42 protein-coding genes and 1 tRNA gene (2 of these 43 cut by a window edge) are annotated in these 57,671 nt (G+C 35.4%); 27 read left to right on the top strand and 16 right to left on the bottom strand.

The genetic code is table 11. The features are described from left to right. From B7C41_RS18385 to B7C41_RS18370, 4 genes are all read left to right on the top strand, one after another. Window positions 1–46, top strand: the final stretch of a protein-coding gene (locus tag B7C41_RS18385; protein WP_085300442.1) for a DNA-directed RNA polymerase subunit alpha. It extends 944 nt beyond the left edge of the window; 46 of the gene's 990 nt are visible here — the last part of the coding sequence; the start codon falls outside the window, past its left edge; the stop codon is at window positions 44–46. 43 nt (window positions 47–89) lie between these two features. After that, window positions 90–497: a 50S ribosomal protein L17 gene (gene rplQ / locus B7C41_RS18380; protein ID WP_085300441.1), complete on the top strand. Its 408-nt coding sequence runs from the start codon at window positions 90–92 to the stop codon at window positions 495–497. 153 nt (window positions 498–650) lie between these two features. Beyond that, window positions 651–1,550: a phosphoribulokinase gene (locus tag B7C41_RS18375; RefSeq protein ID WP_085300440.1), complete on the top strand. Its 900-nt coding sequence runs from the start codon at window positions 651–653 to the stop codon at window positions 1,548–1,550. A 23-nt stretch (window positions 1,551–1,573) separates the two neighbouring features. Then, complete coding sequence (locus B7C41_RS18370; protein ID WP_085300439.1) at window positions 1,574–2,821, top strand: hypothetical protein; 1,248 nt, start codon at window positions 1,574–1,576, stop codon at window positions 2,819–2,821. A gap of 37 nt (window positions 2,822–2,858) precedes the next feature. On the opposite strand, the gene B7C41_RS18365 is transcribed toward B7C41_RS18370, so the two are convergent. Both B7C41_RS18365 and B7C41_RS18360 read right to left on the bottom strand, forming a co-directional pair. Then, window positions 2,859–3,263 (bottom strand): OsmC family protein, encoded by a 405-nt coding sequence (locus tag B7C41_RS18365; protein ID WP_085300438.1) that lies wholly within the window; start codon window positions 3,261–3,263, stop codon window positions 2,859–2,861. A gap of 179 nt (window positions 3,264–3,442) precedes the next feature. Then, window positions 3,443–3,519: transfer RNA gene (locus B7C41_RS18360), tRNA-Arg, on the bottom strand. Window positions 3,520–3,845: 326 nt separating this feature from the next. Between B7C41_RS18360 and B7C41_RS18355 the strand changes: the two genes are divergently transcribed. The 4 genes from B7C41_RS18355 to prsR are packed head-to-tail and all read left to right on the top strand — an operon-like array spanning window position 3,846 to window position 11,308. Next, window positions 3,846–4,838 (top strand): efflux RND transporter periplasmic adaptor subunit, encoded by a 993-nt coding sequence (locus B7C41_RS18355; protein WP_158089163.1) that lies wholly within the window; start codon window positions 3,846–3,848, stop codon window positions 4,836–4,838. Between the two features lie 5 nt (window positions 4,839–4,843). Further along, window positions 4,844–7,876, top strand: coding sequence for an efflux RND transporter permease subunit (locus B7C41_RS18350; RefSeq protein WP_085300436.1), 3,033 nt, complete (start codon window positions 4,844–4,846; stop codon window positions 7,874–7,876). A gap of 12 nt (window positions 7,877–7,888) precedes the next feature. Beyond that, the gene (prsK, locus tag B7C41_RS18345; RefSeq protein WP_085300435.1) at window positions 7,889–9,934 is read left to right on the top strand and encodes an XrtA/PEP-CTERM system histidine kinase PrsK; all 2,046 of its coding nucleotides are present in this window, start codon (window positions 7,889–7,891) and stop codon (window positions 9,932–9,934) included. Between the two features lie 24 nt (window positions 9,935–9,958). Then, window positions 9,959–11,308, top strand: coding sequence for a PEP-CTERM-box response regulator transcription factor (prsR, locus tag B7C41_RS18340; RefSeq protein ID WP_085300434.1), 1,350 nt, complete (start codon window positions 9,959–9,961; stop codon window positions 11,306–11,308). Window positions 11,309–11,370: 62 nt separating this feature from the next. Here prsR and B7C41_RS18335 read toward each other — a convergent pair whose 3' ends face one another. The 5 genes from B7C41_RS18335 to B7C41_RS18315 are packed head-to-tail and all read right to left on the bottom strand — an operon-like array spanning window position 11,371 to window position 17,110. Beyond that, entirely contained in the window at window positions 11,371–12,402 is a 1,032-nt protein-coding gene (locus B7C41_RS18335) for an XrtA/PEP-CTERM system-associated ATPase (RefSeq protein WP_085300433.1), read from the bottom strand. 4 nt (window positions 12,403–12,406) lie between these two features. Then, entirely contained in the window at window positions 12,407–14,026 is a 1,620-nt protein-coding gene (locus B7C41_RS18330) for a TIGR03016 family PEP-CTERM system-associated outer membrane protein (protein WP_085300432.1), read from the bottom strand. Then, on the bottom strand, window positions 13,989–14,849 hold the full coding sequence (locus B7C41_RS18325; protein WP_085300431.1) for an XrtA-associated tyrosine autokinase: 861 nt from the start codon (window positions 14,847–14,849) through the stop codon (window positions 13,989–13,991). Before B7C41_RS18325 ends, B7C41_RS18330 begins: the two co-directional genes overlap by 38 nt. A gap of 4 nt (window positions 14,850–14,853) precedes the next feature. Continuing rightward, the gene (locus B7C41_RS18320) at window positions 14,854–16,449 is read right to left on the bottom strand and encodes an XrtA system polysaccharide chain length determinant (RefSeq protein ID WP_085300430.1); all 1,596 of its coding nucleotides are present in this window, start codon (window positions 16,447–16,449) and stop codon (window positions 14,854–14,856) included. Between the two features lie 37 nt (window positions 16,450–16,486). Further along, complete coding sequence (locus B7C41_RS18315; RefSeq protein ID WP_235839775.1) at window positions 16,487–17,110, bottom strand: XrtA/PEP-CTERM system exopolysaccharide export protein; 624 nt, start codon at window positions 17,108–17,110, stop codon at window positions 16,487–16,489. A gap of 240 nt (window positions 17,111–17,350) precedes the next feature. Here B7C41_RS18315 and B7C41_RS18310 point away from each other — a divergent pair, with 240 nt between their 5' ends. From B7C41_RS18310 to B7C41_RS18240, 15 genes are all read left to right on the top strand, one after another. Continuing rightward, window positions 17,351–18,760 (top strand): TIGR03013 family XrtA/PEP-CTERM system glycosyltransferase, encoded by a 1,410-nt coding sequence (locus tag B7C41_RS18310; protein ID WP_085300428.1) that lies wholly within the window; start codon window positions 17,351–17,353, stop codon window positions 18,758–18,760. Window positions 18,761–18,765: 5 nt separating this feature from the next. Next, a complete protein-coding gene (locus tag B7C41_RS18305) occupies window positions 18,766–19,626 on the top strand; it encodes an XrtA system polysaccharide deacetylase (protein ID WP_085300427.1) in 861 nt (286 codons plus the stop codon). 7 nt (window positions 19,627–19,633) lie between these two features. After that, window positions 19,634–21,133, top strand: coding sequence for an exosortase A (gene xrtA, locus B7C41_RS18300; protein ID WP_085300426.1), 1,500 nt, complete (start codon window positions 19,634–19,636; stop codon window positions 21,131–21,133). A gap of 16 nt (window positions 21,134–21,149) precedes the next feature. After that, window positions 21,150–21,962, top strand: a complete 813-nt coding sequence (locus tag B7C41_RS18295) for a glycosyltransferase family 2 protein (protein WP_085300425.1) — start codon at window positions 21,150–21,152, stop codon at window positions 21,960–21,962. Window positions 21,963–21,974: 12 nt separating this feature from the next. Beyond that, on the top strand, window positions 21,975–23,867 hold the full coding sequence (gene asnB, locus B7C41_RS18290) for an asparagine synthase (glutamine-hydrolyzing) (RefSeq protein ID WP_085300424.1): 1,893 nt from the start codon (window positions 21,975–21,977) through the stop codon (window positions 23,865–23,867). A 1-nt stretch (window position 23,868) separates the two neighbouring features. Next, window positions 23,869–25,005 carry a glycosyltransferase family 4 protein gene (locus B7C41_RS18285; protein ID WP_085300423.1) on the top strand — a complete coding sequence of 379 codons (1,137 nt, stop codon included), beginning with the start codon at window positions 23,869–23,871 and terminating at the stop codon, window positions 25,003–25,005. A 142-nt stretch (window positions 25,006–25,147) separates the two neighbouring features. Further along, window positions 25,148–26,440: a putative O-glycosylation ligase, exosortase A system-associated gene (locus tag B7C41_RS18280; RefSeq protein ID WP_085300422.1), complete on the top strand. Its 1,293-nt coding sequence runs from the start codon at window positions 25,148–25,150 to the stop codon at window positions 26,438–26,440. A 40-nt stretch (window positions 26,441–26,480) separates the two neighbouring features. After that, entirely contained in the window at window positions 26,481–27,917 is a 1,437-nt protein-coding gene (locus B7C41_RS18275) for a lipopolysaccharide biosynthesis protein (protein ID WP_085300421.1), read from the top strand. Further along, window positions 27,918–29,066, top strand: a complete 1,149-nt coding sequence (gene alr / locus B7C41_RS18270; protein ID WP_085300420.1) for an alanine racemase — start codon at window positions 27,918–27,920, stop codon at window positions 29,064–29,066. Further along, entirely contained in the window at window positions 29,063–30,760 is a 1,698-nt protein-coding gene (locus B7C41_RS18265; protein ID WP_085300419.1) for an asparagine synthase-related protein, read from the top strand. Before alr ends, B7C41_RS18265 begins: the two co-directional genes overlap by 4 nt. A 318-nt stretch (window positions 30,761–31,078) precedes the next feature. After that, window positions 31,079–32,977 carry an asparagine synthase (glutamine-hydrolyzing) gene (gene asnB, locus B7C41_RS18260; RefSeq protein ID WP_085300418.1) on the top strand — a complete coding sequence of 633 codons (1,899 nt, stop codon included), beginning with the start codon at window positions 31,079–31,081 and terminating at the stop codon, window positions 32,975–32,977. A gap of 64 nt (window positions 32,978–33,041) precedes the next feature. After that, entirely contained in the window at window positions 33,042–34,109 is a 1,068-nt protein-coding gene (locus B7C41_RS18255) for an acyltransferase family protein (protein ID WP_085300417.1), read from the top strand. Window positions 34,110–34,136: 27 nt separating this feature from the next. Next, window positions 34,137–36,101: an acyltransferase family protein gene (locus B7C41_RS18250; RefSeq protein ID WP_085300416.1), complete on the top strand. Its 1,965-nt coding sequence runs from the start codon at window positions 34,137–34,139 to the stop codon at window positions 36,099–36,101. Window positions 36,102–36,104: 3 nt separating this feature from the next. Further along, window positions 36,105–37,295: a glycosyltransferase gene (locus B7C41_RS18245; protein WP_085300415.1), complete on the top strand. Its 1,191-nt coding sequence runs from the start codon at window positions 36,105–36,107 to the stop codon at window positions 37,293–37,295. Between the two features lie 35 nt (window positions 37,296–37,330). After that, window positions 37,331–39,292, top strand: a complete 1,962-nt coding sequence (locus B7C41_RS18240) for a cadherin repeat domain-containing protein (protein WP_143764471.1) — start codon at window positions 37,331–37,333, stop codon at window positions 39,290–39,292. 15 nt (window positions 39,293–39,307) lie between these two features. Here B7C41_RS18240 and B7C41_RS18235 read toward each other — a convergent pair whose 3' ends face one another. The 3 genes from B7C41_RS18235 to B7C41_RS18225 are packed head-to-tail and all read right to left on the bottom strand — an operon-like array spanning window position 39,308 to window position 42,628. Further along, window positions 39,308–40,420 carry an acyltransferase family protein gene (locus B7C41_RS18235; protein ID WP_085300413.1) on the bottom strand — a complete coding sequence of 371 codons (1,113 nt, stop codon included), beginning with the start codon at window positions 40,418–40,420 and terminating at the stop codon, window positions 39,308–39,310. A gap of 5 nt (window positions 40,421–40,425) precedes the next feature. Next, on the bottom strand, window positions 40,426–41,643 hold the full coding sequence (locus B7C41_RS18230; RefSeq protein ID WP_158089161.1) for a glycosyltransferase: 1,218 nt from the start codon (window positions 41,641–41,643) through the stop codon (window positions 40,426–40,428). A 10-nt stretch (window positions 41,644–41,653) separates the two neighbouring features. Then, complete coding sequence (locus B7C41_RS18225) at window positions 41,654–42,628, bottom strand: polysaccharide deacetylase family protein (protein WP_085300411.1); 975 nt, start codon at window positions 42,626–42,628, stop codon at window positions 41,654–41,656. A 229-nt stretch (window positions 42,629–42,857) separates the two neighbouring features. Here B7C41_RS18225 and B7C41_RS18220 point away from each other — a divergent pair, with 229 nt between their 5' ends. Then, entirely contained in the window at window positions 42,858–43,877 is a 1,020-nt protein-coding gene (locus B7C41_RS18220; protein ID WP_085300410.1) for a hypothetical protein, read from the top strand. Between the two features lie 23 nt (window positions 43,878–43,900). Next, window positions 43,901–44,959 carry a FemAB family XrtA/PEP-CTERM system-associated protein gene (locus B7C41_RS18215; protein WP_085300409.1) on the top strand — a complete coding sequence of 353 codons (1,059 nt, stop codon included), beginning with the start codon at window positions 43,901–43,903 and terminating at the stop codon, window positions 44,957–44,959. Window positions 44,960–45,361: 402 nt separating this feature from the next. Here B7C41_RS18215 and B7C41_RS18210 read toward each other — a convergent pair whose 3' ends face one another. Then, on the bottom strand, window positions 45,362–46,513 hold the full coding sequence (locus B7C41_RS18210) for a GNAT family N-acetyltransferase (protein WP_085300408.1): 1,152 nt from the start codon (window positions 46,511–46,513) through the stop codon (window positions 45,362–45,364). A gap of 115 nt (window positions 46,514–46,628) precedes the next feature. Here B7C41_RS18210 and B7C41_RS18205 point away from each other — a divergent pair, with 115 nt between their 5' ends. Together B7C41_RS18205 and wecB are read left to right on the top strand one after the other, a co-directional pair. Further along, entirely contained in the window at window positions 46,629–47,717 is a 1,089-nt protein-coding gene (locus tag B7C41_RS18205) for a glycosyltransferase (protein ID WP_085300407.1), read from the top strand. A gap of 33 nt (window positions 47,718–47,750) precedes the next feature. Next, a complete protein-coding gene (gene wecB, locus B7C41_RS18200) occupies window positions 47,751–50,021 on the top strand; it encodes a non-hydrolyzing UDP-N-acetylglucosamine 2-epimerase (protein WP_085300406.1) in 2,271 nt (756 codons plus the stop codon). A 316-nt stretch (window positions 50,022–50,337) separates the two neighbouring features. Here the strand turns inward: wecB and prsT are convergent, their stop codons facing one another. From prsT to B7C41_RS18175, 5 genes are all read right to left on the bottom strand, one after another. After that, on the bottom strand, window positions 50,338–52,953 hold the full coding sequence (prsT, locus tag B7C41_RS18195) for an XrtA/PEP-CTERM system TPR-repeat protein PrsT (RefSeq protein ID WP_085300405.1): 2,616 nt from the start codon (window positions 52,951–52,953) through the stop codon (window positions 50,338–50,340). A gap of 103 nt (window positions 52,954–53,056) precedes the next feature. Further along, window positions 53,057–53,923, bottom strand: coding sequence for a PEP-CTERM sorting domain-containing protein (locus B7C41_RS18190; RefSeq protein WP_085300404.1), 867 nt, complete (start codon window positions 53,921–53,923; stop codon window positions 53,057–53,059). 354 nt (window positions 53,924–54,277) lie between these two features. Further along, entirely contained in the window at window positions 54,278–55,282 is a 1,005-nt protein-coding gene (locus tag B7C41_RS18185; RefSeq protein ID WP_085300403.1) for an NAD-dependent epimerase, read from the bottom strand. A gap of 126 nt (window positions 55,283–55,408) precedes the next feature. Next, a complete protein-coding gene (locus B7C41_RS18180) occupies window positions 55,409–56,752 on the bottom strand; it encodes a UDP-glucose dehydrogenase family protein (protein ID WP_085300402.1) in 1,344 nt (447 codons plus the stop codon). 164 nt (window positions 56,753–56,916) lie between these two features. Beyond that, window positions 56,917–57,671, bottom strand: the 3' portion of a protein-coding gene (locus B7C41_RS18175) for a ThiF family adenylyltransferase (protein WP_085300401.1). Its footprint extends 100 nt past the window's final position; 755 of the gene's 855 nt are visible here — the last part of the coding sequence; its start codon lies off the right edge, out of view; its stop codon occupies window positions 56,917–56,919.

Raw genomic sequence — 57,671 nt, 5'->3', positions numbered from 1 at the left:
GCGCCTAGAAAACTGGCCACCTGAAAGCATAGCTGATAACGACTAAGTCGATCATCGTTTTTTTTAATAGTTGAGATAAGGATTAACTTATGCGCCATCGTAAAAGCGGTCGCCAGTTAAACCGTAATAGCAGTCATCGCCAGGCGATGTTCCGCAATATGGCAAGTTCATTAGTAAAGCACGGTTTGATCAAAACTACCGTAGCTAAGGCTAAAGAACTACGTCGCGTTGTTGAGCCACTAATTACATTGGCCAAAACCGACAGTGTTGCAAATCGCCGTTTAGCGTTTGCTCGTACACAAGATAAAGAAGTAGTAGGTATTTTATTCAACGAACTTGGTGCTCGTTACCAAGAACGTCCAGGTGGTTACACTCGCATTTTAAAATGTGGTTTCCGTACTGGTGATAAAGCTCCTATGGCTTATGTTGAGCTTGTAGACCGCCCAGTAGTAGAAGATGCTGCTGAAGTTGTTGAAGAAGCTAGCGCAGAAGCATAATTTAGTAAACTACTAAATTCTTCTGACGGAATTGAAAGCGGAGCTTAGGCTCCGCTTTTTTGTGCCTGAAAATTATATGTAGCAGCTAAAAGCTTGACCCATCAAGTAATACCTCGTATAACAATTGTCCACCTATAGTAAGGCTGATACATAATGTCGTCACGTAATCCTATTATTGCTGTTACTGGTTCTTCCGGCGCTGGTACATCAACAACCATTGAGTCTTTTGAGCATATTTTTCGCTCGCTTGGTATTTCTTCTGCGACAGTTGAAGGGGATAGCTTTCATCGCTTCTCTCGACAAGAAATGGATTTGGAAAAGCGTAAAGCACGTGAAGAACAACGTAATGTTAGTTATTTTGGCGATGCTGCGAATGATTTTGATGCTTTAGAGAAACTCTTTAAAGATTACTCTGAAACGGGTAAGGGAAAAATGCGTCGATATCTTCATACCTTTGATGAAGCCGTACCATATAATCAAATGCCAGGAACTTTTACTCCATGGGAAGAACTAGGTGAAGGTACTGATTTATTATTTTACGAAGGTTTACATGGCGGTGTAGTAACCGAAAAAAATGACGTTGCGAAACATGTAGACCTACTGATTGGTATGGTGCCAATTGTCAATCTAGAATGGATACAGAAGATAATTCGTGATACCAACCAGCGTGGCCATAGCCGCGAAGCTGTGACGGCTAGTATTGTTAGAAGTATGGAAGATTATATCTCTTTTATTACGCCACAATTTTCACGAACGCATATTAATTTTCAACGAGTGCCTACGGTTGATACATCTAATCCATTTAGCGCGAAAGCGATACCAACCCTAGATGAAAGCTTTGTGGTTATTCGTTGTAGAGAGTCTAGTCATTTAGATTTTCCTTATTATCTAAGCATGATTGACGGTGCTTTTATGTCACGGATGAATACCTTAGTGGTGCCAGGCGGTAAAATGGGCTTAGCGATGGAGTTAATATTAACACCGTTAATAAAAGATATAATGTATAAAAAACGCGAAGCAAATAAACAACTAGATTGGATGAGTGACTTATAGGCATGCGCAGATGCCTTATCCAAATGTCATTTTATGTAATCGCTTTATGTGGGTTTTCAATATCTGCAGTAGCAGAAGACATTCTTTTTACCGAGATTGAAAAGCATGCGGACTTAGGCTGGACTGTTAGTTATCAGAGTAAAGAACCGATCAAAGCAGTGGTGTTTGCAAACTCGCCTGATGATAGTCGATTAAAGCGTTGGCTACCGATTTCTTCAGAGTTTAGCGTTAATTATATTAATGGTAAGGAGATCGCTACGCGTAAAGATGGCAAGCCGTTTTCTTTGGTGAGGTTTCAACTCACTCCTAGCTATATTCATTTACCAAAAAGTTATGCGCCATTTTCTCCATTCTCTGATGGTGGGATGCTAGTGCACAGTGGGCGTTTTTTCGCTTGCCCTAATATATGCTCAGGTAGCGAAAATATTTGGGCGATGGCTATTAAGGCACCTGTTGATGATACTATTATCGTAGGCAGTCAAACGTATTTAAAGAAAACATCTTGGTGGGATAAAAATGACGGTCAAAAGTTTTATATAGGCAAGCAGCGGTTAAATTATAATGAAGACTACATTAGTATTGTTGACGCCAAATTAACAAAAACTGTTGGTAGGCAGCTGGATACTATCTTACCTCGCATGATGTCATTTCTGGAGGCCACCTACGGAGTTATAGAAAATAAACCGATGTTATTTGCTTCATTTGGCGAAACCAGTGATGGTAGCTTTGGGCGTCAGGGCGGAGTTTTGCCTAATCAGGTTTTTATGCATTGGTACGGGGCTGCGACATATCACGAGCAGAATCCAGCAGCGACTTTATGGTTCTTTGCACATGAGGCGGCACACATGTACCAGAAAATGGCCGGCCAAGCAGTAACTCCCGTAGATAACTGGTTGCACGAAGGCCATGCGGAAATGATGGCAAAGAAAATCATGCTAAGCTTGGTGCCTCAGTACCAACACTTTGTTGAAGCAAAAGTAGCGCAAGCAAAGGGTAACTGTCTCGGTATTATGAAAAGCTCATCTTTACCAGAACAAGTTGAAGCAGGAAATTATCAAGCGCTTTATGATTGTGGTTTATATATCTATAGCTCTATTGAAATTGCGTATCCCAAAAAACATGGAACTGAAAGTTTATGGGTGGCCTTAATGGCACAAGCTAGAAATGGCGGTCAACTAGATAGCAATGAACTGTTATCACTAGCACAAGAGAAATATAGCTTATCAAAGAAGGATACGGACGATTTTAGAAGATTAATAGGGATAAACTAAGGGTTAGCCCTATTAATCTTAAAAGAGGGAAGATCGCCTATACTGCTTTCACTTCAAAGTCATGGGTTATATTGACAGATTTGTTCAGCATAAGTGCAACTGAGCAATATTTGTCGGCAGATAATTTCACTGCGCGTTCTACATGTTTTTCACTAATTTCGTTGCCTTCTATCACAAAGTGTAGATGTATATCAGAAAACAACTTAGGCACTGTATCAACACGTTTAGCTGTAATTTCGACTTTACAGCCTCTAATGTTTTGGCGTGCTTTTTCTAAAATGCTGACGACATCAACGGAAGAGCAAGCTCCTAAAGAAATTAATACATTTTCTAATGGACTTGGTGCTAAAGCTCCGCCATTTGCATCTAATACGATCGTGTGACCACTTTCTGATGTGCCCATAAATAACTCATCACCAACCCACTTTACTTCTGCTTTCATGAATAACTTCCTAAATCTGACAAGAGCTAATATTGTAGAGAATTGGCCTTATATTAGCTAGTGCTGATATATAAGTGTGTTTGAATAACTTTCGATAGGTAATTTCCAAGACAGAAAATTCTGCTCTACATGAAAGTTAAATTGATTTTTACTGTTTTTGATAAGTATTGTTAAGGAGGTGGCCCACCCGACAGGAATTGAACCTGTGACCACACGCTTCGGAGGCGTGTACTCTATCCAGCTGAGCTACGGGTGGTTATTTTATCTTCTAGATAATTTTACTAAGACAATATATTTAAATACTTTAAGCGCGGCAAATACTATAGATTATGCCCGATTATGTCTACACAGAATACCCGTTTTATTTGTCTTAAATGGCAATTTAACACTTTTTTTCACTATCTAAATGATATCTTTCTTTGAATTTCGGTAGTATTTAAGATATAGATTGATTTCAAGGCGATTTTATTAATTTATTGTTAAGGGGTAATGGGAAAAAGGTGTACTTTCAGCATGAAGATGCCTAAAGTAAAGACTATAATAAATCATTATTCTCAATACTCTATAAGTAAATACATAGCTATGAAACGACTTTTTACTGTACTTAATTTGTTGCTTATTTCAATCGCGAATATTGCTTTCGCTCAATCATATGATACTGAAGTGGTAGTAGCTGATTTTTACAGTGACACCATAGAACGTACAGGTAGGTTGGACTATAAACGTACTTTAAGTCTTGCTTTCAAAAGTAGTGGTTATTTAAGATTATTAAATATTGATGAAGGTGAACAGTTCACTAAAGGCCAATTACTGGCTTCCTTAGATGTAAGCGAATTGAAAGAAGATAAAAATGCTAACTATGCTCAGCTGTTACAAGCAAAGCGGGAAGTAAAACGTATAAGTCGTTTGATGGACAAGGAAATGGCGTCTGAGCGTGATATGGATAATGCAATGACGCAAGCTGAAGCTAGACGAGCTGCCTATCAAGTTTCTTACTATAATCTAGAGAAGGCACAAATATATGCACCATTTTCTGGTATTGTCTTAGCGCGAAATACCGAGCTAGGTGAGCTTCAATCTCCAGGAAACGAAGTACTAAAAATTGCTAAACTTGATTGGATTGTCAAAGTAGCACTCACGGGCCAAGAGGTTGGACAAGTTCAATTGGGGCAAAGTGTAAAAGTCACTTTAGATCACATGGCTACCATTGAGGGTTTTGTTAGTAAAATCCCTGCAATCGCTGAAAGCACCAGTAACTTATTTATTATCGAAATTTCATTGCCGAAAGCACCTGCTTTATCGAGAATGATTGCTGGACAATTAGCAGGTGTTGATATCGACTTTAAAAGTAGTAAATTTGTTTATAAGCTCCCTATAGGAGCACTTGTTGCTGTTGATGAAGCCGGAAAAGCAATTGTTATCGCTCAACCATCGGAAGGAGCTGATTTTGTTAAGCAAAGTTTTAGTATATTTCAGTTAGATAATGATTATGTATACTTAAGTGCAAGTCCTGACGATGCACCTCTAAAAGTTATGACTAAAGGCTGGCAAAATTTATTAGTGAGTGAGCAATAATAATTATGCGCCTTCCTAGCACAGCCATTAAAAACGCCCAATTCACTTTGACCATTGTTGTACTGTTAGTACTGGTAGGCATTGTTTCATATTTTCAGATGCCTCGTTCTGAAGACCCACAATTTGATATCCCTATTACGCTATTAGAAATTATATATCCGGGAGCATCACCTACGGATATTGAAAGCTTAGTTGTTGATCCTTTGGAAGAAGAGTTTGCGGATATTGAAGGAATAAAAAAAATTGAATCACAAATTAAGAATGGTGGCGCACGCATTGAGGTGACATTTTTATATGGTAGTGATCCCAACGCTGCATATAACGAAATTAAGCAAGCAGTTTCATCAGTAAAACCTACGTTGCCAGAAGGTGTACAAGATGTGTTGGTGTTAAAAGCTACACCAACCAGTGTTGCTATTATTCAATTGGCGCTATGGAGTGACTCAAGTAATTATAAGAGTATGGAGTTCCATGCGAAGCAGCTCGAAAAGAGAATAGAGGCAATAGAAGCAGTAAAAAAAGCAGATATATGGGGCTATCCTACGCAGGTTGTTGCCGTTGATTTAAACTTAAATATGTTAAAACATTATGGCATCAGCGTAACTACTATTAATAATATATTAAAGGGTCGTGCTATCAATATTACTCCCGGTTTTGTAGATGCCAATATTCGACGTTTTAATGTTAAAACTAGTGGAAATTTTCAACATATTGAAGAGCTAAATAATACTGTTGTATTTTCAGATAAAACATCCATTATTCGTTTAGCGGACGTAGCTCATGTATCGTTCTCCGATCGTGATCCAAGTTACTTAGCATACTACGACGGCAAGCCGGTAATATTTTTAACCGCCGAGCAACGTGCGCATACCAATATTTTCACACTGACAAAAGCCATTGAAAATGAAATTTCATCCTTTCAGGAGACGTTACCTGAAAGCATCAAAATAGCGACTTTATTTAAGCAGTCAGATGGCGTTGCAAACCGTGTTAATGGTTTTTTTGATAATTTATGGCAAGGATTAGTATTAGTTGGCATTATGTCGCTAATATTTCTCGGTGTGCGTGAAGCGCTTGTTGTTATTGTTGCTATACCTTTATCATTTCTAATTGCAATAGGTTGGCTTGATTTCGCAGGTTTTGGCTTGCAACAAATGTCAATTGTTGGACTAATTATCGCTCTAGGGTTATTGGTCGATAATGCAATTGTTGTTACCGAAAGTATTCATCGAGAAAAAGCTAACTTTCCGACATTAAGTGAAGCTGCGGCGGTTGGTACTAGTCGTGTAGGTTGGGCTATTAGTAGTGGTACGGTTACTACTATGTTAGCTTTTTTGCCTATGTTGATGTTAGCTAGTGATACTGGCGATTTTGTTCGCTCAATGCCAGTAACTGTGGTGCTAGTTTTGTTGGCGTCTTTACTCATAGCTTTAACTTTGACGCCCTTATTGGCGAGTAAGCTTTTTAGCAAAAAAACTTCAAAAATCAAAACGCTACAATATTATGCTAATGCATTTGCGGAACGATATTATGTCCGGTGGCTGCGCAAGTTGATGAATGCAAAGTTTATAGTTTTAACTGCTGCATTTATTGCGCTAATTGCCATGGCATCGCTCTTTGGCCAAGTTGGTTTGAGTTTATTTCCTAAAGCCGAAAAATCTATGTTGCTTATTGATGTTGAAACACCACCAAATTCATCGTTGGATTATACTAATAGTGTTATGCACTCAATGACAGGTTTTCTTAAAGAACAACCTGAAGTGGATAAAATAGCACTTAATGTCGGTAATTCAAATCCACGTATTTACTATAACGAAATACCTAAACGTGGTGTTGTTACTTATGGCCAAATACTACTTGTATTGAAAGAATATGATGAAGATAAAGTAAATACCTTAGTGGGCAATTTACGCACTGAATTTTCGCAGTGGCACCAAGCAAAAGTTACAGTAAAAGAATTTACTCAAGGACCAGTAACGGACCAGCCCATTACGGTAAGGCTGATCAGTGAATCATTGACTGACCTAGAGAAAGTTGCAGCAGATATACACAGCCATATGGCATCAATGTCAGGGGTCATTAACATAGATAACCCTATTGGAATTGCGAATACTGAATTAGCATTAGATATTGATTATGATAAAGCCGCATTATCGGGGATCGATGTACACAACTTAGATAATGTCATTCAAACGGCTCTTTCGGGCACATTTATCGGAAAGTTTAACGATAGTAATGGTGAAAACTATCCAATACTCGTACGTCGCCCAAAAAGTGATTTGGCAGGCCTTGCAGATATTACTATTGTTAATGACCAAGGAAAAAGTGTTCCATTGGGGCAATTTATCGATACAAAATTGCAGAAGGGAAGAACAGATTTTTTCCACTACCAAAAATTACGAATGGCGAGAGTTTCTGCAGATGCCGCACAAGGGTATTCAGTTCAAGTGCTAACTAGTGATATTGTTAATTATCTTGAAAATTATGAATTGCCAGCGGGTATGTATTATATTTTGGGTGGTGAGGAAGAAGCTCGACAAGAATCTTTTGCTGGGTTGTCTCAAATTATGTTGATAACGGCAATTGGCATCTTTGCCATTTTAGTGTTGCAGTTTAAATCATTCTTGCAGCCCTTAGTTATTTTTACATCTATTCCCTTTGCTATTGCTGGCGCGGTATTTGGTTTGTATCTAACAGGTTTATCATTCTCTATGATGGCGTTTATCGGTTTAATTAGTTTGTTTGGTATTGTGGTTAATAACGCGATTATTTTAATTGATACTACTAATAAAAATTTATTGATAAACAATGACAAAGAGCAAGCTATTTTGTTTGCCAGTGCAACTCGTTTTACACCAATATTATTAACAACAATAACAACCATTGGTGGCTTAATACCACTGACATTATTTGGTGGGAGCCTATGGCAACCTCTTGGAGTGGTTATTATTTCTGGCTTATGTATTTCTGCCATTGCCAGCTTTGTGATCGTTCCCATATTGACAGAGATTTTCACCAAAACAGCAGCTAACAAATAAAAAGAACAAATCATGGATTTCATTGGTTCAATTGGCTTTTCCTTAGCAAGTGTCGCATATGCAATATTTACACTGCTTATTATCGCGGCACGAAATAATAGCTTACTGGCGCGTTGGGTTTTATTTTGCATTCTAGTGACACTGACCACTAATGTCGTTGCAGCCTTACAAATTAAGTTTGGTTATAGCTTACAGTGGGCGCTATTGGCTGATGCATTTAAAATAGCGTGTTGGTCGTTGCTTATCATATTGTTTAATACCGAGGATCGTAGTATTCGGATATTGGTTCGGAATTTCTACGTCCGACAATATGTCGCAATTTGGCTGCTCCTAATGGTCGGCTGTTGGTTTGTAAGCTACTGGCTAGATTATGCTTATGAATACATTTTCTTACTTTTTATTGTGCTCAATTTGTGGATGTTAGTGCTACTAGAACAATTATATCGAAATGCAAATTTGCAGGTACGGTGGGCTATTTGGCCTTTAGTTATCGCGTTAGCAAGCATCGCTATTTTTGATTTTGTACTATATGCTCAGGCCACTATGATTGATGGAATTGATTTTGATTTTTGGTATAGCAGAGGCTACCTAGCGTTATTTGTTGCTCCATTACTACTCATTAGCACACGTAGAGTGAAGAACGGTGAAGTGCGGATATTTGTTTCGCGTAATGTAGTTTTTTATAGTTCAATGCTAATGATAGCAGGTACTTACTTATTGCTTATGGCTCTTGCTGGCTACGTGATAAATTATGTCGGTGGTGAATGGGGAAGCTTTGTTAGTATTGGTTTCTTGATGTTAAGTGGTATCGTACTTTTCGCATTATTGATAACTGAATCTTTACGTCGACGAGTAAAAGTATTTATTGCGAAAAACTTTTTTGCTAATAAATATGAATATCGTGACGAATGGTTAAATCTTATTGAAAAAATTGAAACTACCAGCGGTGAAAGTCACTATCAAATGGCGACACAAATTATGATGTCGAAAGTTGATGCGCAACGTGGCGCTATTATAAAAAAAGTGACAGATCAACACTATCAACAGCAATATTGTCATAACATCAATATAGATGAAAACATTGAAGAACAACTAATTGAAGTAGGTAAATTCTGCCAACAGCAAGGCTGGATAGTTGATGTTAATGAATATGAGCAATCGCCTACTATTTACCCTGATTTAGTATTAGATACTGCTCGTTGCAAAGAATCAAATATACAAATAATAGTGCCAATCTTTATTGGTAAAGCTTTTTATGGTTTATTTGTCTTAGCGGATGAAAATAAGATAAAGCAACTAAATTGGGAAGATAGAGATCTACTTTTTGCGGTTTCTAAACAGCTGGGTAACTTTATCTCGTTATATGAGGCAACTGACAAACTAAGCGAGTCAAAACAATTCGATGCTTTTAATCGTATGTCAGCATTCTTAGTGCATGATTTGAAAAATGTTCAAGCACAGCTTACTTTGATAACCACTAATGCGGAAAAACACCGTAAAAATCCAGAATTTATTGATGATGTCTTTGAAACCGTTGAGTCGGCAACAGAAAGACTTGCAAAGGTTCTATCACAGCTGCGTAAGAAACAGGTTGAGCAGTCGAGCAATCGTAAAATTGATCTTGCCAAAACTATTGATAAGGTAGTTAATCAGTGTAACGTTCAGCAGCCCCAAGTGAATTTCGAGCATGATGGTAATTGTTTTAGTTTGATTGATCATGAGGCATTTCATTCTGTGATGCACCATCTCATACAAAATGCCCAAGAAGCGACGGAAAGTCATGGTTGGGTTAAGGTGACCTTAGCTGAGAAAAAACGTACTATTAGGATTACCATTGCGGACAATGGCTGTGGTATGAGCGAAGAGTTTATTAATACTCGCTTGTTTAGGCCATTTGATACAACTAAAGGTAATGCAGGAATGGGAATAGGGGTCTTTGAAGCTAAACAATTTTTTGAAAGTATGTTGGGTGTTATAAGAGTTGAAAGTACGCTTAATCAGGGGACTGTTTTCACCATAGACTTACCTTCCCATGCAAATAGCCCTGTAAATAATTAAGATTTATCATAAGGATTTCCGAGAATGGAAAAGTTGTTAATCGTAGATGACGATAAAGGTATTCAAAAGCAGCTAAAATGGAGCTTGTCAGATTACGATGCTGTCTTGGCTGGCGATCGCGAAAGTGCTATCGCCGCCGTGCGCCGACATGAGCCTAAGGTGGTAACATTAGATTTAGGGCTACCGCCAGACGAAACTAACGCTTCAGAAGGCTTAGCTGCACTACAAGAAATATTAGTCATCGCCCCCCATACTAAAGTGATTGTTATTACAGGTAACGATGACAGAAATAACGCGTTAACTGCGATAGCTGCTGGCGCTTATGATTTTTATCAAAAGCCTGTTGATACAGAAGTGATTAATGTCATTGTTTCTCGAGCTTTCAGCGTCGCGGCTATTGAAGAAGAAAATCGTAAAATGCGTGCCGTTGCCGGTAGCGATATTGGTATTATCGGTAATAGTGAAAGCATCGATAGATTACGTATGATGGTAAAACGTATCGCGCCGACTGCAATTACGGCATTGCTGCTAGGGGAGAGCGGTACTGGCAAAGAGGTAACTGCTAATGCCGTTCATTTAGCTAGTGATCGTAAAAATAAACCTTTTGTTGCGATAAATTGTGCCTCGATACCTGAAACACTTTTAGAAAGTGAGTTATTCGGTTTTGAAAAAGGTGCTTTTACAGGTGCGCATAGAGCAACAAAAGGAAAAATTGAGTGTGCGGAAGGTGGTACTTTATTTCTTGATGAAATAGGGGATATGCCTTATAGCCTGCAAGCAAAATTGTTACGTTTTCTACAGGAAAAACGTATTGAGCGCTTAGGGGGTCGACAAGAGATTGCAGTTGATGTTAGGGTCGTTTGCGCGACTAATCAAAACCTTGAAGAAATGGTTGCAGATAAAACCTTTAGAGAAGACTTATTTTATCGCGTCAGTGAAATAACTCTTAACATTCCTCCCTTAAGAGACCGCGATGAAGATGTTATTATTCTTGCGCAGTACTTTTTGCAACACTATGCCTCAGAATATAAGCGCAACGTTAAAAGTTTCTCTGAAGATGCGTTAAGTGCGATTAAAGACCATCGTTGGCCAGGTAATATCCGGGAATTGCAAAATAAAGTTAAAAGTTCAGTAATTATGACGACTGGCCGACAAGTCACAGCATTAGATCTTGGTTTTTTTGATCATCAAGAGAAAAGCTTTGAATTATCATTAAATTTACGTACGGTAAGAGAACGTGCAGAATCTATTGCTATTCAAAAAGCCTATGCCTTAGCAGATGGGAACATGTCAAAAACGTCAGAGTTACTAGGTGTGACTAGACCTACACTATATTCATTGATTGAAAAGTATGAATTAACAATTAATGACTAACTCTAGCTGATGAACTTAAATTTAAAACCGCTTTTTAGCGGTTTTTTTGTTGCAACGACAAGCTATTCATTCGTTCCAGTCGTAGCGTTAGTGTACATTCGGCTCTTTTGTTTCAAAAGCTTGTCTACATAGCGTGCCATTTTTATTTTTTCTTTAATGCTAGTTTCCAATATCTCTTCTACTTCGCGTAGCACATCTTTAATGCTTGCTACGTTTGCTGTTGAACTCAGCACTGCTTGATTAGGTTCAATACTTTGCAACTGTGCCCCGTTTAATGAGCCCGTAAGCTCAACTTCCATTTCTTTAGCTACTTCGTCAATTGAATCAACATCAATGTTATCTAGTTCTTCAAGAAAACCAAAAAGTAGTAATCTATCAACGAAAATGTTTATTTTTCGTGGAACACCTAAGGTTTTTTCATGGATGAGATCAAAAGCAGGAGCAGAAAATACTTCTGTTTTTTTACAACCAGCCTGCTGCAAGCGATGATTTATATACTCTTTAACTTCTTCGCTTGAAAGTGGCTTTAGGTGAGCTGATGCGATAATTCTTTGACGAAATTGCTCCATGTTAGGCGCTTGAATGATGCCTTTGAGTTCCTCTTGCCCCAAAAGAAAGCTTTGGATCAATGGTTTATTATCTAACTGGAAATTAGATAGCATTCTTAGTTCTTCAACACTTTCACTCGATAGATTTTGTGCTTCATCGACGATTAATAGCGCGCGCTTATCTTGCTGATGTAATTGTACGAGAAACCTTTCAATCGCCTGCAATAAATCAGCTTTGCTATCACCTTTTACAGTAATGTTAAATTCTGATACAACCAACTCCAATAATTCTTTCGGGTTTAATTTCGTAGTTACAAGCTGTGCTGCCACAATATTAGCATCGTCTAAGTTACTTAGTAAGTTACGAGCTATGGTCGTTTTCCCAGTGCCAATTGGACCAGTAACTACAATAAACCCTTCACCTTGATCTAAACCATATTGTAAATACGATAGAGCACGCTGATGATGGCTCGAGGCAAAAAAGAACCGAGGATCAGGGCTTAACTGGAAAGGCCTTTCTTTAAAACCATAATAACTTTCATACATTCGACTAAAAACCTTTGGTCATTTGGGCGCTAATGCGGCCTTCTTCATAGTTGAGGTCGGCACTATCTGAGCTTCTATCTAAATAGCTCATCGTAAGGCTGAGGGATAATGCACTATTCAATGATTTCTCATAACTAAGTTGATAGCGGCGATAACGGTCAACACGCTCTAGTTCAGTATCAATTTGTAGGTTTGTTTCAGTATATGAGATGTCGAGATTTACGCTAGATCGTCCACTAACATTGCGTTTAACTTTAAGACTTAGGACATTTGATTCATCTTCGATACGAGTATCAAGATTATCACGACTCTGCTGACTAGCGCTCAAATTAATTGTGGTGCGAGCAAGTTCTAGCGTTGAATTCCAATTTAAGGTCTTATTGAGTGAAAAGACATTATCTTCTACTAAGATAAAATCTTGAATCGGGAGGATACGGTAACCTTGATCATTCGGATCATTTGGATTATCAGGAATAATTGTACTACCATCTTGAATGGTACACTGTTCGATTGATGTCACATTATTCGGGCATAGGTAGAAGCCAATAATATCATTAATAAAATTATTGCGTGTTAATGTTTGTACATCTTCTACGTAGCTGATGGTATTTGTTAAACGCTTATTCTTATGACTAAAATTAAGGCCGTAGCTGTCACCAAAAAATCGCTCTGAGTAGTTTGCCTCTAATGTCGTTCTAATAGACGGCTGCCATTGAATCGCTGTATTTATATAGTCACCTTGTTTTTTACCATCAATATCAAAATTGTTACCGATAGGTTTGTTATAAGAACTATCTATGTATAACCGCGGAGAAATCAACAAACGAATACCGAAACCGTATGAATTGGATTCAGTCGAATTGCTTCCATTACCTAAATTACCACTATTGTCTTCATCATAATAACGGATAAATGGATTGATTTTGAAATCAGTAATCAAGCCTATTTTTACTTCACTTTTGCTTAGTTTTCCATCTTGGGAATTATTCTTCAGCTCTTGAAAGCTATGCTCGACCCGCCAAAAAATATGACGAGCACCGGAGCCGTTAGTACTATTAAGTGTTGCAACTACGCCTTCTCTATCACCGATATTATCTTCTGATTTCGTTTGGAGATAACTAATGCCTGAGCTAACGATAAAAGCGCTATTATTAATATTATATTCTAAGCCTGCATTGTAGGTTTCTACTCGACTGGTATCTGCGGAAATAACATCAGCTAAGGCATTTCTACTGGTATTTCGAGCTTGATTTGCAATGTTTATATCGGCGACTAATGCGATTCCGTTTGGCCACAGTTGCAAACGTAAATCGCTGGCTAATGTGTGATAATCATTATCTAGTTCGTGATTATGGCTATAGAGTGCGTAGTTACTTTGTGATAAAAAATTGAAAGTTGTATATTGTGCTTTATATGTAGAATCAATGCTAATACCAGTCTGGCTAACCAAACTAGATATTTCATTATTAGATACTACACCAACATTATCGGTATAGGTTTCGTTAATTAATATACTCGGAGTAAATTGCCAATCACCGGCGAAGGTGAAGTTCGAGCAGATTAATGTGAGGTATACGATGCATCGTTTAATCTTGTGCACCGTATCCATAGCCATAGTAACCATACAAGTCCTTATGAGATCTTATTGCTTTATTAAGTACTAATCCTACTGCTAAATCTTCATTGAGGTGCTCAGTCGCTGATTGTATATCCGCAATTGAACTTTTGGATTCTTCAACAACAATAATAGCTTGTCCCATTAAGTTGGCTAATACCAAAGTTTCGGTAACCCCAATTAGTGGTGGGCAATCAAAGATAACTATTCGGTCCGGGTAGCGATTTGCTAATTCATTCGCCAATGTAGCCATTTTTTCACTGGCTAATAGCTCGTTAGATAAATGATGAGGTTTTCCCGCCGAGATTAATTTAAGTTTATCAATATCAGTATTATAAATAACGTCACTGACTTGTTCTGCTTTACCGAGCAAATATTCAATAATACCTGGAGTTTCATCAAGCCCTAGTTCACGAATAACACTAGGTCGAAGTACATCAGCATCGACAAGTAACACTGTTTTGTCTTTTTCTAAAGCAATACTCAATGCTAGGTTGATAGCAACAAAAGTTTTTCCTTCATTTGGCTTAGCACTACTAACCATAATCAAGTTGCTGTTTTGTAATGTTTTTGAGTTGCTTCCAAAAGCATTATTGAGCAATTTACGCTTAATTTGACGAAATTCATCTTTGATACTTTTTCGAGTGCCAGTATCTATTAAGTAACCTCGTTCTTCTAAGCTTTCTTTATCAAGTGCTAATGTCGGCTTATCAGTTGTACTTTTTTTATTTGCTATAGCTGTAGTTGCAACATTTGGTTCAGAATTATCAATTTCAGGAACTGTTTGATTGTCTTTTTGTTGCTTAGCTAATGCTTTTTCAATGATGCTCATAGGTTTATAGAACTCCTCTAATCGGCGCTAATATGACATCTGGTGCAATCGCATATAGTATAAAAAAAGCAAGGACAATAAATAATGCGCTGTTAGAAAATATAAATATTAATGTTTTTCTTCGATACCACTGTTGTAACCCTAGGTTTTCAGTCGCAGATACAATACCGAAAACCGGAATACCTGTAGCCTTAGATACTTGACTGCTGGATGTAACTACTGGATTTATTTGACTAAATAAGAGTGATAACCCAATACCAATGCCAAAGCCTAATATAGTTGCAGCAATCAAAAATAAAATTCTTTTTGGACCTGCTGGTTCTGTTGGCGCTCTAGGTGGATCAATAACCTTAAATTGAATTGAACTGGTGTTTTCATCTGCTTGCTGTGCTAGTAGTGCTGTCTCTCTTCGGTTTAAGAGTTCTTCGTATTTAGTTTTAGTAATTTTGTAACCACGATTGAGTGATGTCAACTCAGCTTCAATTTCAGGCAGTATATGAATTTTGCTTTCAAGTTCTTTAACCTGTTGGCGGTAATTATTTGCGCGAACACTGGTTGAAGCAACGATATTTTCAAGTTGGTTAACCTGGATTTGTAACTGTTGAATAACAGGGTTTTGACTTATGGATAACTTATTGGCATCACCATCTTGGGTCGTATTCAAATATTCGCTAATTTCTTTGTTACGTTGTTCATTTAAACGATCCAAACGACGCTTTACCTCAACAACATCTGGATACTTTTCAGTGTATCGTAATTGTAAGGTGTCCAGCTTTACTTCTAATTCAGAAATTCGTTCGTCGTATGTAGTTTCAATGCTACTAGAATTCTTAATTTTATTTTGAGAGGTATTATTGTTATTATTTGGTAAGGCAACTAATTGCTTCTTAGCCGATTTAAGCTGAGTTTCTTGCTCAAGTAAACTTAATTCAATTGTTTTAAGTTGTTCTTTTACAATGTTTAATTTTTGATAGTAACCGCCATATTGATCAGGTAATAAACCGCTATACTTTTGCTTAAAATCTGTTAATCGTGATTCAGCGGACAGTAAACGATCTTCATAATCTTTAATTTGCGTATCTAAGAATTTTTGAGCCGAATTTGAGTCACTACGATTTTCACCTAACGTGTTCTCGATAAATACAGTAAGGACAGAGTTTACGACATTTTTCGCCATTTCAGGGTCTGAATTTTGATAAGCAACTGTAAAGATATTTTCTTTACTGCCACCTGTTTTAGTTATATCAATATTCTCCTTCAATTCAGCAATTAACTCTTCATACGCTTCTGGAGTATCCGCCTGCACATCAAGGTCTGTCATGCGGGTAATTCGTTCTAAATTAGGTCGGCTTAAAAGCGTTTTAACCATTAAACGAATTTGTACTTCTGGGTTAATGCCAACAGTTAACCCTTTTAATAATGGTGCAAGAATAGATTGTGTATCTGCATACACGCGCGCTTCAGATTCGTAGACATTGTCAAGTTGGGAAATGAAAACCCAAGCAGGAGGGCATATCAACCAAGTCGAGATAATAATAAATCGTCGTTTAAGCCAAATACCTTTAAGGTACCCGACAAATTGTTCTATAATTTCTTGCATTCTTGCCCTCTAAAACAGGTAAAAAAATCTAACGAGCTTAAAACCATGTTTCAGGTATTACAATAATGTCGCCGGGTAAAACATCGACATTAGCCGAAATTTCTCCATTTTTGATTAAATCTTCAATATATATTTCATATTGCTTTTGTTGGCCATTTTTAACTCTAACTAAAACAGCGCCATTGCCATTAGCGAACTCTGTTAGACCGCCAACACGAATCATTACATCTAATAATGTCATGTGCTGAATATAGTTGATTGATTGTGGCTCTGTAGCCTCACCAATAACTCTTATTTGCTCGCTAAATGGTCCAATGAATTGATTGACCGTAACGGTAACTACAGGATCTCGTAAATATGTAGCTAAAATTTCTTCTATAGAACGAGCCAATTCAGTTGGTGTTTTCCCTGATACGGGAATATCTTCAACTAATGATGTGGTAATCATACCGTCAGGGCGTACAGTAAATGAACCCGACACTTCAGGATGGCGCCAAACGAAAATATTGACTGCATCCCCAGCTCCTATTAGGTATTTGTAAGAGGATACATCAGAGGTATTCGATTGATGAACTGTAGCAGGAGGTAATGTAGCTGTACTGCATCCAGTTACGATGTAACTTAATGCAAGAAATAAAATCGCCTTTATTGTATTAGTCATGTGCTTTTCCATGGTAATTAACCTTCTTATTTACAACCGTTTTTATCTAAGCTATCTGATTGTATTTGATTTTTACATTCGATGCACATTATTTAATTGCCATAAACAAGAGTAATTGGAGTATTTTTAAATAGCCTATTGTTTACATTTGGCAATAGATCAATTCTAATACACTGCTTAAAAATAAAAATATACTATTCTTGATTTATTTTTCTTACCAGAAAGGATTATTCTAAACACATGTCTAGCCCAAAATTTCGTGATTTATCTGCGGGTAGCAAGTCTCTAGTCTTGATTGAGTTTGTCTGTTTTGCAGGCGCATTATTGCTAAGTTTATATCTCAATAGTCTATTTCACTTTATTACTTATAATAGCCAAGATGTTGCTATGAATATTTTATTTATTCATGCCATTATTTTTGCTTTAGTCGTGCAATTGTCATCATTGGCTATGGGGCTTTATAACTCAAAACTAAGAGAGAACTTTCGAGGAGTTGTTCGGAGGTTATTAGTTTCAGTAGCGATTGGCTTTTTTATCGTATCACTTATCAATCCGTTTTATGGCGCTGGCGCTCTGGGTATTGAATTATTGGCAATGGCAGCATTAATTAGTCTTGTTATTGCTAGTGGTGTGCGCTATTTAACATTGCAAATTGATTTCTTTGGTTTTAATAAGCGTAATATTCTGGTGCTTGGCGCAGGAGAACGAGCTTCCATTATCGAAAAGCGTATGCGTCGTGATGTTGATCGTCAGGGTTTTTTTATGCACGGTTTTGTTGTTATGAATGGTGATAGCGAAGGTGGTATTGTTAATGAAAATAGAATTAAGCTAGACGGGTCATTAGTCAACTACGCTCTCGAGCATGAAATTGATGAAATTGTTGTTGCCAATGATGAACGCCGTGAAAACCTGCCTGTTGATGAATTATTTGCTTGTAAAATTCGCGGTATTGAAGTCACTGAAATTTTAGATTTCATTGAGCGTGAAACAGGGCAGATAGCCGTTAACTTGATTTACCCTAGTTGGGTCATTTACTCAAATGGCTTTGCCTCAGCTAACCATTTGCGAAATACCTTAGATTGGGTCTTTAACGCTGGCATGGGATTTGTTTTACTGATGGTTACTTGGCCAATCATGCTGATTACCACAATATTAATTAAGTTAGACGAAGGCTTTAAGGCTCCGATATTTTACTGTCAAGAACGTGTTGGGTTGGATGGTCAAACTTTTAGCATTGTTAAGTTCCGTAGCATGCGCATCGATGCGGAAAAAAATGGTGCTCAAATGGCATCTGAAAATGATGATAGAACAACAAAAATAGGTAAATTTATTCGCAAATATCGCATTGACGAATTACCACAAATTTATAATGTGTTGTGTGGCGATATGGGGTTTGTAGGTCCAAGACCTGAACGACCTGAGTTTGTGCAGCAGTTGATTAAAAATATTCCTTATTATAATGAACGTCATAATGTGAAACCTGGCTTAACTGGCTGGGCACAACTCAAGTACCCTTATGGGGCAACAGAAGAGGATTCGTTAGAAAAACTTAAATATGATTTATACTATATTAAGCATCGTAGTTTTTTACTCGACCTTTTAATCTTAATTCGAACAGTAGAAATAGTATTGTTCGGTAAGGGAAGGTAAGTTTCATGAATAAAATTATTAATGCAATGACGGTTGATGTTGAAGATTATTTTCATGTTTCTGCCTTTGAGAACACGATACCAAGATCGAATTGGGAAAAAATGCCCTTAAGGGTTGAACGTAACACATATCGGTTATTAGAGCTGTTCGAAAAATATAATGTTAAAAGTACATTTTTTACTTTGGGCTGGGTTGCAAAACATTGTCCGAATTTAATAAAGGCTATCGTAGATCAAGGGCACGAATTAGCGAGCCATGGGTATAGCCATAAACGTGCAACTGAGATGACTCGAGCAGAGTTTTTTTCTGATGTTGAGCAAAGTAAAAATATTCTTGAAGAACTCTCAGGTAAAAAAATCGTTGGTTATCGTGCCCCTAGTTTTTCAGTCAATGAAACCAACACGTGGGTTTATGATGTACTTATTGAGTTAGGCTTTCAATATAGTTCTAGTACATATCCTATCAACCATGACTTATATGGTGTACCTGATTGGCCTCGTTTTGCTTATCTGCGAGATGTAAGTGATCAAAAACTAATAGAAATACCTATTCCGACTATCCGTCACCGTGACATAAATACGGGCATCGGCGGAGGAGGATATTTTCGGTTATACCCTTATTGGCTTTCTAAAAGGCGTATTGATAAATTTCATAAATTGGAACAAATGCCCTATAACTTTTATTTCCATCCTTGGGAAATCGACCCCGATCAGCCTAGAGTAAAAGAGGCGTCGTTAAAATCAAAGTTCAGACACTATGTAAATTTATCACGCATGGAAGGTAAATTAGAACAACTATTAAAAGAATATCAATGGGACACGATGAAGAGTGTTTATTTACATAAAAACGCAAAAATAATGGAATAGTTTACGTATGCCAATTAACAGGTATTTCACTAATGTCCTTCTAGTCAGTTGCATAATATTATGTATGTTTTTTGCCTTTAGCAGCTCGTTCACTCGACTTGTTCAAATATGGCAAAGCTCCAACACCTATGGTCACGGCTTTTTAATTTTTCCTATCGTCCTTTGGTTGGTTGAGCGAAAAAAACATGTGCTTGCACAAATTGATACTAAACCCTCTTTACTTGCTTTATGTCTTATCGGTTTAACATCGTTCTTTTGGTTTATTAGTGCTTTGTCGTATATTAATGTTTTAGAGCAATTCGTATTATTCAGTTTGTTTATTGTTTTAACTTGGGCTTTTTTTGGTTGGAATATAGTACTTTCATTAAAATTTCCATTAGCTTTTTTATACTTATCAATTCCTATTGGAGATTTTTTAATTCCTTATCTGCAGTTTATTACCGCGGATATATCAGTCTTTATGATAAACGCCTTAGGTATTCCAGTCTTTCGGGATGGTATGTATATACAAATACCCAACGGAAATTTTCATGTTGCAGAAGCTTGTAGTGGAATTCGTTTTTTAATTTCAACTATTACCATAGGTATTTTATATTCTTATCTAAATTTTAATCGATTATATAAAAAAATTGTATTCGTACTGCTATGTTGTGTTGTTGCTATTATTGGGAATGGATTAAGAGCTTTCTTAATGATTCTTATTGGTCACTTATCTGATATGCAAGCGGCGGTTGGTTTTGATCATTTAGTATATGGCGGAGTGTTTTTTACCATCATTTTAGGCTTGTTGTTTGTTATTGGTTACTATATGACTGATGCAGAAGATAAAGAAGACGAGTGCAACCGAATTGAAATAAAAAAAGCACCTCAAAAATATCCTTCTGCAATATTTATAACTATTGCTTTGTTGTTTTTATTCATAGGGCCTGTATTAAAATATAAATATGAAAGTCATTTAGATTTATTGGTATTTCAAAAAGCTAGTCATTTGGCTGAAAAGCCTTCTATAAGAGCTCCCTTTAAATTTAACAATAATTGGTTACCAAGTTTTCCTAATGCTGATTCTATGTATCTCTCATCAAAGAGCTCAAGTAATACTAATGTTGATATTTTTATCGCTAATTATGAGTATGAGACAGATGAGAAAGAAGTTATTGGTTATAAAAATAGACTATTTAATACAGATTATTGGTCTATTAAAAGTATCTCGACAAATGAAATGATAACTAATAAAGGTGATTCAATACCTTACAGTTCGTATTCTATTGTCAATATACAGGGTGAAGAGCGTAAACTTAGAGTCATATATAGAGTAGGCAGTCATTTATCAGCAAGTAGAGTCCAATTTAAATTGCTACAGCTAATGAACAAAATAATGATGACCGACCTAGGTGGGAAGGTTATTGTATTATCATCAGCTAATGAACATAAAGCCGATAGAATGTTAGATAGATTTATGTCTGAAAATTTTTTTGAAATTAATCAACATGTAACTTTGGCTCAATAAGGAAATATATTAAATCATGCTCATTTCTACGGTTATACTTTCATATAATTCGGTTAGCCCAATACAGCGATGTTTAGATGATCTGATTAGCTCGCTATCGGTGTTTGATGAAGATAATGAAATATTTATTGTTGATAATGGTTCAAAAGACGGTAGTGTCGAGTTAATAAAACAATATGAAAACGATTATCCTGAGCTAATTAAACCTATTTTCTTTAGTCAAAATACAGGAACAACCTATTCCCGAAACGCCGCTTTAAGAAAAGCTACGGGTAAATTTGTTTTAGTATTAGACTCTGATGCTTATGTTAATCACAAGGCAATTGAAAGTTTAATTTCGTATTTAGAGGAGCATTGTGATGTTGGTATGGCGGTACCTCGACTTTCTTACCGTAGTGGTAACTTTCAACTATCTTGTGATGTATTCCCAACGCTTATTCATAAATTTAAACGCTTTTTATTTTTAAAAAAAATAGAATCAAAACCACATGAATTACAGTCCACTAAAACGGCTACTAATGTCGATTATGCTATTTCGGCATGTTGGATGCTATCAAGGGAAGCTGTCGATAGAACGGGCTTATTTGATGAAAAAATATTTTATTCTCCTGAAGATGTCGATTATTGTTTAAGAGTATGGGAGAACGGCTTTAAAATTACTTATATTCCTTCTGCTGAAGTTATTCATGACGCTCAAGAGCTTTCACGTGGTTTCAAGCTATCAATTTTTCACTTTTCGCATTTAAAAGGACTTTTTTACTTAATGAATAAGCACAAGTACTTTTGGGGCTTAGGGAATCTTTATAAACGACTGAATAGATTTAGCTAGGTTTTAAGGTAAATGTGCGGAATTGTAGCTATTTTTCACCATGATCATTTATTTGATATAGATAAAAATACCGTCAATAAAATGAATCAAAGCCAGCATCACCGAGGTCCAGATGGTGATGGTGTTTATATCTCCGATGGTATTGCCCTAGCACACACTCGTTTGTCAATAATTGACCTAGAAGGAGGCCATCAGCCATTATTCGATCAAACTAAAACTGTTGGTATTACTTATAACGGCGAAATCTATAATTATAAAGAATTGCGTAGTGAATTAATAAGCTTAGGTTATCAATTTAATACCAATAGTGATACTGAAGTCATTGTGAATGCCTGGTTAGAGTGGCATACGCAATGTGTAAATAAACTTAATGGTATGTTTGCTTTTGTTCTTTTTGATAAAAATAAAAAGCAAATGTTTGCCGCAAGAGATAGATTGGGCATTAAACCGCTTCACTGGGCGAAAACAACAGAAAATGAAATTGTTTTCTCTTCAGAAATAAAGGCGTTGAAAAAACATACAAAAATTCCATTAAATATTAACTTAAAATCGATAGAAGATTATCTATCATTAGGTTATGTCTTAGAGCCAAAATCTATCTATTTAGAAGTAATGAAACTGCTACCAGGGCACTTTATTCTTTTAGATCAAAACTCGCCTGAATTATTTATTAATGAAGCCTATTGGCATCTAAAAGAATATATCACCAGAAATGAGAATAGCTATAACATCGAAGATGTACATGCTCAGCTAAGTAAGGCAGTGCAAGACCGAATGGTAGCAGACGTGCCGCTTGGTGCTTTTTTATCTGGAGGGGTTGATTCTTCTGCGATAGTGGCCTTTATGAGTCAGTTAAGTGCAGAGCCAATTACAACAAGCTCAATAGGCTTTGATTTATCAAAATATGATGAATCATACTTTGCTGAGAAAGTAGCTAAACACTTTAAAACAAAGCATTCAACGACGAATGTGTCGGTAAATGATCTTTCATTGGTCGACCTGGTTGTTGATACGTTTGATGAACCTTTTGCTGATAATTCAGCTATTCCAACTTTAATATTAAGTAAGGTAACGAAAGAGAAGGTAAAAGTTGCCCTTTCAGGCGATGGCAGTGATGAGTTGTTTTTTGGTTACCGAAATTACCAAATGTTAAATTTTGAAGAAAAACTTCGTGCTACTTTCGTAAATAAATTCACAAAACCTGTGTTTAATTTGTTGGCAAAATATTATCCAAAACTTGATAAAGCGCCTCAATTTCTAAGGGCAAAATCTACGTTTAAAGCGCTAACAAATGATCCAATAACGAGCTTTTATAACGCAATGTCGTTATCCGACAGTGAAACCTTAAATAAATTATACTCTTATCAATTTAAGCAAAAATTGGAAGGATACAGCGCTTTAAGCCAATTTAAATCAATAGCTAGTGAAGTTGATAACTTAAGTCCTGTGAAGCAAGTGCAGTATATTGACTTTAAAACATATTTGCCTGGAGATATTTTAACTAAAGTCGACAGAGCAAGTATGGCTTGCTCTTTAGAGGTAAGAGTGCCATTTTTGGATTATAAACTGGTCGAATGGGGCTTAGGTTTAAATGAAAAACTTAATCTTAAAAAACATAAAGTAAAACAGGTTCTTGCAAAATCGGTAGAAGGCTTAGTTCCTAATTTCGTATTAGAAAGAAAAAAAATGGGCTTTACTTCTCCACTAGATGAATGGATAAGACAAATACCTCAAGCAACATTAGAAAAAAGAATTTTATCGGAACACCTTGTATCGTTGAACATATTTAACATTAGTGAATTAAAAAAAATTACTGAAGCTCATCAAAACCGAACCATAAATAATGGTGTGTTAATTTGGGCATTACTAGTATTAGCCTCATTCTTAGATAAAGAAAAAAAATAAAATGAAAATACTCTATCACCACAGAATCGCCTCAAAAGATGGTCAATTTGTTCACGTTGAAGAACTCACTAATGCATTTATTGAACAAGGTCACGATCTAAAATTTGTAGCACCTTCATTGAATGAAAATAGCGACTTCGGCCATGATGGTGGCTTCGTAACTAAACTCAAAAAACTACTCCCTCGATCTCTATACGAGCTATTAGAGTTATCTTATAGTCTCTGGATTTTTATCAAACTTGTTAAAGCGATAAAACAATTTAACCCTGAATTTATTTATGAACGCTATAACCTATACCAACCTGCGGGTATATGGGCGAGTAGATTATTTAATATACCGCTTATATTAGAGGTAAATGCTCCCTTAGTTTATGAACGAAAAACGTATAGTGGATTATCGTTAGTACGATTTGCAAAATGGATTGAGAACTATACTTGGAAAAATGCTACACATACGCTTCCAGTAACGGATGTGTTAGCAGACCATTTAAGAAAAGCTGGCGTTAAGGAAGAGAATATTAGCGTTATTCATAATGGCGTTAATCAACCCTTTATTGATCAAATGCTTGCAAAACCTATAAATAGCAACAAAAAAGAGATTGTTATTGGATTTACAGGCTTTATTCATCCATGGCACGGTATGGATAAGGCAATAGAAGCGATAGCTAAGCATAAAACGTTACCACTTAAACTTATCTGTGTAGGTAACGGAAATATTCTCCCCGACTTGAAGGCGCAAGCTGAATCACTTGGAATTAGTGATAAAGTGGAGTTTGCTGGTTTAGTGACTCGCGATAAAGTACTTAATTATGTCGAACAATTTGATATCGCATTACAACCAGATGTAACTGATTATGCCTCACCACTGAAAATGTTTGAATATATGGCTGTTGGCAGCATCATTATTGCGCCAGATTGTCCAAATATAAGAGAAATTTTGAGTGATGATACGGCCCTATTTTTTGAAAAAGGTAATCAAACATCCTTTATTGAACAATTAGTTTTTGCAATAGATAATATTGAACAGCTAGAGACTAAGCGTATCGCTATAAAAAATAGTGTAATTGATAAAAAATTTATTTGGCAGGAAAATACTAAGAAAATAATTGACTTAGCTTCTACAGTCAGAAGGAAGTAGGTTAGATGAGTTCAATTGTTTTTCTAATTAGTATGGGACTCGTAATATACTTTCTTATTCAAGGGGATAAGCAAGATAAGTTAGATCGTGAAGAAGAGATAAAGAGAACAGTAAAAGCAAGAGGTAAAGGGGGACGAAAAAGATGAAAGATATAATATTTTTATTAATGTTTTCTCCATTATTTATTCTGGCATTAAGAAATCCTTTTTTGGGCCTTTGTGGTTGGATCTGGACAATAATGGCAATACCTAAAAATATGCTTTGGGGTTTTTCTTCTGATATCCGCTTCACGTATATCTTAGCGATAGCTACAATCATCGGTTTGTTCTTTGATAAAGACCCATTAAGAAAGTCGCCTTTTAATGGTATGTTTATTTTAATGCTGCTGCTTTTAATTCAGTCAGCTTTTTCCAATATGTTTACTTTCGGCTCAAGTGAAGCTTCATGGATAGTTTGGAGTGACTTCTTTAAAGCAGTATTGTTGAGCTGTTTAATAATGATCCTGTTGACCACTAAGAATAGGATCGAAACATTTTTATTTTCAATGTTGTTAGGAGTCGGATTTAATATATTTTTTGAAGGACTAAAATTTTTAGCAACAGCAGGAAACTATAAGATTGTCGGTATTAATAATTCAATGATGACAGATAATAATTTATTTGCGTTGGCGATATTGATGGTTATTCCTCTTTATTTATATATTATCTCCCAAGTAAAACACAAATACCTTAAATTAGGTTTTGCTGGTTTAGCTGGGTTATCAGCGGTTTGTGTCATTGGTTCATTCTCTCGAGGCGGATTTATTGGCTTAATTATAGTTAGCTGGCAAGTGTTTTTAAAAGTTAAACGGAAATTTTTATTTATTCTCTTTAGTATTGTTTTTGCGTCCTCCGCTATTTATATTGCAGCGGACAAATGGACAGATCGTATACAGACTATTGAACATGCTGATCAAGATGCGTCATTTCTGGGAAGAGTGACAGCATGGAAACTCGCTACAATTGCTGCTTTAGATAGTCCTATCCTTGGTGCCGGACAAGATTCAATACAGCATTTTCATGTCTGGAGCTACTACTATAGTGATATACATGATTTTGACTTTATTACGAAAAAGAATAGCCCTATTAACTATCCAAAAGCTGCACACAGTATTTATTTCCAAGTATTAGGAGACCTTGGCTTTCTAGGTCTTATATTGTTTTTATCAATGTTATTAAAAGGTTATTTTACTAGTAGATCTCTGCTAAAAAAAGGAAAAGAGCAATGGATACAAGATTTATCTAAGGCGATAAATACAGTTATTCTTGTATATATGATTTCTGGCGGCTTACTCAGTATGGCTTATTACGATTTATTGTATGTGTTGTTGTCAGTATTATTTTGTATAAAGCACATCAATTCTAACAAGCAATTACCTAATAAAGTTATTGGCTGAAATGAATAAAATGAAAATTACTTTAGGTGAAAGGTAGCAAGTGACATTAAAAGAAAAAGTAATAACAGGCTTGAAATGGTCTGCTATCGCAAAACTACTCGTACAATTATTTTCTTGGATCTCAACATTTCTTGTTATTCGCCTTTTAAGTCCTAATGACTATGGGCTTGTCGCGATAACATCAGTTATCTTTACTTTTATCAGTATTTTTACCGTAAATGGCTTTGTTACTGCACTTGTTAAATCGCAAAATATAAAAGAGCAAGGTAGTAACCAGTTATTTACCTTATCATTTGGAATCTATATTTTATTTGGTATTTGTATCGCAGCATTAGCGTCAAATATTGCAAATTTTTATGGTAAGTCGGAGTTAGAGCTGATTATTTATGCGATGGCGATTATTACACCGTTAAATAGTTTTTGTATTATCCCGACAGCCGCCCTTAATATATCAATGAACTTTAAAGTTAAAGCAATATGTGAAGCCACTGCTGCACTAGGAGCTACTTTTGTAGCATTATATAGCGCATATTCAGGTGCAGGTTATTGGGCCCTTATTTTTGCATTGGGTGTCGAGCTTTTAGTTCGTAGTGTTTTACTCAATTATATGACTAAAGTGAAATACCGTATAACATTGAATTTTAATGATTTTAATAAGATTATTTCTTTCGCAGGTAAAATCCAACTCATTGAGTTGATTTGGTTTACATATAATAAACTAGATGCATTAATTATTGGAAAATTTGTGGGTGTCCAGCAACTTGGTATATATAATGTTGCTGTAGAAATCGCGTCATTACCCATGACTAAAATATCCGCTATTTTAAACCAAGTTGGTTTTTCAGCATTCTCCTCACTTAAAGAAGACCTTAGTGCTACTCGTTATTATTTAGAAAAGGCGTTGAGCTTATTATCGCTGGCTGTGTTTCCAATTTTTTTGGGTATTTCAGCAGTATCACATGAAATTGTATTATTATTTCTGGGGGCGCAATGGAGTGAAGCGGTTGCTATTATCGCTATATTTGCTTTGGTTTTTCCTTTTCGTATGCTTAATGCAGTGATATATAACTTTGTTATAGCGATGGATGATGCTGGCTTTGCAATAAAAAATACGGTTTTGATTTCAGTATTTGTTATTGTGGGAATACTTATAGGTGTCCAATTTGGACTGCAAGCAACAGCAATGGCTTGGCTGATATCATTTTTACTCGCCTTTTTCATAGTAATAGTACGTGTAAAAATGAAATACAAGCTGAAATACTCTACGGTATTTTGTTGGCTTATTCCTTTCATTATTTCATGTCTGATGTGGCTTATTATATATTTAGTAGATTTATTTTTATTAACAGGAGATGTCAGTTTAGTTGAATCATTGTTGGTAAAAATACTAGTGGGTGGCGGTGTTATTCTATTTTCGTATTGGCTGTTTTACAAAGATGAAATAATTAGCATTGTTAAGAAAGATAAAAAATCGTGAATGTTAGCTCTTGATAAGGAAATAACACACACTATGTATACACAGCGATCTATTATTACAATTGATCTGGCAAAGTTAGAATATAACTTTAAGCAGCTAAATAATAAAAGCGGTAATGCCGATATTTGTGCCGTGGTAAAAGCGGATGCATACGGGCATGGTGCCATCAAAGTTGCCAAGAAACTACAAGCTTTAAAAGTATGTCACTTTGCGGTGGCTAGCGTTGATGAGGCAATTGAACTCAGAAAATCAGGAATAATAAAGCCGACGATATTGCTTTTTGGCTGTGATTATATCCCCCACTTGAGTGAAGTTAAACGCTATAATTTATTGCCAGTCGTATATAGTATCGATAATTTGAAAGAGTTGATTGCTCACTGTTCATGGGATATAAATGTGCATTTGGAGCTGGACACTGGAATGTCTAGGACGGGTCTTTTAAATCATGAATTATTACAAGTTATAGATTTACTTAAGAATGCAAATAATATCCATTTAGCTGGTTTTTTCACTCACTTTTCTTGTGCGGATGTACCGGGAAGTCGTGTATCTCAGAAACAGCTTATGACTTTTCAAAGTGCACAGCACTTATTGCACGCACATAACCTAATACCGAAGACACTTCATGCCTCTAATAGTGCTGGGTTTTTAACAAATAGCGCTATGTTCGATATTGTTAGAACTGGCTTGTTGTTATACGGATGCTCACCAATGAGTTCAGAAATTTCTTTAGATATCAAGCCAATATTAAGTTGGTATACATATCCCATACAGATTAAACGATTGAATAAAGGCGAACCTGTAAGCTATGGCAGTACATGGCTTGCAGAGAAAGATAGTGTAATCGCTATTATTCCTGTCGGTTACGCTGATGGATATCCAAGACTCGCTAGCAACAAAGGGTTCGTACTAGTTGATAATGTTAGAGCAAATATTGTGGGTAATATTTGCATGGACTTTATGATGCTAGACATTACTGAGTGTAGCAATGTGACAAAAAATACTAAGATAACCTTGATTGGTGGTGATGGTGAGCAGAATATTACCTTAGATGATATCGCTACATGGTCAGATACAATATCATATGAAGTAATGTGTAGTATTGGTAAGCGTTGTCAATATATATATACAGATGGAGAAGTAGAGTGACAGTTTTTGCAGGTATAATAAGTTTATCAAATGAGAAAATTTCTTCTGAAAGAAAATCAATTATTACCAGAGTATTTCAACAAAGTTGCTTACACCAAAATATATTTGAGATTTCTACTGATAGCAGCTTATTTCTTTCTTTTAATATTTCGGAAGATGAAAAAGGCAATATAAACGAGTCCAGCAATAGCATCGCTACTATTGCTGGAGATCCATTATTTAGAACTGAAGGTGATGATCGATATAATGAAATCAAAAGTATTAATTCAGCCGAAGGTATAACTGGTCTGAAGAGCTTGCTTAAAAAAGCAAAAGGGGTTTTTTCCGGCGTTAAGCTAAATAATACATCTAAAAGCACTTTCATATTTACAGACAAATTGGGTATAAGGCCAGTTTATTATTATCAATACGACGATGTATTGATTTATTCTTCGCTAATGTTGTTTTTTGAAAATTTACCATTTGTAAATTTAGATACAGATTTTGACGGTTTATGTGAGAGTTTGGCGTTTAGTTTTTGCTTGGCGAACAGAACGCCATACGAAAATATAAAGCGGCTTAACGGTGGCGAGATTTTATTCTTGAATAATAATGTCGTAAGCGTTGAATCGTACTGGGATTGGCAGAATATTCCGGTTAAAAGCGAGCTAACCAATGATGACGTTGAAGATGCATACAAACTGTTTGATAATGCGGTGAAATTGCGCTTGAACCAAGGCAGTGAAGCCATTGCATTTTTAAGTGGCGGATTGGATTCGAGAGTTATCTGTTCACAGGTTAAAGCTCATGTGGATACATTACATACATTCAATTTTTCAACGGGGCGTTCACAAGATAATGAATTTGCAAGAGTTTTTGCAGAAAATGCAGGCTTGGTTCATCACGAAAAAGAATTTGCTAAACTCGCCTACCCCAATTGGGCTCAATTGATAGCCGATGGGATTAAAGATATCGATCATTCCTTAGATAAAGTGACCAATAGGGGGACGGTATGGTCGGGTGATGGTGGAAGTGTCGCAGTTGGTCATGTTTATATTAATGAAGATATTAACAATGCACTTATCAACGGAGATCTACCGACTGCAGTAGAGAAGTACTTATTATCGACTAAAATAAACTTACCAACACGGTTTTTAAAAAAAGAATACGTACAGAAAACTCATCGCTTATTGGAGAATACCGTAGCCAAAGAGTTTTTAATAAATAAAAATGACCCAGCTAAAGCTATATATTATTTTTTGATGAATAACGATCAAAAACGTCACTTGCAAGTACACTTTGAAACAATTTGTCAGCATAAAGTTGAACTACATTTACCTTTCTTTGATAGTGAATTTTTAGCAACAATTTATGCGTTACCAAGCCATGAATTGCTTTACCATAAGTTTTATATGAAATGGTTTAAATTTTTCCCTAGTTGTGCACAAACCACACCATGGCAAACCTATCCTAAGCATGAAGAATGTCCTTTAAAAACTCCAGAGGGTTTATCATATCAATGGGAAGTGAGTGCGAAAAAAAGTACTAATCGCCGTGATGATTATGACATTTATCGTCAAGTGAAGCATGCTCGTGTATTTAAACAGTATTTTGACAGCAAAAAAGTGTTTATTGCTATGACGCTGCATAGGCTTGGAATCAAAGATTTTTCTTATTTAGTTAAATATTTTAATCAACTTAACGCAATAAAGTAGCTTGGTACTAGCTAAAGTTTATATTCTATTAAGAATATAAACTCATTTATTTGGTACCAAAATGTTAATTCGTTGGGCTCAAGTTGCTCTTAATTAAGAGTCAAACAAATCGTGGTTGGCCAATTTATAATAGCGATAGTGCAACTAGTAAAGTTATAGCTATCGCTAAGCCTTTTATAAAAATCTAAAGTAGCTCAATGAGCGACAAAAAATAATCTAAGATGTAAAACAGTGTTCACTTTTCACTGTCTAATAAAACAGTTAGAATTACTCATAGATGCTAAAAATCAATATTATCAGAATGGAGTATATCAATATATGTGTGGAATTTTAGGGATCAGTAGTGTCGATAGCATTGTCGATAAATCACGTATCAAGTTGATGCGGGATACTATGCCTTATCGTGGCCCAAACAGTAATGGTATATGGTTTGATAATGAAGAAAAAATAGGGCTTGCTCATCTTCGATTAAGCATCTTAGATCCAACTCCCGCAGGACATCAGCCTAGAGAAGAAGCTAGCCATAATTGTGTCATTTCCTATAATGGTGAAGTTTATAATTATCTCGAAATTCGCACTGATTTAGAAGCGAAAGGCTATACCTTTGAAACAGGTGCTGATACTGAAGTTGTACTCAAGGCGTACATTGAGTATGGCGTTGATTGTTTGCAACACTTTAATGGTATGTTTGCGATTGCTATCTGGGATGGTAATAAACAAGAATTATTTCTCGCGAGAGATCGGCTTGGCATTAAACCTCTTTATTATCTACAAAATGAAAAGGAATTTATTTTTGCTTCTGAAACCAAGGCGATTCTAAAAGGCCTAGAAAAAAAACCGGCACTTAATACCCAATTAATCGATAGTTACATGAGTTTTGGCTATATTCCTGGCGAAAATACCTTACATCAGGGGATTAAACGATTAATGCCGGGGCATTACGCCATACTTAAAAATAATGCCGGAAAAAGTAATGAGCTTACTATTACTCAATATTGGGATCTACAATTTGATAATAGTCAGGATAAAGGGTTTGATTATTACGTTGATGGTAGCAAAAAGCTGTTAGATAGTGCTATTGATTTACGTTTGCGTAGTGATGTACCTCTTGGGATTTTTCTTAGTGGTGGAATAGACTCTAGCGCTGTTGTTGGTTTGCTTGCTGATAGAGTGGAGGAGCCGCTTAAAACTTTTTCTATTGGCTATGATTTTGGCAAGGGTTTTGATGAAACCCCTTACGCACAAATTATTGCTGATAAATTTAAAACAGATCATCATGAAATAAAAATAACCCCCGCACAATTTAAAGAGTTTATTCCTGAATACATCTCTTTAATGGATGAGCCAGTTACCGAAGCTGCTGCTATATCATTATTTTTTGTCGCTAAGCTGGCGAAAGAGAAAGTAACGGTTGCTTTATCAGGCGAAGGTTCGGATGAAATATTTGCGGGTTATGACTTATATCAGTACATGAACGTATTGGATAAATATCGTGCTGTTGTTGGGCAAACCGGCAGTAATTTTTTTGCTGGTATTGCCAATAAAGTTTTCGGTGAAAGCCATAAAGTATCTAAATACTTAACAATGGCAACATTGCCGATAGAAAAACGGTATAAAGGTATGTCTACTTACCCTGATCATCAAAAAGAAGCGCTATATACAGCTGAATTTAAGGCTGAAATTGAGCAAAGTGATCAAATTACTAGCCGTGACTATACAGAAGGCCTTTTTGAGAAAACAAAAGGTGAAGACACGTTAAGCAAAATGCTCTATTTTGATACAAAAACTTGGTTGGTTGATGACTTACTAATAAAGGCTGATCGTATGAGTATGGCAGCTTCCCTTGAGCTAAGAGTGCCATTTTTAGATTATCGGTTAGTTGAATTTGCGGCAACCATTCCAAGTAAGCATAAAATTAAAAAAGGTGAAGGTAAGTATCCGTTAAAGAAAATGATGGAAGGAATTTTACCAAATGACATCATTTACCGTAAAAAAATGGGTTTCCCTACGCCACTGAAACTAATGTTTCAAAACGAATTAAGAGGTTACGCCGAAAACTTATTGTTGTCAGAAGAGACAATATTACATCAATTCTTTAAAAAATCGCGCATTAAACAACTTATTGTTGAGCATAATAATGATAAATTTGATCACCATAAAACATTGTGGCAGTTAGTTGTTTTAGAAGAGTGGCTGCGAAAAAACACTAACCATTAGCAACACTTAAAATCGTCATCACAATCTTTATTTTGGTAAGATTAGAATACAGGGAATATTAGTTATGAATAAAGGGTATTCTCTTTATTTGGATGTGCTGCGTTTTTCGGCTGCCATGGTCGTCTTTTTCTCTCATGTCGCTAGTCAAGACCTAACCGACGGATTCTTATGGCAGTTTAAAGCTTACTCACAAACTGCAGTTATGATCTTTTTTGTAATGTCAGGTTATGTCATTGGCTTTGTTACTTATGAGAAAGAGAGGCACATAACTGATTTCACAGTTGCTAGGGTTTCCAGGCTTTGGTCTATTGTAATCCCAGCGCTTTTGCTTACAGCGATATGTGATTATATAGGGTTAGAGCTTAATACTGCAATATATACAGAATCTGCTTGGCCTTATCCCGAAGGCTCTCAGGTTTTACATTATGTATTATCGTTCTTTTTGATTCAAAATCTATGGAATATGGATTTAAACCCCGGAATAAATGGTCCTTTTTGGTCTCTAACTTATGAGTGGATGTACTACATATTATTTGGATTATTTTATTTTATTAAAAGTAAAATAAAGTGGTTATTCATATCGCTAATTATTCTTATATCTGGTCCAACAATAGTGCTACTGTTTCCTATTTGGCTCTTAGGCTACGTACTATTTAAATTAGAGCTTAGGAATAAAGTAAAATTTGAACAGTCATATTTAAAAGCATTAATATCATGTGCAGCTTTATTACTAATTGTCTTCGTGGGTCCTGAAGTCCGAGAAATTAAGACAGGTGTAACATGGATGTCTAGAGCCAGTATTATTGGTGATTACTTTGATGCTATTTTGTTTGTTATTCATATGTATTTTAGCCCGCACATAATAAACTTAATCAAACCTATTTTGTTTAAATATGAAAAGCTTATTAGATGGAGCGCATCATTAACTTTTGCTCTTTATTTATTTCATCGACCAATAATCCAGCTTATTGCTGCGGCATATGATGGAGACAAATCTAATTTGTTTTATCGAATTACTATGATAGTAATTACCTTTTTAATTGTCGCGACTATTGGACGTTGGTGTGAGTTGAATAAAACGACATTCAAAAAAATTCTGAATAAGAAATTTTTCTCTCATTCTAACGGCTAATGCCCTTCATACGGGAATTCTATTCTGATGTCTAAAATAGCTTATCAAACACATATAGATGGATTGCGAGCCATTGCGGTGCTATCCGTAATCATATTCCATATTAATAAGCATCTATTACCTGGTGGTTTTGTTGGTGTTGATGTGTTTTTCGTCATTTCAGGTTATCTAATATCGAAGCAAATATACCAAGAGCTGGACACTAAAAGTTTTGCTATTGTTGAATTTTATCGTCGTCGCATCAAAAGGATATTACCTGCTGCATTTTTTGTAATTGGTAGCACTACAGTAATAGCTCAGTTTATTTACTTGCCAGGTGATGCGGTCGAAGTAAGTGAGTCCGCACTCTGGTCAACATTTTCTTTAGCTAATGTCTATTTTTGGTTATTTTTAGATAGTGGGTATTTTGCTAGCTCAAGTTATCAAATTCCATTGTTACATTTATGGTCATTAGGCGTTGAAGAGCAGTTTTATATTTTTTGGCCCTTAATTCTAATGGCTATTTACCGTTTTATATCAAATTTACAATTTATTTTACTATTGATTACAACTATTCTAATTTCTTGTGCTATTGGTTATTTTTGGGCAGAGTCAGCACATTCATTTGTTTACTATATGTTGCCTTCTCGGGCGGGTGAATTACTCATAGGGGCATTACTTGCCTATTTGCTACACAAAGACATATTGCTCCCATTAAAGAGTAAGTTGTATGTAAATGTTGTGTCAGGCACAGGAATATTATTATTATTACTTTCACTTGTTTTTATTGATGAAACGATTGCTTTTCCAGGGTTTTATGCGCTAATTCCGACTCTCGGTGCAGCATTATTTATATGGTCAGGTATCGGTCAAGATACAGGCATTCCTAAGTTATTCATTAATGAGAGCCTAGTGTTTATTGGAAAAATATCATTTTCCGCTTATTTATGGCATTGGCCGATTTTAGCCTTTTATCGGTATGGTTATGGCGATGTAACATTGTTTGCAGGTATCATTATTTTTTTATTAACGATACTCTTTGCATGGATAACATTTCTGTTTGTTGAACAAAGATTTAGATATTCTAAATTAACTTTCTTGAAGTTATGTTTTAGGCAATTTGTCCTTCCTTCCATACTTTTAATAATAATTTCATTGGGGATTATCCATACTAACGGTTTAGGTTTACGGCTTTTTCTATCTGATTATAATTCGTCTTTGATTGCTGTTAAAAACAATGCATTAGCTCCCAATAAATATGACTATGTGTGCCAATACTGGAAAGTAGAAACTAAGCACTTAACTGATAAAAATTGTATTATCGGTAACAAGGGTATCGAGCCTAAAGTACTATTATGGGGGGACTCTAATGCAGCTCATTATATCGGGATGCTAGAATACTTTGCTAAAAAATCTGGTTGGTCATTTCGTAATATTCATCATGCATCTTGTCCCCCAATTGATAGTTCTGCTGAGAATTATGTACCAGAGCGACTTTATAAAAATTGCCAGAGTTCTTTAGATGTTGTTCTTCCTATGCTTGATGACTACGAGACTCTCATATTATCTGCAAATTATAGCGATTACTTACAACGAGACCCCAATTTCTTAGAGCAATTTAAGAAAATGCTGATGAAGTATTCTACCCAAAATAAAAAAATTATTATTTTGGGTAAAGCGCCTGTTTTTTCTAGTTTTGATAGAAAATGTAAAGAAAAATCAATATCCTACTTTTTCCTGAATTGTGATGAAGTAGATGAAGAAAATAAATTGATGATACAAGAGATAAATTTGGAGCTCTCAAACTTCTCTCATTTAAATAACAAAATTGAATATTATGATATTAACTTCCTACTGTGTGATGAAAAATGTTCACCATATGATCGCAACAGAAAGGTATTATATTTTGATAAAAGCCACATTGAGATACAGTCATCCATACAAATTGGTAAACAACTATTTGAAAGTGGTAAAATGCCTGAATTATTTAGCTCAACTATTACGCAGAGATAGCCGATGCCACACAAACTAAAAATAATAGCAATTAGCTATTTATTTCCTAACTGCAATCAGCCGAACCATGGCATATTTGTATTTAATCGCTTAAAGGCTATGAGTAAATATGCTGACATTACAGTTATTAACCCAATTCCTGATTCACCTATTCATAGGAGGCTTCGTAAATTTTCTCACCTTCAAGGAGTTCCTGAATTAGAGATAATGGAAGGGATAAGTGTTTACCACCCACGATTTTTGTCAATACCTGGACACTTGAAATCGTTAGAAGTTTACACCTATAAACAGGCTGTTAAGTCTGTGCTGGATAATATAGGCTATAATTTTGATTTAATTGATTTGCACTGGACTTTTCCTGATTTACCTTGTGGAGATTGGTTGTCAAATAAAATTAAAAAACCTTTTCATGTAACTTTGAGGGGCATGGAAGCGTTTCATTTACAAGACACAGGACTAAGAAAAAAAATTGTTGCACATTACCTTAAGAAAGCTAATAAAATCATTTCACTTAGCGAGGAAATGGCTAAAAAATCAGATGAACTATCAAATACTGCGAATAAAACGGTAGTGATCCGTAACGGCGTAGATACAGCGAAGTTTTATTACTTAGACCAAGATAAATGTCGTGAAAAATTAGGGCTACCTTTAAATGAAAAATTTATCTTGGGTGTTGGTGCTCTTATTCATCGCAAGGGGTTTGATTTAGTCATAAAAGGTTTGGAAGAGGTTATTGCTACAAAAGGTTTGGAAAACTGCAAGTTTTATATTTTGGGTGCACAAGGGCCCGAAGGAGATTATCGTAAAGAACTTAATCAATTTATTGAGGGTCATAAGTTACAGGAGCATGTGGTTTTTGTAGGTGCGGTTGATAACAGTGAATTAATTACTTGGTACAATGCTGCTGATGTGTTTTGTTTATCAAGTAGAGGTGAAGGGAGTCCTAATGTGCTTACCGAAGCGTTAGCCTGTGGTACACCTGCGGTAGCTACTAACGTTGGTAGTGTACCTGAAATTATGTCTAGCGAGGATGACTTGGGTTTCTGTGTTGAAAATGAAAGTCAAAATGAAATAATAGCTGGAATTATTGGCGTATTATTAAGAAATAATAATCGGAAAAAACAGGCTGATTTTTTCAATAAATATACATGGGATTGGTGTGCTCAAGAAGTCATGAAATGCATTAAACTATGATTAAAGATGTTTTCAATGACGTTTGTGGAGGTTTTTTGAAGTATTTATTAACTTTTTTTTATTTTATGCTCAGTTTTTTACTGGTTGCATGTGGTGGCTCTGGTGGTAATGAACCTACAGCTATTACACCTAATAATGCACCGTTAAGTGAAATTGTTGATCATGATAACATGCCTAATACTGTAAGTGACTTAGTTACGATAAACAATACAAGTGTAGGTATTACTGCCTATGCTTCTGACCCAGAAGAGCAAGTTAAATATAAATTACTTGATTCTGCAGAAGGTCGATTTGATATCCATGAAACAAGCGGTGTTGTTTATGTGGCAGATCATCTTTTGCTTAATGCGAATTTGAACCCATTTCATTCAATAAATATACAAGCAACTAGTACAGACGGTTCTCTGCAAACGAGAGTATTTACTATTACGGTTACAACCGAAAATAGTCCTATAGGCATGCTCGTTGACATAAACACCCTTCCTAATGAAGTTCTTGAGGGCGGAAGTAATAAAACTGGCATAACGGCACATGCGGTTGATCCCGATGATCGTGTGACGTATAAACTATTAGAAAATTCATCAGGAATGTTTCAAGTAGATAATGGCTCTGGCGAGGTTACAGTCACAGATAATCGTTCAGTGAATGCGCGCACACAGTTAGTTCATGAAGTTGAAGTTGAAGCGAATAGCACCGATGGCTCAGCGAGTAAGAAGAAATTTAACATTGATGTTCTTCATAATTATGATAATAACATTTCGAATGTAAGCGAGTATAAAACTCTACTCGATTGGGACAATGGTTCGCAGCAAGCACTAGATGGATGGAGTTGGTCTGACGATATTGTTTATGGCTTGCCAGGCTGGCTTCTCAATGCAGATGGCCCTCTTAATGGAGGGAGTGACTATCGTTGGGGTTGGGGAGCTCGTTCCTTTAATAAAGGTGATTATGGAAAAGAAAATTCAGCAATAATTACTACCGTAGATATTAGTCCATCATCAAATTCAGGAGGGAGTTTACAAGTTTTCGAAACTGAAGGTAGTACCGATCATAGAAGTACATGGTGGGTTTGGTATGACGGTAAGCCATTATCTGAACGAGATATTACGTATGCTAAAACAGATCGCATGAGTTTCTATCTTAAGACCGAAGGAATGAATGCCTTAAAAGATGATGGAGGAAAGGAGAGCATCGGAAATAATTTTCATATAGGCACCTACCTATGTTGGCAAACTGGCGAAGCTGCATATGGCACCGGCGATGGCTGTCCGTATGAGGGAGAGGGAAATCAACATTACTATCATTATCTAGCTATTAATTCTGGAGCATGGATTCATGTTTTATTAGATCAGCACCCACAGCATATTAGAGATGGAAATAGCACACTTAAAAACAATCCTACTTGGGACAATTATCAAAAGAACTATTTTGAGCAGCTAAGCCAATTTTATTTTGAAATACGCAATAAAGAAGACATTAAAACTAGTTTTAATGTTGATGAATTGAGGTATTTCAGCTCTGAAGATATGGTTGAAACCGAGCAGAACGATGAATCAATTACTTCGTTATGGGTTGGCTATTGGAAGGATAAGGGAGTATGGGAAATAGGGTTTCATGATGAGTCTTATCAAATATATAATGATGATTATAATTCTACATTCGAGATTAGATGGTCGGTTTCCCCCATTACCAATGCAAACTTTGCACAAGCCGAATTAATTGATCCTATGTTTTACAATGGTATTGAGCACGCAGGAAAAGATGCAGAGCATTTAATTAGACGTTCTAATGGTTGGAGTTCAAATGTTTGGACTCGATTTAAGCTGCCAGATGAGGTTGAAAATAATTATGTAAAAGTGTTTTTTGCGGTAAAAGACGTGTCTATTAAAGGCGAGCACATAGGAACAAAATGGCCATACAACAAAGGTGACGGCCATGATGCTCCAACAGCTAACATTAAAATTATTGATTATTATTTACAAGCACCTAATCCATAACTAAGCCTTGTATACCTACTTTTTATCAATAGAAAGTGGCTTTTCAATAGTAATGTATAGGATAAATGAGCTAATTAGGGTGATTATAAAAAATATTGGCAAAATCAACCAAAATTGATAGTCAAACTGCTCGGCTGCGGGAATTATCATTGTCATAAAAAGAAATAGTGCTTTAAGAGTTATTCCGTGTATTAGGTAATATGAGTAACTCATATTACCTAGCCAGCGTAAAGGGGAGAAGCTAAGCCATAATGCTGACCCGTTATTAGAGGCGAATGCTTCTAAACAGAGAAAAAAGAAACAAACGAAGAGTATTATTACTGATAATGTTGGAATACTCGGTATTTCAGAGGAAAAGTGATAAAAGAGCATTGAAAAAATTAAAGATAAAGTGCCAAAGAAGTTAGGCAATTTGAATGATTTTTGCGTGTATACTTCATATAAAAGAATACCTGAAATAAACATTAATAATCTCGTATAGTCAGCTGGGTCACCAAATATTTCGAATAATAAAAAACCAACTACTGAAACGCTTAACCAAAACGTCACTCTGTTTTGAAAACGCCATGCTCTCATTTTCAGTAGCCCGAGTACAATAGGTATGGAAATATAATAAAAAACTTCAAAGCTTAGTGACCAAGCAACGGTAATGATGGCTTTCACCTCAAAAATCCCTGGCAATAACAACAGGTTTTGGATTATAAATATAAACTTATCTAAGCCACTATCCGGTAGTTTACTCTCTGCAGGGATTAAAAATGATAAAATAAGGTAAATAGTAAAAACGACGAGGAATGTTGGGTAAATTCTAACAAGTCGCCTTTTAAAATATGGAATAAACAGCGTTTTTGTTTTTTTAAGTAATGTTCCGTAAATTAAAAAACCGCTTAATACAAAAAATAAATCAACGCCAATATTACCTACATTTTTTAATATATAGAGGAATTGTGCTGAAATTGTATCGGTCATGATATAAGGTTCAAATAAAGAGCAATAATGAACTAAAAAAACTAGAAATACAGCAAGTCCTCTTAAGCCCTCCATAGGTTTTAAAGGAGAGTGGTTGCCATGTGCTATTTCTAGTTTATTGATGTACCAATTTGTGTTCGGCATATATCTTTTTTTCATGTGATTTACAGTTTTTTTATTGGTAGGATATTGGATAAAATACGATCGAGACTCCGAGCTTTTTCTTTTCTTGAGTGTCTTAGTATTTTATCTTGTTTCGTGATTTTACAAGTTTTTCTTATTAGCTTTACTATTAGTTCTTCTATTTCATGCTGACTTTCAACTATATGACATAGAGGATTGTCCATTGCTAATTGTGCCGTAGCACCCAATTTATCAGTTTTTATTATTAAAGGTTTACCTGTTCTAAAGTACTCAAATATCTTTCCTGGTATTTGTAAATTAAACCTCGAATCTTGGATAAGAAGTAGTGCATTTGCACGAGTCATATTTACTAATGCGAGTAAGAAAGAAGTTGGTTTAAGGAAGGAAACAATGTGATTTATTTCTAACTTTTTTAGTAAGTCTGAAAATTCTTTACCGTCACCGGCCCCTTGAAAAATAAGTTCAAAGTTATCTTTAGATAAATGCTGATGACTGTTTAAAGATGCAATAGCCTGAAAGATAGGTCTTGGATCTCGACCATTTGGATATAGCCCACCTGCATAATAAAGACTAAATTTATGTTTATTGAAAAGCTCAGGGTGAGATGCTTCTAACGCTTTTGCTTTAATGAAGTTATTCTCATCGTAGCCATTCTCAATAACTTCAAACTTATCGTGGCACTGGTAATGGGACTGATATAACTCTTTTGATGCTTGCGTAGCAAAGACCAATTTTTGTGCGTTTTTAAATGTTAAATTATCAATCTTTTTGTGCACCTGATCTAGCCACTTCCCATTTGTTGTATGAATATAAGGAGCAGGATCACGATAATCGGCAACCCAAGGCTTATTGCTATATTTAGCCAAACTATTTGCAATGATATTCGCACTAGGCGTTGGGAATGTTGACCAAATAACATCAGGTTTATGGCGCTTAACGATCTTTTTCCCTAGATTTATCGCAAAAGGGATCCAAGTTCCCCAGCGGTCAGGAGTTTTCATCCAGCTTAGATGTTTACCTTGAATTGATAGGTGCTTATGTACATCTAATGCTGTTGCTCGATAAACAAATTGATTATCATTAAGTGTCACATCAGAACCTTCATCTACTAATGGGTAAGCTTTTGATTTTGAAGTTAATAAAATTGTTGTCCAGCCGAACTCGTTCAGGTATTCAAAAAACTTCAGTGTTCGTTGAACTGAAGCAGCATTGCTTGGTGGAAAATCAAATGCAACCATTAATATTGTTTTAGACATGTTCACCTGCTATTTTAGCTATGGATAAAGCGAATAAGGAAAGTTGTTTTCTATAAGGCATAAACCGCGGGATAGAATATATATTTGAAAGTGAAGTAGCACCACCGTCATTAGTTGAAAATGCAGCTTTAAATTTCATGTTTTTAGCTATATTACAATGTTCAGACGTAAAGTCTCTTTCAAATAAGCCATTTGGAAAAGCAAAAAATTTAATCTCTTCGTTTATAATCGCTTCTAGTTGATTCTTATTCATTAATAATTCTTGTCGACAATCGTTATTCGTTTCGGTAGTTAATATAGTATGATTGTGTGTGTGCGCGCCTATTGTGAACCCTTTCTGATGAAGCTTTTGTACCTGGGCTGTTGTCATCATTGTGCGCTTAAACTCAATGTTACCTAGTTCATGGGCTAATTTTTTTAATTGGCGTGTTCTTTTTTCATGGCTTAGAAACTTTAATTTACTAAGTAACAACTGAAGCGCTTTTACTTTTTCCATTTTATTACTAATTGTTATTTTTTCTCCGATAATGTCCGCTGATATTAGTTTTATCGATGTATTATCTAAAAGCTGTTCTACTTCATCATTCCATAGGTAACCTTTTTCAATGCCGCTGGTTGAAATAAAAAAAGTTGCAGGGCAGTCATTATTTTTCAGTATAGGTGCGGCGACAGTATAATTATCTTGATAGCCATCATCGAAAGTAATCACTAAAGCTTTCGGTGGCAAACATTGAGTTTTTAGCAATTCAATTGCTTCTGGTAAAGCTAAGATATTAAAATGCCTTTTTAAGAATTTTATTTTTCTATCAAATTCAGCTGCAGTTATATCATCTTGATGATATCTATTTTTATATTCGAAAACATGATGAAAATAAATGGTAGCTAAAGGGTTTTCTTTGAATTTAATTCGTGAGCGCCAGTACATTATTGATAAAAGCAAATTTAGCATATTTGGTATAACTTCCATTTTAAATCATCGGCAATTTTAGATATTTAGCGCTTCCCAGTTTAATCTATCAAGTAGTATTTACAATTGTTGTTTTAAAATAAACGCGAGTAAACTACCTTAAGTAGTAGTGACATTGTTTTGTCTACTACTAAGTATTCAAGGGGATATTCATTGAATTGGCGATAAGCATTGTCTAAATTATCTATGGATACTCAGTTTATATTTACTAAACCTTCAGAGTGTAGAAATGAAAAATATAATTTTTTTGTTATTTTATTTTATAACTCACTATTGTTGGGCTGAGCATGTTTTTGTTGACGGAAAAGAATTTTTTTCTTTACAAGCAGCAAAATTAGCGATCAAAGATGGTAGTCGAATATACCTAAAAGCTGGCATCTATACTGAAGGAGTCTATTTAAAAGCGAATAATATAGAAATTATAGGTGAGAAAAATGTTGTTTTTGATAATGCGGCTATTGATGGGAAAGCTGCGCTAGTTTTGGCTGGCAACGATGTTTTAGTTGAAAGTGTAGAATGCAGGAATATTCACGTAAAAGATTTAAACGGTGCTTGTATTCGGTTTGAAGGCATCAATTTAACGGTACGCGATCTATATGCTCATGATAGCCAATCAGGGGTAATGACTAACTATAATGATGGTTTTTTAAAAATTGAGTATTCAACCTTTGAACGTTTAGGAGGGAAGGCTAAAGGTAAAGGGTATGCGCACGCTATTTATGCCAACGTGGGTGAATTTAGCTTTTTTGAGAGTAAGTTGCTCTCTATGGGAGAGGAAGGCAGCGGTTTAAAATCTCGCTCACGAAAAACAATTGTAATGAGCAGTTTACTTGCAACATTAGATGGTAAGGATAGCCGTTTGATTGATGTAGCTAACTATGGCGAGCTAATAATCAAAGGTAGCATTTTACAACAAGGTGATAATAGTTCTAACAGTCAGCTTATCGCGTACGGTTTAGAAAACCGTCCGATTAATTATGCTATTAATAAAATTGAAATTACAAATAACCTATTTTTGTTAGATCGTGATAAAGCAAATGTTATAATTGCCTATAAAAAAGCGAATGATGTTTTGATCGAAAATAATGTAATGATAGGCGACTTTTTGTATCCAAATGAATTTAGTAAAAGAAATCCTTGGTATATTAGTAGAGAAAAGGCAAAATTACGTCCATACCCGTATTTACCCAATATTTCAGAATTAGGCCAGCTTATTAACATCATTGGTATTGTTGGTGAACTAAACTAACACGGAAGAGAAATTTAAATATTATGTCGGAAACTAACAATTTAAGTATTACCATTCACCTTCTTGATGCTGACAGTATCCAACTTTGGGATGGTTATGTTAGTAATCATAGTAGTGCTTCTATCTATCATCAATCTGCATGGAAAAGTTTGATAGAAGAAACTTTTAACCATAAATGTTACTATTTTTACGCAATAAATCAGCATAATAAAATATGTGGAGTACTACCTAGCGTAAATCTAAAAAGTAAACTTTTTGGCAATTATATCGTTTCAATGCCTTTTTTTAATTATGGTGGTGTACTTGCTGATAATCAAGATATTGCAGATAGCTTAAATGCGCACTTACAACAGCAAGCTAGTGATAATAACGTGAGCCATGTTCAATACAGAGAAAAAACCGAGCGAATAAATAGCACTATAGCCGTAACCACTGATAAAGTTAATATGGTTTTAGCTTTACCTGAATCGGCAGAAGCATTAGGTAAACTAATTGGCTCTAAGCGTCGCTCACAAATTAAACGTCCAATTAGAGAAGGGGTTGAGCACAAGATTGGTGGTATAGAGTTGTTAGATGATTTTTATGCTGTTTTTTGTCAGAACATGCGTGATCTTGGTACACCTGTTTATGGTAAACCCTTTTTCAAAAATATTTTTAAAACTTTTAGTGATAATGCTTCTTTAGTTGTTGTTTATTGGCAAGGAAAACCTGTATCTACTGGTTTCCTTATCCGTTATAAAGATCGCATGGAAATACCTTGGGCGAGTACACTTTCTTACGCTAACCGTATTTCAGTTAATATGTACATCTATTGGCAAATATTATCTCATGCGATTGAGAGTGGGTGTTCTGAGTTTGACTTCGGGCGTTCAACAATTGATGCCGGAACTTATAAGTTCAAAAAACAATGGGGTGCAGAGCCTCAACAATGCTACTGGTATCATTGGATACCTGAAGGTGGAGAGCTGCCTAATTTATCCCCTAGTAATGCTAAGTTTGATCTAGCGATTAAAGTATGGAAAAAATTACCACTGTTAGTTGCTAATACGTTGGGCCCTTTTTTAGTGAAAAATTTACCTTAAAATATAATAGTTCAGAATGAATTTTTATAGCTCTCTGATTTTTAGGGGCTTCGTCAGCTTTAATTGAGCCGAATAATTTTCAGAAAAATAGTTTTTCTATTTCCTCCATCGTTGAATAGCTTTTTTCTAAACGTTATCTGATAAAACTTATGTAATATGGCTTTATAGGCAACTCATTTAAGCACTAGTTTGGGGTATTTGGGGCGACTGAATTTTCAAGGCTTTAATGCTTGGCAACTAGTATGTAGCATGAGAGTTACCTTTCTAGTTTTGGTCAAAATTTCAAACGCTTATCAAAAAAGGTAACCTCCAACTTACGAAGTTGATGCTTCAGAATAAATCACAGCTAATACATATATAGCGCTAAGCTCAGGATGTGAAAATGTTTTGCATCAGCGCTTACTATGTTAGTAAGCGTTTTAATCTATCTTTTAAACGTATTAATAACCTTTCAATTTTGAATTTAAATAGTTTCTTTTGTATTACTATATAAGAATGATCATCCTGATAGTTTGATAGTGACTTTTTATATCTTGCTTCTCCTGCCAGAAAATCATATTTTTCAATCAAGGGTTTGTTTTCGAGTAACCATTGAATAAATAGTGCATGTAGATTCAATCCCAATTTTATACGGTTATCCGCAAATGGTTTTAAGGCGCTTAAATAAAAGTAAGCGCACTTGTCATCAATAAAACAATACAAGCAGCCAACTAGTTCTTCGTTAATATTCAAACTTGCAACAAGAGTTTCATTTGTAGGGTGTACTTCATTAATTAGATTTTGATGAAAGCTGGTAAAGTTGGTATTAATAAAGCCACTAGGAGTATTTGTTTCTTGCCATTTACTAATATGCCAATGGGCAGAATTTCTTAATATTTTATTTTGCTGTGTAGGATCCTGAATAACAGAAAATTCATATTTCCCAAGAGTAGATAACAGTTTGAGACTTCGGTTAATTTGCTTACGAGTATTTTTAGATAGTAATGACAAATAACTTTCAATGGTTGAAATGCTCGTTAAGTTAATATAATAACCGTTCTCAGAATGTATGATGAATTTCTTGTACTTTAACGTACTGGGCAATGTGAATTGATCTAACTTGTTATGGTACATTGCAATAATAAACTCATCCACATGACGATGTTTCAAAAGTAATGATTTCCATATAGCTTGTGTTATTAATTCTTGATTTTCATCTGTCGTTAAAAAGTCATTATTTTCAATCCATATTTGATCATTGTGATTAGTTCCACTTCTATGTAGAAACCATTGTGTACTCTTCAATATGCCGTGACGAGTGATCTTTTGTTCAGAAAAAATACCTAAACCGATTATCTGCTCGTTTTGTCGCGCTTCTACTAATATTAGTTTATTGGATGTACTTACTTGTTCTAACCAAGGTCCTATCCATTTCCAACTTAAAAAGAAAAACGAAGAGGATTTAGCTTCTAATGTTAGCCATTTTTCTTTTAAAAATTTGATTTGTTTCGCTAAAAGGGGTTTGACGGTAACTTGAATGATTGGAGGATCAATTTGTTTGCTTTTTACATTCAATTTAGATACCTATTACGATAATATAGTCATACTTATGAATCTTACCTTTTTATTGTGTTGCTAGTTTATTGGAATGTAAAGCATAAATATAAAAGTAAAAGGCTGATATTTGAAAATGACAAATAAAGTTGTGCACCTTGTCTATAGTTTCGGCTGTGGAGGCCTTGAAAAGGTCATTGCTAATTTAATTAACCATTCTTCCAATTACGATGTTGAGCATGTGCTTATATCTTTGACAGATGATATAAGTATGATTAATCAGGTAAATAAGAAGATTAAGGTGTTAATTCTTGATAAAAGACCTGGCAATGATATCAAAACACATGTGAAGTTATTTTCTTTATTGAAAGAACTTAGGCCCCTAGTAATTAATACATATAATTTCGGCACAATTGAATATCATTTAGTAGCAAAAATGGCCGGCGTACCAATTCGTGTGCATAGTGATCATGGCCGGGGAGGTGATGACCCTGCAGGTAAGAATAAATCACATAATATGTTTAGAAAATTTATTGCTAATTTTATCACTGAATATATTGTCGTTTCCTATGATTTGTTCCAATGGATCTCGAATGATATTAGGGTGAAGCGATCAAAATTGTCTTTGATTTTTAATGGTGTTGTCGTTCCTCATAGCGAAGAGTTTGTGGGTGACAAAGTTAAAACCTTCGTAACAGTAGGTCGTTTAGATAAAGTGAAAAATCAGCAGTTGTTGATTAATGCTTTTGCACAGGCCGTTACGACGATCCCCGATTTTGAGCAATGTACTCTGAATATAGTCGGAGATGGTCCATTGCTCAATGAGCTACAGCGACAAATCGAATCATTGAAGATGCAAGAACACATACATCTGTTAGGGTTTAGGGATGACATTACAGATATTCTGAATAACTCTGATGTCTTTGTTCTGTCCTCTGTTTATGAGGCCATGCCAATGACTATTTTAGAAGCTATGGCTAATAAAACCCCCGTTATATGTACGAATGTTGGCGGTATTTCTCAATTCATTACAGAAGAACAAACTTGGTTTGTAGAGTCTAATAATTGTGATGCGCTAACCAATAAGCTAAATGAAGTAAGAGAAGATAATGAAAGTCAATTGATTAAGGTGAATAATGCTTATCAGTTGGTTAAGGAAAAGTATGCCATGCAACAAATGGTGAAAGCGTACATGGCTAAATATTCTATAAAAAAGAAAATTTAAGCTCAAACATATACAGTAGAATAGGAAATAGAAATGAAAGTAGGGATCATCGTTGGCACACGTCCAGAAATTATTAAAATGGCACCAGTTATAAGGGAATGTCATAAGCGTGAGATTCCTTATTTTATTATTCATTCTAATCAACATTACTCTGAAGAGATGGATAGTATATTCTTTAAAGAATTAGCATTACCAACACCACATTATAATTTAGGTGTTGGTTCAGGTTTACATAGCAATCAAACTGGTAATATTTTGATTAAAATGGAGCCAATATTAATAGATGAAAAACCAGATGTTGTTTTGGTTCAAGGTGATACCAATACCGTACTTGCTGGTGCGCTTGCTGCTTCTAAATTAGATATTAAAGTTGGCCATATCGAAGCCGGTTTACGTAGCTACGATCGTACCATGCCAGAAGAAACTAATCGTATAATGACTGATCACATTAGTGAGTATTTGTTTGCAGTGGGTCCGAACCAGCAAGCTATTTTGACGAAAGAAGGTATCGCATCAAATAAGATACATACAGTTGGTAATACTGTTTCAGATTCTCTTTTTCAGCATTTAGAAATTTCGACAAATACAAGTACAATTCTGAATGATTTAAAGGTTGAAGCAGGAAAATATTTTTTAGTGACTGCGCACAGAGCTGCGAATGTTGATATAGCTGTAAATTTACTTGAGTTATTGGAGTTATTTGACCGTTTGCACGCTAAATATAGCCAACCAATCATTTGGCCAATTCATCCTAGGACTAAAGCAAAATTAAAAGAATTCAATATAACTGTCCCTGAATATTTAAAATTGTTGCCACCTATTGGTTATTTAGATTTTATTCAGTTGCAAAAACACGCCCAATTAATTTTGACTGACTCTGGCGGCATACAAGAAGAAGCGTGTTTATTAGGTGTTCCATGTATCACATTACGTGAAAACACAGAACGACCTGAATCAATAGAAGTTGGTGCTAATGTATTAGTAGGGAGAAATGCCACTAAGGCACTTGCGGCCACGGAAAGGTGGTTATCTGACACTAATATAACCACTACTTGGGATAATCCATTTGGCGATGGACATGTAGCAGAGAAAATTCTTGATATTATTGTTGCTGATAATACTGAGTTTGTTGAGCTGCCTATTGTGGCTAAAAATGAAACCTTAGCCGTAATTGGTATGGGATATATGGGGTTGCCTATTTCAAGCTTACTTGCACAAGCGGGCTATTCAGTAACAGGCGTAGACCTAAGTAAAGAGAAGGTCGACTCTATAAACAGAGGTGAATGCCCTTTTGATGAAGAGGGTATGCCTGAGTTAGTAAAGAAAGTTGTTGAACAAGGCTACCTAGTTGCTTCAATGAGTATTCCGTCGAGCGAAACTTACTTAGTTGCGGTACCTACCCCACATAAAAATAAGCAATGCGATCGTTCTTATGTATTTTCAGCTATTGATGCTATTGCTAAAGTGGCTAAAAACGGTCAAACAGTGATTATTGAGTCTACTATCTCACCGCAAACTTCTTTAGAAGTTGAAAAAAGATTAGAGGCTATTGGCCTGAAACTTGATGTTGTGCATTGCCCTGAAAGGGCTATTCCAGGGCAAACACTATATGAGCTAGTGCACAATGATCGGATCATTGGAGCCTCAAATAGTAATGCTCAACAAAAGGTAAAAGCAATTTATCAAAGTTTTGTAGAAGGTGAAGTTTTTTTAACTGATTTAACAACTGCGGAATGTGTTAAATTGGTTGAAAATACCTCGCGCGATGTAGGTATTGCTTTTGCTAATGAGTTGGCCCAAGTTTGTGAAGAATTAAATGTCAATGTAAATGAGGTGATTCATTTAGCTAACCGCCACCCTAGAGTGAATGTATTAAACCCTGGACCAGGAGTTGGAGGGCATTGTATTCCTATTGACCCTTGGTTTTTAGTAGAGAATACTAAAGCGGGAGAGTTCATTCGGTTAGCACGAAAGGTGAATGATGAGCGGCCCATTATTGTGGCTGAAAAGGCGTTAAAACAACTTAAAAGCATCAACGGAAAAAAAGTTGGTATTCTTGGTGTTGCTTACAAAGCCAATGTTGATGATTGCAGAGAGACACCGGCATTAGCAATTCTCAACCACTTAAAACAAAATGGCGTTGAAGTTAAATACCATGACCCTTTCGTCCCTGAATGGGAATGTGAGCGTGTTTCGTCAATCGATGAAATTTCAGCTGACTCGGATTTACTCATACTTGTTACCGGACATACGTGCTATGTTGATATAAAAACAAAAAAACCTTTGTTGGATACTAGTACTTAATCGTTGATTTAGATGGTTTTGTTTAATAACAGAGCCATCTAGATACTTCTTAAATTCTTTGCTTCTATATTCTTTGTTTGAATGAATTCTAAAGTGAATCTATTGATTGTAAAACCTAGTTTAATGATGGGTAGGTGTGTAGTCATTTATATAATTTGAAATAAGTAAAGATTCGTTTTTTTGTTTTAATTAGAACAAGGTTAAAAATTTTTTCTAGTAGAATTATTCTTATTCTTATTTTGGTTTAAGTCATTTCAAACACATAATTTTAATTTGTTTGAAATGACCATGGAAAATGCAAGTAAATAGTGAGCTATTACTTTGTTTCTGAAGCGATTTTAGCTGCGGTATCTAGGATGTTTTTGTTTTTTGGATAATATTTAACAGCTTGTTCAATATAAGACTTTGCCTTCGCGTATTCTTTTTTCTGATAAAAAATCCAAGCTAAATTATTTAGTGCAATACCATTCTTATTATCAATAGTTAACAGCTTTTTATACTCATTAATCGACTTATCTCTATCTGTATTAAATAGATACTCAGCATAAATATTTATGAATAATAAATCTTCAGGAAATTTTATCAAATGCTTTTTGACGAATTTATTAGCTTTTTCAGATAGTTGCGTTCGCATATAAGCATTGTATAGCATTGTCGCCGTGCGAGAGTTATTCTCTCGTTCGTATTCTTTTTCAAGTAACGGTGTAGCCTTGATGTACTCTTTTAGCATATATAAAGTCTTAGCTAAAATTCCTTTATATATTGGATTTTGAGCAATATCAGTATTTTTATAATTACTGAGAATATCCATACCTTCGTTTGCTCTATCTGCATTTGTTAAGTATTCTGCGTACAGCAAGTTTATGCGGGGATCATCATAAGTTTGGTTACTTTTAAATTTTTCAATATCAGTTATTATCTCAGAGTATAATCCTAGAGTTTCCATTGTTAGTATTTTTTGTGTGAAAACGACAGTATCGGTTGGCGTTAGCTCTAGAATTTTATTATATGTAGCGATAGCTTCAAGCTTATTTTTCTGTTTTAAGTGTGAAATCGCCATAATATTATACTTTTCAATATTATCTGGATTAGATGCATATTGCTTATTTGATAGAAGCTGTAATGCTTGCTCAAAGTTCCCCATTTTGTAATGACTTTTTGCTAGTGTTAAACTTAGTGTAAAATTTTCATCTTCTTGGGCCAAAAGTTTTTGAATAAATGTATTCGCTTCAGTGTTCTTATCAAGTGCTGCTAAAACATGATATTTGCCAACGATAGCTTTTATATTTTTAGGAGATAAAGTGATAATTTCGTCGTATGCTTTCAGTGCGTTTGCATAATTTTTTTGACTAAAATATTTTACAGCAAAATACAACTTCGCAGAAATAAAATTCGGGTCGATTTTTAACACCATTTTATAAATATCGCTGATTTTACTTTTATTTTTCATTCGCTTTTCAATTTCAATTAAAAGCAAATAATTACTTATATTTTTAGGCTCTTTGCGTATCCACTCTTCAGCCGTATTTCTAGCTTTCGTTAGTTGTTTATCTTGGATTAAAGAAGCCAATATCATTGTTCTAGCTTTATGAATGTCAGTTGCAGATATAGCCGTATCACTTGTAATACTTTGTATTGTTTCTTCTAAATCTCCCAATGAAGATCGATCCCCAACCGCATACTTCAATCGACTGATTTCTATAGCTAAAGCAGGCGATGAAGCTTGAGAGACATGTAATCTTTTCAATAGCTCTGAGGCTTGTTGAGTTTTATTTTCTGCTAATAAGGAGTGTGCTGCGGTTGCTATTAAGGCTGTATCTTTTTCATCTATGGGTTCTTTATTTAGTGCTGAATAAGCTCTATCGTTATGTCCCAACTTAAGCTGGGTAGCAATTAAAATCTTTTTAGCAGGATGTTGTTGAGGCAGGTTCTTTGCGATCGATGTTAAATATGAATAAGCATTCTCATACTCGCCTAGCTGATAGTATGTTATACCTGCGATAAGTTTAGTTGCATAGTCAGAAAAATTTGATGCGATGGTTTTTTCAATTGCCATTTTGGCAGCTTCAAAATCTCTCATAATCATGCTGTTTTTAGCAAAAAGTAAATTAATATAAGGTTGAGTTGGGTACAATTTTAGTAAGGTTGTCAACTGTGTGTTTGCAATACTATTATTTCCGGCTTCAATATTGCTTTCTGCCGCATAAATTCGAGCAATATCAAATTTAGGTAATAGGTTAGATACATGTTGATAGCTAACGGCTGCATTTTTAAAGTCTTTAAAAGAAAATTGTGATTTTGAAAGCAGTAACCAAGTTAGCCAGTTGTCTTGGTTGTTATTAGCCAAAACTTTTAATTGCTGGATACTTTGCGAAATATCTTTAGTTTCTATATTTGGGGACATTAACTGCAATAGAATAAGCGCCAGTTTTTGGTCATGTTGTGCCTTATGTTCAATATCGCTGGCAAGCCTTTCTAACTCGATAATTCCATCGACTTTTTTCTTCTGTGAAAGTAACGATAATGCATAGAAAAGGTTAGCCTTATATAATTCTTTTTTCTCTAATTTTTGTTTATTTTCGTGCCATAACTTTTCAACTATAAGATGTTCGTTTTGGAGATAATTCACTTGTATTAAAGGGACAAGCCACTTATCAGCCGAAGCACCAAGTTCCTGTGCTTTATTTAATTCTTTTGCTGCGTAGGCTAAATCGCCAAGCCTTATATACAGCTCTCCTAATGTAGCTCTTAAGCTAGCGTTGTCTTTTTTTAGAAGAATTGCATTTTTAATTAAAATAATTGCTTTGTTGAGCTCTCCATCTTCTATGGCTTGACGTGCCATCACTTGGCTTTGCTCTGGGGAAGTGTTTTTTTCACATGCGCTAAGTAAGATTAAGGATATTATAATTATTAGAGTGTATAAGTTCTTCATGATTTGATTCCTTCAAATATATTCTTACTACGTTAGCATATGACAAAGTTCAAGACATAAAAAAAGTGACTCGAAAGTCACTTTTTTAATTATTTGCTCTTGATTATGCTTTAGTTTTTCTTCTTAAACCTAAGCCTAATAAACCTAAGCCTAAAATAGCAATTGACGTTGGCTCTGGAACTGCGAAAACAGCTGAAAGGTTAAGATCTGTATCACGAGTTAAATTTGCACATGTTGCGTCTTCACATGTTGGTAAAAGGTTAGGGTCTACGTTGAAATCAGCTCTAAAAGATATTTCTTGAGCTTGTGCTACTGCACCACCACTTTGTGCTAATTCGTAAAAAGTGTAGCCAGAATCATCAGTAAAGAAATTATCTACAAGAGAGCTTCCGCCCGCATACCAACTATAGTCAACGGCAGCATCAAAAATAACACTTGGACCACTAACTTGAAATCCAGAAAGATTCATTTCTAATACTTTAGTACTTGTATTAGTATTTTTATTTCTAAAGAAAAATTCAAAAACACCACCACTGTAAGTTGGAATGATAGCATCAAATTGATCAATAACATCGTCTCCGTTACCATCTAATGTACCATCTGCTAGTAGTACATTTGCAGCGCCATCAACGAAACTTGCAACGCCAGATAACGAATATGAGAAATCTAGTTCCCAGACATCACCGTAACCAACTGTTGGGCCTGAGCCTAATAAAGGTGCAAATTGACCAATAGTACCGAAACCATTATCAGTAAAAGCAAGAGTTGTACCTATAAGGCCTGTCGCCTCATTGCCTTGAGCAATAGTACCATCATTTACATATACAGAAGTTACCGGTAAATCAGTAGCACCTAAAGAATTAAATGGTGATGTTGTACCAAATGGGTTGGTAATTGTAATAGGATCAGCGCTTGCAACGCTAGACACGATTAGTAAAGCAGCTGTTGTATATAGTGTTCTTAATTTCATAATATTTCCTTTAATGTAAATTAATTATTGATCAACACTGCGTTGGTAAATTCTTTAAAGCAATGTGAGTATCATTATCTAATCATACTAAAAGCAAACATAGTGCCAAGTTTTAATTGTTTTTTAAGTTATTGTTTTTTAGTGTTTTATTTGTGTTTTGCTTTGGTTTTGATCTTACGGATCTTTTATGTGTAAAAAATATCGACATAATTTTAATCTGATTTTACATGGTATAACTTTTATACTATTTTTACGTTATTGAAGGGGGAAACAGGTGGTTCATAGTATGTTTAGACTAATACAACTTTATTTAGAATAACCACACCATTTGCTGAGTGTGGTTATTTAACTCTGTCACTGATAGAAATCTTTATACCAGCGTACAAATTTTTCTACGCCATACTCCACACTAACAGAAGGTTTATATCCAGTTACGGTGAATAAATCATCTACATCTGCATATGTTTGATAAACATCACCGGGCTGCATAGGCATTAAATTTTTGTTTGATTTTATGCCAAGAGATTTTTCTAAAGACTTTATAAAGTCTAACAATTTTACTGGATTCCCGTTGCCAATATTAAAGATCTTATAAGGTGCGGAGCTACTTGCAACTGAACCACTTTCTACATTCCAATCTACATCCTTTTGAGGGATAATATCTTGTATACGAATAATACCTTCAACAATATCATCAATATAGGTGAAATCTCTCTGCATATCGCCGTTATTATAAACATCAATACTTTCGCCATTAATTATTGCTTTGGTAAATTTAAATAAAGCCATATCTGGGCGACCCCAAGGACCATAGACAGTAAAAAACCTTAGACCTGTAGTGGGAATGTTGTACAAATGAGAGTATGTGTGAGACATCAATTCATTTGATTTTTTAGTTGCAGCATAAAGAGATATAGGGTGATCGACACTATCAGATGTTGCAAAAGGTGTCTTATTATTTAACCCGTATACTGAACTTGAAGAGGCGTAAACTAAGTGTTCAATTTCATTATGTCTACAACCCTCTAATATCGTCAAATGCCCAATAAGGTTAGAATCAGCGTAAGCCATTGGCTTATCAATTGAATATCTGACGCCTGCCTGAGCTGCTAAATGTATTACACGATCAAATTTTTGCTGAGAAAATAATTGAGCGATTCCCTCTCTGTTGGCAAGATCTATTTTAATAAATTTAAATAGAGTATCAGTTTTTAGTTCAGCTAATCTAGCCAACTTTAAATTGACGTCATAATAATCATTTAAATTGTCTATACCGATAACCTCATGGCCTTGTGAGGTTAAACGTTGAACTACATGAAAGCCAATAAAGCCAGCAACGCCAGTAACTAGATATTTCATTATTTTCTCATTTATCTGGTTCCAGGTTATGGTAATGCTGGAACGATATTGTGAAAGACGTTAAATTTCTCAATATTTTCATATTGAGAAATTATGCCTTTGATGTATGCCTTTTATTAACTCAATCTAGCTAGTTTTTTGAACACTTTCACCACGTCCAATGCCATAATAAGCAAAACCACGTTGCTTCAATAAGGCGGGATCGTATAGGTTTCGGCCATCAATAATGACTTTATGAGCTAAAGACTTTTCAATTAAATCAAAATTAGGTGCTCTAAATTGGCTCCACTCTGTACAAACAACTAATGCATCAGCGTTGTTTAGCGCAGACTCTTTGGTGCCCACTAAAGATAAGTCATCACGCACACCATAAATGCGTTGGCATTCTTCCATGGCTTCCGGGTCATAAGCTTGAACTTTTGCACCAGCCTGCCAAAGAGATTCCATTAATACCATTGATGATGCTTCTCGCATGTCATCAGTTTGGGGTTTGAATGATAGCCCCCAAACTGCGACCGTTTTACCAGCTAGTTCGCCGTTGAAATATGTACTTAGATTTTTGAACAATTTTTGCTTTTGTGCATAGTTAACAGACTCTACAGCTTCTAGTAATGCAGGTTTGTAATCGATACCTTGTGCTGTGCGAACAAGTGCTTGTACATCTTTTGGAAAGCAAGAACCTCCATAACCACAACCAGGGTAAATAAACTGGTAACCAATGCGAGAATCTGAACCAATACCATGACGTACTGCTTCGATGTCAGCCCCTAATAATTCAGCTAAATTCGACATTTCATTCATAAATGAAATCTTAGTTGCTAGCATACAGTTTGCTGCATATTTAGTGAGTTCAGCAGAACGTACATCCATGAATATCATGCGATCATGGTTTCGATTGAACGGAGCATATAATTCACGCATCTCTGCTTGAGCAGATACACTGTCGGTACCTACCACAATCCTGTCCGGCTTCATGCAGTCATTTACAGCAGCGCCTTCCTTTAAAAATTCAGGATTAGATACAACATCGAAATCTATTTGTAAGTTCCTACCTGTCAAAACTTCAGCTACTTTGGCTTTTACTTTGTCAGCTGTTCCTACGGGAACAGTTGATTTATTAATAATTATTTTTGGCTCATCCATGTGCTTTGCTATGGTCTCTGCTACAGCCAGTACGTATTTTAAATCGGCTGAACCATCTTCATCAGGAGGTGTTCCCACAGCAATAAATTGTATACTGCCGTGTTCAATGCCAGCCTTGGCATCAGTGGTAAATTTTAATTGACCATTTTTATAAGTTTCTTGAACTAGTGGGGTTAGGCCAGGCTCATAAATAGGAATTAATCCTTTTTCAAGGTTATCTACTTTATCCTGGTCTATATCGACACAAACTACATCATGTCCAACTGACGCTAAAACCGCTGCTTGGACCAAGCCTACGTATCCGATACCAAAAACTGTAACTTTCATTATTTTCCTTAACTTATTATTTTAGCATTTGAATGACATGCAATTAATTTATGGCTTATATGTTGTGTAATAACTTAACTGCAATATAGCCTGTGTCTCATAGTGGTAATAGGGTATTCTGACAAATTTTGATAGCCATTCCAAGAAAGAAATGATGTAAACAATTATTTTGCTACGATGCGTTTAGCTATTTTGAACATTACTCTTGGTATTAAGCCGGCATTACCAAATGGACGCCATGTTTTTTTATATTTATTTCGATATGCATCAAAATGTAGGCCATAAGGCGCAGTGATTATCTCACCTCTACCTAATAGTATTTTAAGAGCATAAGTTTCAGCTATACCTGCACAAAGGTTCACTGCCATAGGGGTGGAAGGACCACGTTTTTCTTTGAAACTTACGCGACTCTCATCAACAAGGTAAGAGCGTTGTAACATAGCTGGAGATAAGCCAATAAGGAATTGAATCAGTTGATCGTTCTCAGTTTTCTTATCTTCAAAACGAAAGTACTCTTCGTAGGTCATTTTTCCTGGCATAAAGCATAAAAAAGCTGCTCCCATGCCTAACGGCGCTGCAGTAATAACCGGAATATTCTTTTCGTAACACTTTTTAAAAATAGTTTTTCGAGCTTGAAGGGCAAAAAAATCTAGAGCGTCAACATATAAATCTACACCTTCAAGAAATTCATCCACATTATTTTCGAATATTCCTTCGGGGAAAGATTCTATGCTTGCTTCCGGGTTGATGTCATGAGCCATTCGCTCCATCACGTCTACTTTTTGCTCCCCTAACGTAGACATAAAAGCACCAGATTGACGATTGAAATTGTGTACTTCAAAGTCATCAAAATCTGAAATATTAAAATTAGCCACACCAAGTCTGGCTAATGTTAGTAAATGTACGCCACCGACACCTC

Source organism: Cognaticolwellia mytili (genome assembly GCF_002104475.1).
In the GTDB taxonomy this organism is placed as follows: Bacteria; Pseudomonadota; Gammaproteobacteria; order Enterobacterales; family Alteromonadaceae; genus Cognaticolwellia; species Cognaticolwellia mytili.
The sequence above is the reverse complement of the archived record's forward strand: the minus strand, read 5'-3'. Positions and strand labels throughout refer to the sequence as shown.

Coding starts and splice junctions, on each gene's coding strand:
- rplQ (WP_085300441.1), top strand. CDS start 90: ATGCGCCATCGTAAAAGCGGTCGCCAGTTAAACCGTAATAGCAGTCAT.
- B7C41_RS18375 (WP_085300440.1), top strand. CDS start 651: ATGTCGTCACGTAATCCTATTATTGCTGTTACTGGTTCTTCCGGCGCT.
- B7C41_RS18370 (WP_085300439.1), top strand. CDS start 1,574: ATGTCATTTTATGTAATCGCTTTATGTGGGTTTTCAATATCTGCAGTA.
- B7C41_RS18365 (WP_085300438.1), bottom strand. CDS start 3,263: ATGAAAGCAGAAGTAAAGTGGGTTGGTGATGAGTTATTTATGGGCACA.
- B7C41_RS18355 (WP_158089163.1), top strand. CDS start 3,846: ATGAAACGACTTTTTACTGTACTTAATTTGTTGCTTATTTCAATCGCG.
- B7C41_RS18350 (WP_085300436.1), top strand. CDS start 4,844: ATGCGCCTTCCTAGCACAGCCATTAAAAACGCCCAATTCACTTTGACC.
- prsK (WP_085300435.1), top strand. CDS start 7,889: ATGGATTTCATTGGTTCAATTGGCTTTTCCTTAGCAAGTGTCGCATAT.
- prsR (WP_085300434.1), top strand. CDS start 9,959: ATGGAAAAGTTGTTAATCGTAGATGACGATAAAGGTATTCAAAAGCAG.
- B7C41_RS18335 (WP_085300433.1), bottom strand. CDS start 12,402: ATGTATGAAAGTTATTATGGTTTTAAAGAAAGGCCTTTCCAGTTAAGC.
- B7C41_RS18330 (WP_085300432.1), bottom strand. CDS start 14,026: ATGGTTACTATGGCTATGGATACGGTGCACAAGATTAAACGATGCATC.
- B7C41_RS18325 (WP_085300431.1), bottom strand. CDS start 14,849: ATGAGCATCATTGAAAAAGCATTAGCTAAGCAACAAAAAGACAATCAA.
- B7C41_RS18320 (WP_085300430.1), bottom strand. CDS start 16,449: ATGCAAGAAATTATAGAACAATTTGTCGGGTACCTTAAAGGTATTTGG.
- B7C41_RS18315 (WP_235839775.1), bottom strand. CDS start 17,110: ATGACTAATACAATAAAGGCGATTTTATTTCTTGCATTAAGTTACATC.
- B7C41_RS18310 (WP_085300428.1), top strand. CDS start 17,351: ATGTCTAGCCCAAAATTTCGTGATTTATCTGCGGGTAGCAAGTCTCTA.
- B7C41_RS18305 (WP_085300427.1), top strand. CDS start 18,766: ATGAATAAAATTATTAATGCAATGACGGTTGATGTTGAAGATTATTTT.
- xrtA (WP_085300426.1), top strand. CDS start 19,634: ATGCCAATTAACAGGTATTTCACTAATGTCCTTCTAGTCAGTTGCATA.
- B7C41_RS18295 (WP_085300425.1), top strand. CDS start 21,150: ATGCTCATTTCTACGGTTATACTTTCATATAATTCGGTTAGCCCAATA.
- asnB (WP_085300424.1), top strand. CDS start 21,975: ATGTGCGGAATTGTAGCTATTTTTCACCATGATCATTTATTTGATATA.
- B7C41_RS18285 (WP_085300423.1), top strand. CDS start 23,869: ATGAAAATACTCTATCACCACAGAATCGCCTCAAAAGATGGTCAATTT.
- B7C41_RS18280 (WP_085300422.1), top strand. CDS start 25,148: ATGAAAGATATAATATTTTTATTAATGTTTTCTCCATTATTTATTCTG.
- alr (WP_085300420.1), top strand. CDS start 27,918: ATGTTAGCTCTTGATAAGGAAATAACACACACTATGTATACACAGCGA.
- asnB (WP_085300418.1), top strand. CDS start 31,079: ATGTGTGGAATTTTAGGGATCAGTAGTGTCGATAGCATTGTCGATAAA.
- B7C41_RS18255 (WP_085300417.1), top strand. CDS start 33,042: ATGAATAAAGGGTATTCTCTTTATTTGGATGTGCTGCGTTTTTCGGCT.
- B7C41_RS18250 (WP_085300416.1), top strand. CDS start 34,137: ATGTCTAAAATAGCTTATCAAACACATATAGATGGATTGCGAGCCATT.
- B7C41_RS18245 (WP_085300415.1), top strand. CDS start 36,105: ATGCCACACAAACTAAAAATAATAGCAATTAGCTATTTATTTCCTAAC.
- B7C41_RS18235 (WP_085300413.1), bottom strand. CDS start 40,420: ATGAAAAAAAGATATATGCCGAACACAAATTGGTACATCAATAAACTA.
- B7C41_RS18230 (WP_158089161.1), bottom strand. CDS start 41,643: ATGGTTGCATTTGATTTTCCACCAAGCAATGCTGCTTCAGTTCAACGA.
- B7C41_RS18225 (WP_085300411.1), bottom strand. CDS start 42,628: ATGGAAGTTATACCAAATATGCTAAATTTGCTTTTATCAATAATGTAC.
- B7C41_RS18220 (WP_085300410.1), top strand. CDS start 42,858: ATGAAAAATATAATTTTTTTGTTATTTTATTTTATAACTCACTATTGT.
- B7C41_RS18215 (WP_085300409.1), top strand. CDS start 43,901: ATGTCGGAAACTAACAATTTAAGTATTACCATTCACCTTCTTGATGCT.
- B7C41_RS18205 (WP_085300407.1), top strand. CDS start 46,629: ATGACAAATAAAGTTGTGCACCTTGTCTATAGTTTCGGCTGTGGAGGC.
- wecB (WP_085300406.1), top strand. CDS start 47,751: ATGAAAGTAGGGATCATCGTTGGCACACGTCCAGAAATTATTAAAATG.
- prsT (WP_085300405.1), bottom strand. CDS start 52,953: ATGAAGAACTTATACACTCTAATAATTATAATATCCTTAATCTTACTT.
- B7C41_RS18190 (WP_085300404.1), bottom strand. CDS start 53,923: ATGAAATTAAGAACACTATATACAACAGCTGCTTTACTAATCGTGTCT.
- B7C41_RS18185 (WP_085300403.1), bottom strand. CDS start 55,282: ATGAAATATCTAGTTACTGGCGTTGCTGGCTTTATTGGCTTTCATGTA.
- B7C41_RS18180 (WP_085300402.1), bottom strand. CDS start 56,752: ATGAAAGTTACAGTTTTTGGTATCGGATACGTAGGCTTGGTCCAAGCA.